At 67.8% G+C, this 55831-nt stretch carries 58 protein-coding genes (2 of these 58 only partly in view); 29 read left to right on the top strand and 29 right to left on the bottom strand.

Annotated features, from left to right (window positions below; genetic code table 11):
• Window positions 1–255, top strand: the 3' end of a protein-coding gene (locus TX79_RS14335; RefSeq protein ID WP_049928121.1) for a cellulase family glycosylhydrolase. The gene continues 1215 nt to the left of window position 1, outside the view; only the last 255 of its 1470 coding nucleotides appear in the window; its start codon lies beyond the left edge, outside the window; its stop codon occupies window positions 253–255.
• A 147-nt stretch (window positions 256–402) separates the two neighbouring features.
• On the opposite strand, the gene rnz is transcribed toward TX79_RS14335, so the two are convergent.
• On the bottom strand, window positions 403–1332 hold the full coding sequence (gene rnz / locus TX79_RS14340; protein ID WP_049928122.1) for a ribonuclease Z: 930 nt from the start codon (window positions 1330–1332) through the stop codon (window positions 403–405).
• A 139-nt stretch (window positions 1333–1471) separates the two neighbouring features.
• Between rnz and TX79_RS14345 the strand changes: the two genes are divergently transcribed.
• The 4 genes from TX79_RS14345 (at window position 1472) to TX79_RS14360 (ending at window position 4684) form a co-directional block, all read left to right on the top strand.
• Complete coding sequence (locus tag TX79_RS14345; RefSeq protein ID WP_049928123.1) at window positions 1472–2644, top strand: DUF7282 domain-containing protein; 1173 nt, start codon at window positions 1472–1474, stop codon at window positions 2642–2644.
• Between the two features lie 78 nt (window positions 2645–2722).
• Window positions 2723–3727, top strand: coding sequence for an AAA family ATPase (locus tag TX79_RS14350; RefSeq protein ID WP_049928124.1), 1005 nt, complete (start codon window positions 2723–2725; stop codon window positions 3725–3727).
• Window positions 3728–3751: 24 nt separating this feature from the next.
• Window positions 3752–4183, top strand: coding sequence for a hypothetical protein (locus TX79_RS14355; protein WP_049928125.1), 432 nt, complete (start codon window positions 3752–3754; stop codon window positions 4181–4183).
• Between the two features lie 63 nt (window positions 4184–4246).
• Entirely contained in the window at window positions 4247–4684 is a 438-nt protein-coding gene (locus tag TX79_RS14360; protein ID WP_049928126.1) for an acyl-CoA thioesterase, read from the top strand.
• Between the two features lie 90 nt (window positions 4685–4774).
• Here the strand turns inward: TX79_RS14360 and TX79_RS14365 are convergent, their stop codons facing one another.
• The 3 genes from TX79_RS14365 to TX79_RS14375 all read right to left on the bottom strand — a co-directional run bounded on the left by TX79_RS14365 (window position 4775) and on the right by TX79_RS14375 (window position 6725).
• Window positions 4775–5239 (bottom strand): type II toxin-antitoxin system VapC family toxin, encoded by a 465-nt coding sequence (locus tag TX79_RS14365; protein ID WP_049928127.1) that lies wholly within the window; start codon window positions 5237–5239, stop codon window positions 4775–4777.
• Between the two features lies 1 nt (window position 5240).
• The gene (locus tag TX79_RS14370; protein WP_049928412.1) at window positions 5241–5489 is read right to left on the bottom strand and encodes an AbrB/MazE/SpoVT family DNA-binding domain-containing protein; all 249 of its coding nucleotides are present in this window, start codon (window positions 5487–5489) and stop codon (window positions 5241–5243) included.
• Window positions 5490–5570: 81 nt separating this feature from the next.
• The gene (locus TX79_RS14375) at window positions 5571–6725 is read right to left on the bottom strand and encodes a methyltransferase domain-containing protein (protein ID WP_049928128.1); all 1155 of its coding nucleotides are present in this window, start codon (window positions 6723–6725) and stop codon (window positions 5571–5573) included.
• A gap of 179 nt (window positions 6726–6904) precedes the next feature.
• Here TX79_RS14375 and TX79_RS14380 point away from each other — a divergent pair, with 179 nt between their 5' ends.
• Entirely contained in the window at window positions 6905–7987 is a 1083-nt protein-coding gene (locus tag TX79_RS14380) for a hypothetical protein (RefSeq protein ID WP_049928129.1), read from the top strand.
• Window positions 7988–8064: 77 nt separating this feature from the next.
• On the opposite strand, the gene TX79_RS14385 is transcribed toward TX79_RS14380, so the two are convergent.
• The 5 genes from TX79_RS14385 to hisI form a co-directional block, all read right to left on the bottom strand.
• The gene (locus tag TX79_RS14385) at window positions 8065–8568 is read right to left on the bottom strand and encodes an HPP family protein (protein WP_049928130.1); all 504 of its coding nucleotides are present in this window, start codon (window positions 8566–8568) and stop codon (window positions 8065–8067) included.
• 88 nt (window positions 8569–8656) lie between these two features.
• Window positions 8657–9064 (bottom strand): universal stress protein, encoded by a 408-nt coding sequence (locus TX79_RS14390; RefSeq protein WP_049928413.1) that lies wholly within the window; start codon window positions 9062–9064, stop codon window positions 8657–8659.
• A 38-nt stretch (window positions 9065–9102) separates the two neighbouring features.
• Window positions 9103–10878: a site-2 protease family protein gene (locus TX79_RS14395; protein WP_049928131.1), complete on the bottom strand. Its 1776-nt coding sequence runs from the start codon at window positions 10876–10878 to the stop codon at window positions 9103–9105.
• Window positions 10879–11046: 168 nt separating this feature from the next.
• Window positions 11047–12213, bottom strand: a complete 1167-nt coding sequence (locus tag TX79_RS14400) for a DUF7118 family protein (RefSeq protein WP_049928132.1) — start codon at window positions 12211–12213, stop codon at window positions 11047–11049.
• Window positions 12210–12578 (bottom strand): phosphoribosyl-AMP cyclohydrolase, encoded by a 369-nt coding sequence (gene hisI / locus TX79_RS14405; protein WP_049928414.1) that lies wholly within the window; start codon window positions 12576–12578, stop codon window positions 12210–12212. Before hisI ends, TX79_RS14400 begins: the two co-directional genes overlap by 4 nt.
• Before the next feature lie 412 nt (window positions 12579–12990).
• Between hisI and TX79_RS14410 the strand changes: the two genes are divergently transcribed.
• Complete coding sequence (locus TX79_RS14410) at window positions 12991–13227, top strand: hypothetical protein (protein ID WP_049928133.1); 237 nt, start codon at window positions 12991–12993, stop codon at window positions 13225–13227.
• 14 nt (window positions 13228–13241) lie between these two features.
• On the opposite strand, the gene TX79_RS14415 is transcribed toward TX79_RS14410, so the two are convergent.
• The 6 genes from TX79_RS14415 to TX79_RS14440 all read right to left on the bottom strand — a co-directional run bounded on the left by TX79_RS14415 (window position 13242) and on the right by TX79_RS14440 (window position 19821).
• Window positions 13242–14234, bottom strand: a complete 993-nt coding sequence (locus TX79_RS14415; protein WP_049928134.1) for a hypothetical protein — start codon at window positions 14232–14234, stop codon at window positions 13242–13244.
• 397 nt (window positions 14235–14631) lie between these two features.
• Window positions 14632–15744, bottom strand: coding sequence for a pyridoxal-phosphate-dependent aminotransferase family protein (locus TX79_RS14420; RefSeq protein ID WP_049928135.1), 1113 nt, complete (start codon window positions 15742–15744; stop codon window positions 14632–14634).
• 100 nt (window positions 15745–15844) lie between these two features.
• Window positions 15845–16393 carry a cupredoxin domain-containing protein gene (locus TX79_RS14425; protein WP_049928136.1) on the bottom strand — a complete coding sequence of 183 codons (549 nt, stop codon included), beginning with the start codon at window positions 16391–16393 and terminating at the stop codon, window positions 15845–15847.
• Between the two features lie 178 nt (window positions 16394–16571).
• The gene (locus TX79_RS14430; protein ID WP_049928137.1) at window positions 16572–17060 is read right to left on the bottom strand and encodes a hypothetical protein; all 489 of its coding nucleotides are present in this window, start codon (window positions 17058–17060) and stop codon (window positions 16572–16574) included.
• A 186-nt stretch (window positions 17061–17246) separates the two neighbouring features.
• Entirely contained in the window at window positions 17247–18476 is a 1230-nt protein-coding gene (locus tag TX79_RS14435; RefSeq protein ID WP_049928138.1) for an MFS transporter, read from the bottom strand.
• A gap of 61 nt (window positions 18477–18537) precedes the next feature.
• Window positions 18538–19821 (bottom strand): glycosyltransferase family 87 protein, encoded by a 1284-nt coding sequence (locus TX79_RS14440; protein ID WP_230198582.1) that lies wholly within the window; start codon window positions 19819–19821, stop codon window positions 18538–18540.
• A gap of 106 nt (window positions 19822–19927) precedes the next feature.
• Here TX79_RS14440 and TX79_RS14445 point away from each other — a divergent pair, with 106 nt between their 5' ends.
• From TX79_RS14445 to metX, 3 genes are all read left to right on the top strand, one after another.
• Window positions 19928–20173, top strand: coding sequence for a hypothetical protein (locus TX79_RS14445; protein ID WP_049928139.1), 246 nt, complete (start codon window positions 19928–19930; stop codon window positions 20171–20173).
• A 100-nt stretch (window positions 20174–20273) separates the two neighbouring features.
• Window positions 20274–21617, top strand: coding sequence for an O-acetylhomoserine aminocarboxypropyltransferase/cysteine synthase family protein (locus tag TX79_RS14450; RefSeq protein WP_049928140.1), 1344 nt, complete (start codon window positions 20274–20276; stop codon window positions 21615–21617).
• A complete protein-coding gene (metX, locus tag TX79_RS14455; RefSeq protein WP_049928141.1) occupies window positions 21614–22873 on the top strand; it encodes a homoserine O-acetyltransferase MetX in 1260 nt (419 codons plus the stop codon). Before TX79_RS14450 ends, metX begins: the two co-directional genes overlap by 4 nt.
• A gap of 103 nt (window positions 22874–22976) precedes the next feature.
• On the opposite strand, the gene TX79_RS14460 is transcribed toward metX, so the two are convergent.
• The 4 genes from TX79_RS14460 to serB form a co-directional block, all read right to left on the bottom strand.
• Window positions 22977–23342 (bottom strand): hypothetical protein, encoded by a 366-nt coding sequence (locus TX79_RS14460; protein ID WP_049928142.1) that lies wholly within the window; start codon window positions 23340–23342, stop codon window positions 22977–22979.
• Window positions 23343–23560: 218 nt separating this feature from the next.
• Entirely contained in the window at window positions 23561–25045 is a 1485-nt protein-coding gene (locus tag TX79_RS14465) for an amidohydrolase family protein (protein ID WP_049928143.1), read from the bottom strand.
• Window positions 25046–25142: 97 nt separating this feature from the next.
• Window positions 25143–25787: an SDR family oxidoreductase gene (locus TX79_RS14470; RefSeq protein ID WP_049928144.1), complete on the bottom strand. Its 645-nt coding sequence runs from the start codon at window positions 25785–25787 to the stop codon at window positions 25143–25145.
• A 72-nt stretch (window positions 25788–25859) separates the two neighbouring features.
• Entirely contained in the window at window positions 25860–26510 is a 651-nt protein-coding gene (gene serB, locus TX79_RS14475; RefSeq protein WP_049928145.1) for a phosphoserine phosphatase SerB, read from the bottom strand.
• Window positions 26511–26657: 147 nt separating this feature from the next.
• Here serB and TX79_RS14480 point away from each other — a divergent pair, with 147 nt between their 5' ends.
• The 6 genes from TX79_RS14480 to TX79_RS14505 all read left to right on the top strand — a co-directional run bounded on the left by TX79_RS14480 (window position 26658) and on the right by TX79_RS14505 (window position 31889).
• Window positions 26658–27554, top strand: coding sequence for an EamA family transporter (locus tag TX79_RS14480; RefSeq protein ID WP_049928146.1), 897 nt, complete (start codon window positions 26658–26660; stop codon window positions 27552–27554).
• 95 nt (window positions 27555–27649) lie between these two features.
• A complete protein-coding gene (locus tag TX79_RS14485; RefSeq protein WP_049928147.1) occupies window positions 27650–28861 on the top strand; it encodes an inorganic phosphate transporter in 1212 nt (403 codons plus the stop codon).
• A gap of 224 nt (window positions 28862–29085) precedes the next feature.
• Window positions 29086–29475 (top strand): ferredoxin Fer, encoded by a 390-nt coding sequence (fer, locus tag TX79_RS14490; RefSeq protein WP_049928148.1) that lies wholly within the window; start codon window positions 29086–29088, stop codon window positions 29473–29475.
• Between the two features lie 144 nt (window positions 29476–29619).
• Window positions 29620–30609 (top strand): A24 family peptidase, encoded by a 990-nt coding sequence (locus TX79_RS14495; protein WP_049928149.1) that lies wholly within the window; start codon window positions 29620–29622, stop codon window positions 30607–30609.
• Window positions 30610–30727: 118 nt separating this feature from the next.
• On the top strand, window positions 30728–31405 hold the full coding sequence (locus tag TX79_RS14500; protein WP_049928150.1) for a nucleotidyltransferase domain-containing protein: 678 nt from the start codon (window positions 30728–30730) through the stop codon (window positions 31403–31405).
• A complete protein-coding gene (locus TX79_RS14505) occupies window positions 31395–31889 on the top strand; it encodes a hypothetical protein (RefSeq protein WP_049928151.1) in 495 nt (164 codons plus the stop codon). Before TX79_RS14500 ends, TX79_RS14505 begins: the two co-directional genes overlap by 11 nt.
• A 200-nt stretch (window positions 31890–32089) precedes the next feature.
• Here TX79_RS14505 and TX79_RS14510 read toward each other — a convergent pair whose 3' ends face one another.
• The 3 genes from TX79_RS14510 to TX79_RS14520 form a co-directional block, all read right to left on the bottom strand.
• On the bottom strand, window positions 32090–32314 hold the full coding sequence (locus tag TX79_RS14510) for a hypothetical protein (protein WP_049928152.1): 225 nt from the start codon (window positions 32312–32314) through the stop codon (window positions 32090–32092).
• A 148-nt stretch (window positions 32315–32462) separates the two neighbouring features.
• Entirely contained in the window at window positions 32463–32882 is a 420-nt protein-coding gene (locus tag TX79_RS14515; protein WP_049928153.1) for an HIT family protein, read from the bottom strand.
• Between the two features lie 81 nt (window positions 32883–32963).
• Window positions 32964–33635: a uracil-DNA glycosylase gene (locus tag TX79_RS14520; RefSeq protein ID WP_049928154.1), complete on the bottom strand. Its 672-nt coding sequence runs from the start codon at window positions 33633–33635 to the stop codon at window positions 32964–32966.
• Between the two features lie 159 nt (window positions 33636–33794).
• On the opposite strand from TX79_RS14520, the gene TX79_RS14525 reads away from it, so the two are divergent.
• Window positions 33795–34028, top strand: a complete 234-nt coding sequence (locus TX79_RS14525; RefSeq protein WP_049928155.1) for a hypothetical protein — start codon at window positions 33795–33797, stop codon at window positions 34026–34028.
• A 120-nt stretch (window positions 34029–34148) separates the two neighbouring features.
• Here TX79_RS14525 and TX79_RS14530 read toward each other — a convergent pair whose 3' ends face one another.
• Window positions 34149–35435, bottom strand: a complete 1287-nt coding sequence (locus TX79_RS14530; protein ID WP_154660528.1) for a hypothetical protein — start codon at window positions 35433–35435, stop codon at window positions 34149–34151.
• Between the two features lie 295 nt (window positions 35436–35730).
• Between TX79_RS14530 and ileS the strand changes: the two genes are divergently transcribed.
• Both ileS and TX79_RS14540 read left to right on the top strand, forming a co-directional pair.
• Window positions 35731–39030, top strand: a complete 3300-nt coding sequence (gene ileS / locus TX79_RS14535) for an isoleucine--tRNA ligase (protein WP_049928417.1) — start codon at window positions 35731–35733, stop codon at window positions 39028–39030.
• Window positions 39031–39228: 198 nt separating this feature from the next.
• Window positions 39229–41349 (top strand): CARDB domain-containing protein, encoded by a 2121-nt coding sequence (locus TX79_RS14540; RefSeq protein ID WP_049928419.1) that lies wholly within the window; start codon window positions 39229–39231, stop codon window positions 41347–41349.
• Window positions 41350–41377: 28 nt separating this feature from the next.
• On the opposite strand, the gene TX79_RS14545 is transcribed toward TX79_RS14540, so the two are convergent.
• The 4 genes from TX79_RS14545 to TX79_RS14560 form a co-directional block, all read right to left on the bottom strand.
• Complete coding sequence (locus TX79_RS14545; protein ID WP_049928158.1) at window positions 41378–41920, bottom strand: heme NO-binding domain-containing protein; 543 nt, start codon at window positions 41918–41920, stop codon at window positions 41378–41380.
• Between the two features lie 128 nt (window positions 41921–42048).
• Entirely contained in the window at window positions 42049–42906 is an 858-nt protein-coding gene (locus TX79_RS14550; RefSeq protein WP_049928159.1) for a ribose-phosphate diphosphokinase, read from the bottom strand.
• A 119-nt stretch (window positions 42907–43025) separates the two neighbouring features.
• The gene (locus TX79_RS14555; RefSeq protein WP_049928160.1) at window positions 43026–43586 is read right to left on the bottom strand and encodes a hypothetical protein; all 561 of its coding nucleotides are present in this window, start codon (window positions 43584–43586) and stop codon (window positions 43026–43028) included.
• A gap of 97 nt (window positions 43587–43683) precedes the next feature.
• Complete coding sequence (locus tag TX79_RS14560) at window positions 43684–44580, bottom strand: HVO_0234 family beta-propeller protein (RefSeq protein ID WP_049928161.1); 897 nt, start codon at window positions 44578–44580, stop codon at window positions 43684–43686.
• Between the two features lie 214 nt (window positions 44581–44794).
• Between TX79_RS14560 and glmM the strand changes: the two genes are divergently transcribed.
• From glmM to TX79_RS14600, 8 genes are all read left to right on the top strand, one after another.
• Window positions 44795–46159 carry a phosphoglucosamine mutase gene (gene glmM / locus TX79_RS14565; RefSeq protein ID WP_049928162.1) on the top strand — a complete coding sequence of 455 codons (1365 nt, stop codon included), beginning with the start codon at window positions 44795–44797 and terminating at the stop codon, window positions 46157–46159.
• Window positions 46160–46169: 10 nt separating this feature from the next.
• Window positions 46170–46688, top strand: a complete 519-nt coding sequence (locus TX79_RS14570; protein ID WP_049928163.1) for a GrpB family protein — start codon at window positions 46170–46172, stop codon at window positions 46686–46688.
• A gap of 83 nt (window positions 46689–46771) precedes the next feature.
• Window positions 46772–47206: a DUF5810 domain-containing protein gene (locus TX79_RS14575; protein ID WP_049928164.1), complete on the top strand. Its 435-nt coding sequence runs from the start codon at window positions 46772–46774 to the stop codon at window positions 47204–47206.
• A 25-nt stretch (window positions 47207–47231) separates the two neighbouring features.
• Window positions 47232–47642 (top strand): DUF5809 family protein, encoded by a 411-nt coding sequence (locus TX79_RS14580; RefSeq protein ID WP_049928165.1) that lies wholly within the window; start codon window positions 47232–47234, stop codon window positions 47640–47642.
• Between the two features lie 38 nt (window positions 47643–47680).
• The gene (locus TX79_RS14585; protein WP_049928166.1) at window positions 47681–47956 is read left to right on the top strand and encodes an AbrB/MazE/SpoVT family DNA-binding domain-containing protein; all 276 of its coding nucleotides are present in this window, start codon (window positions 47681–47683) and stop codon (window positions 47954–47956) included.
• A 27-nt stretch (window positions 47957–47983) separates the two neighbouring features.
• Complete coding sequence (locus tag TX79_RS14590) at window positions 47984–48391, top strand: type II toxin-antitoxin system VapC family toxin (protein WP_268257993.1); 408 nt, start codon at window positions 47984–47986, stop codon at window positions 48389–48391.
• A 48-nt stretch (window positions 48392–48439) separates the two neighbouring features.
• Window positions 48440–49027, top strand: coding sequence for an NUDIX hydrolase (locus TX79_RS14595; RefSeq protein ID WP_049928168.1), 588 nt, complete (start codon window positions 48440–48442; stop codon window positions 49025–49027).
• A 192-nt stretch (window positions 49028–49219) separates the two neighbouring features.
• Window positions 49220–51841 (top strand): heavy metal translocating P-type ATPase, encoded by a 2622-nt coding sequence (locus TX79_RS14600; RefSeq protein WP_268257990.1) that lies wholly within the window; start codon window positions 49220–49222, stop codon window positions 51839–51841.
• Window positions 51842–51856: 15 nt separating this feature from the next.
• Here the strand turns inward: TX79_RS14600 and TX79_RS14605 are convergent, their stop codons facing one another.
• The gene (locus tag TX79_RS14605; protein WP_049928420.1) at window positions 51857–52213 is read right to left on the bottom strand and encodes a hypothetical protein; all 357 of its coding nucleotides are present in this window, start codon (window positions 52211–52213) and stop codon (window positions 51857–51859) included.
• A gap of 216 nt (window positions 52214–52429) precedes the next feature.
• On the opposite strand from TX79_RS14605, the gene TX79_RS14610 reads away from it, so the two are divergent.
• Entirely contained in the window at window positions 52430–53953 is a 1524-nt protein-coding gene (locus TX79_RS14610; protein WP_049928170.1) for a carboxypeptidase M32, read from the top strand.
• A 23-nt stretch (window positions 53954–53976) separates the two neighbouring features.
• Here TX79_RS14610 and TX79_RS14615 read toward each other — a convergent pair whose 3' ends face one another.
• Window positions 53977–55128 carry a site-2 protease family protein gene (locus TX79_RS14615; RefSeq protein WP_049928172.1) on the bottom strand — a complete coding sequence of 384 codons (1152 nt, stop codon included), beginning with the start codon at window positions 55126–55128 and terminating at the stop codon, window positions 53977–53979.
• Window positions 55129–55279: 151 nt separating this feature from the next.
• On the opposite strand from TX79_RS14615, the gene TX79_RS14620 reads away from it, so the two are divergent.
• Window positions 55280–55831: the 5' portion of an SDR family oxidoreductase gene (locus TX79_RS14620; protein ID WP_049928174.1), read on the top strand. It continues 195 nt past the right edge of the window; the window shows 552 of its 747 coding nt (coding positions 1–552); the start codon lies at window positions 55280–55282; its stop codon lies beyond the right edge, outside the window.

Raw genomic sequence — 55831 nt, forward strand, 5'->3', positions numbered from 1 at the left:
GCCGACGCCGCGGCCGCGAAGAGCGGAACCTGGGACGACTCGATCCAGGTCGGCGACTACGAGGCACGGGACCCCGACGGCGACGGCCTGTACGACGACGTCACCGGCGACGGACGGACCAACCACGAGGACGTCGAGGCCTTCTACGAACACCTCGACGCCGACGGCGTCCAGGAAAATCCCGACGCCTTCGACTTCGACGAGGACGGCCACGTCGGCTTCGCCGACGTCCTCGAACTGCTCGAGGGGCTGTGAGACCGAGGGCGCGGCCAGTGGCGACGACCACCGGCTGGCCCCGCGTCGCCTCGAGCAACCAGCATCGCGTCCGATCTGCTGGCGGGCAGTGACGACGCAACTGCGTTCTGATCGGCGGTTGCCCGGAGAGATCGGTACGGGTCCGGATCAGTCGTCGTCCGGATACGGAATCTCGAGTTCGTCGCCGTCCGCCGGCAACAGGACCTCCCCGTCGAACGCCTCGCGGGCCTGCTCGAGGTGATCCGCGGTGTGGCCGGCGTACCGCGAGGAGATGTGCATCAGGGCGAGCCGTTTCGCGCCGGCGCGGGCGGCGATTTCGGCCGCGCCACGGGCGGTCGAGTGGGCCGTCTTCGTCGCGCGCTCGGCGCGGTCGTCCGCGAACGTCGCGTCGTGGATCAACAGATCGGGGTCGTCGGCGACCTCGATCGTCGCGACGGTCGGGCGGGTGTCGCCGGTGTAGACGATCGTTCGCCCGGGTCGGGGATCGCCGACGACCTGGTCCGGTTCGACGACGGTGCCGTCCTCGAGTTCGACGGGTTCGCCCTCGTGGAGTTTGGAGAACTTCGGCCCGACCGGTACCCCGAGTTCTTCGGCGCGCTCACGGTCGAACCGTCCCTTGCGCTCGTCCTCGACGAGGGCGTAGCCGACCGACCGGGCGTCGTGGTCGGTCTCGAACGTCCGGACCTCGTACTCGTCGGCGCGGTAGGCGACGTCGCCGTCGCCGACCTCGCTGATCCGGACCGGAAAGGAGGGCCGGTTGTCCAGCGCGTTCACGAGGCTCTTGAGCTGTCTGCGGGTCCCCCGTGGCGCGTGAATCGCCAGCGGTTCCTCGCGGTCGTTGAAGTCCATCGTCTGCAACAGGCCGGGAATCCCCAGCACGTGGTCACCGTGCAGGTGGGTGACGAACAGGTGGGAGACCGAAAACCCCGTGCCAAAGCGCATCATCTGGCGCTGCGTTCCCTCGCCGGCGTCGAACAACAGCTGTTCGCCCGCTCGAGAGACGAAGATTCCGCTCGGGTTCCGTTCGGTCGTCGGAACCGCTCCGGCCGTCCCCAGGAACGTCACGCGCAGTGGCATCGGGTAGGTGTTCGGCCGTCCGGGGCTAAACCGGCTTCGATCGCCGGAGCCGGGCAATCGGGCGGCCCGATGACTGCGAAAGGACGACGCGTTTTAGAACCCTCGAGGACGTACCCTTCGGTATCGAAACACGAGACCAATGAGTTCCGGATCGATTCTGGGAACTGCAAAGCGGATCGTCGCCATCCTGCTGGCGATCGTGATCGTCCTCGCCGCAGGCGTCGTCATCGGGCAAGCGCCGGCCATCTTCGGCGTCGAGGACGACCCCGAGGCGTCGATCACGTTTCCGGATCAGGACGGCGAGGGGACGAACGTCACCGTCGAGGAGGTTACCCTCTCGGACGGCGGCTTCGTCGTCCTGAGCGACGGCGACGAGGTACTCACCGTCTCCGAGTACCTCGAGGCGGGACCACACGAGAACGTCACGATCGAGAAAGCGGAGAACGGCCCCGACCTGCGGGGTACCATCACCGCGACGGTCCACCAGGACACCGACGACGACGAGACCTACGCCTACGAGCAGACCGACGGCGAGGAGGACAGACCCTACCTCGAGGACGGCTACCCCGTCAGCGACACCGCGACGGTCACGATTCCCGGCGAGGACGATCCGCTGACCGACTCGTTCGCCGTCGAGGAACTCGACGCGCCCGACTTCGCGACGACCAACGGGACGGTCACGGTGACCGCCGAGATTTCGAACCCGACCGACCTCGAACTCCAACAGCCCGTCGAGATCCGGATCGACGGCGAGTTGCTCGAGCAGCAGACGGTCGATCTGGGACCGGGCGACGCCCAGGAGATCACCAGCGAGATCGACACCCGAACGCGCGCACCCGGCGAACGGACGATCGGCGTCTACACGAACGCCGACGGTGCGCACGCGACGATCGACCTCGAGTTCCACACCGATCCCGCGGTCGCTGTCGTGAACGGGACCGACGACGGTCTGACGATCGACGCCGCCATCCCGACCGAAGGCTTCGTCGCCGTCACGGACAACGAGACCGACGAGCGCCTCGGGACGAGCGAGCAAGTCGCCGCCGGCGAACACGAGAACGTCTCCGTCTCGTTCGACGAGAACGTCACCGTCGCGGACGACGACGAACTCCGCGTGGCCCTCTTCGAGGGCGACCCCGACGATCCGGACGCGGCCAGCCCGATCGAACACGACGACGAACCGGTCGAGACGGTCGTCACGCTCGAGGGTGCCCGCGCGGCCGGTGAGCGGGGCGACGATGCCGACTCCGAACCCGACGCAGGCAACGAAACGACCGACGCCGGCGAAGGAACCGACGACGGGGACGAGTAAGCGGGTGGCTCGAGGGCCGCGCTCGAGGCGAGCGAGCGATCGACCGATTCTTACCCGACCCGTCCGTAGGGGACGGCGATGGACGCGCCGCTGTGGACGGACACCCACGCCCCGGAGTTGGCCGAGTTGCCCCAGGACGACGCCCGCGAGTACCTCCAGCGGGCCGTCGACGAGCCGATCAACCTCCTCCTGCAGGGGCCGCCGGGCAGCGGCAAGACGGCCGCGGCACGCGCGCTGGCCCGTGAGGCGCACGCCGACCCGGACAACGACCTGATCGAGATCAACGTCGCGGACTTCTTCGGCCGGACGAAGACCGAGATCAAGAACGATCCCCGGTTCGCGCAGTTCCTCGTCGGCCGATCGGGCCTCTCGAAGCGAGACATGATCAACCACGTCTTGAAGGAGTCGGCCAGCTACGCCTCCGTCTCCGGAGAGTACAAGACGATCCTGCTGGACAACGCCGAAGACGTCCGCGAGGACTTCCAGCAGGCGCTGCGCCGGATCATGGAACAGCACCACCGGACGACCCAGTTTATCATCGCGACGCGCCAGCCGACCAAACTGATCCCGCCGATCCGCTCGCGGTGTTTCCCCGTTCCCTTCCGCGCACCGTCGACGAGCGAAATCGCGACCGTCCTCGAGCGCATCGTCGAGCGCGAGGACGTCGAGTACGACGACGACGGCCTCGAGTTCGTCGCGGGCTACGCCGACGGTAACCTGCGCGAGGCGATCCTCGCCGCCCAGACGACCGTCGAGGACGCCGGCGAACTCACGATGACCGGGGCCTACGAGACCATCGGCGAAGTCGGTCTCGACGAGGACGTCGAGTCCATGCTCGACGACGCCGAAGCCGGCGAGTTCACGGACGCCCGCAAGACCCTGGACGACCTGCTGGTCGACGAGGGACTCGACGGCGGGGAAGTCCTCGACGAGATCCTCGCGGTCGCGCGCAAACGCTACCAGGGCGAGAAACTCGCCCGGATCCACCGCCTCGCGGCCGACGTCGAGTTCGAGATGCACGAGGGCTCGAGCGACCGGATTCACGTCTCGCACCTGCTGGCCGAGCTGGGACGGGACGCCTGAGACGAACCACTGTACGGGAAAACGATGGGAACGCCGACGGCCGGAGCCGACGACCACGATCGCGACGACCACCCGTTCCTCGCGAGCCGCGGCCCCGTGCTCGATCGGCTGTCGACCATCGCGGCCGTGACCGGCTACCTGCTGCTCGCGACGAACGACGCGCCGCCGCTGTCCGCGTTCGGCTTCCTCGAGGTCGTCGTGGGCTGTCTCGCCGTCGGGACGCTCGTCGGCCTCGTCCTCTATCGCCTCCTCGGGCCGGGCGTCCGCGGCCCGCTGTGGCTGGGCGTCATCACTGCCGTCGCCCTCTCGATACCCCTGTTGCTCGTGCTGTTGCTCACCGGGAACTACACGTCGCAGCTGGGGTGGGTCCTCTCCCTGGGAGCCGCGACGTTCGGCCTCGGCGCGACCGCTCGAGCGGTGCGCGCACGACGCGTGGACGCTCGCTCGGAGCGCTAGCGTCGGCTCGCTCGCGAGCGCCGGCCCCCGACGTTTTCTCGCGCGCGACCGAACGGAGAAGACGTGCCCACCGTCTGCGATACCCACATCGAGAACCGGTTTCGCGTCCAGCCACACCACGCGAACAACAACGGGACGCTCCACGGCGGCAACCTCATGAAGTGGCTCGACGAGGTCGGAGCCATGTCCGCGATGCGCTTCGCGGGCGAGACCTGCGTCACCGCGCGGGTGAACGAACTCGATTTCGAGCGGCCGATCGAGATCGGTGACACCGCGCTCGTCGAGGCCTACGTCTACGACGCCGGCCGAACGAGCGTCCACGTCGCGCTCCGGGCCTGGCGCGAGGAACCCCGTACCGGCGAGACGGAGAAGACGACCGAATCCTCCTTTACCTTCGTCGCGATCGACGCCGACGGCCGCCCCCAGCCGGTCCCCGACCTCAGCGTCGAGAGCGAGGAGGGCGAACGGTTGCGCGAGCGGGCGCTCGAGGCCGACTACTGATTGGGAGCGATCTTCTCATCCGGAGTACTGAACCGGCGCACCCACCATCCGGGCCGTGGGTGCGCCGGAACTGACGTACAGTAACCCGTATCAGGAGTCGCCGATTTCGTGGAATCGATCGAGAACCTCGTCAGGGACCGGGTTGACGTAGCGAAACGATTCGCCGTCACAAAGCCGGTCGAAATCGCGATCGGTCGTCACGAGAACGTCGATAGCTGCCTGCCTCGCGAGAGCGATGTAGAAACAATCGTAGACGTCGTGATTCTTCTCGGCGCTGATTTCGTAGGCCTCGAGAACCGTGTCGTCGTCCACGTCGACGAACTCGAGTGGGTACTGAAGCAACGACGAAACGGCGTTTCTCGCCTCGTACGATTCGAATCCCAGGTCCTCGAGCACCCACTGAATCCGCAGCGGCAAATAGCCGAAGACGACGAGCGTGTCACCGCCGGTGAGCGAAGGCACGAGTTCGTCCGCGATGTAAGGATGGCCAGGATGATCGTCGACTAACTGTATCGCCAGCGCATTGAGATCCGGGAGGATACGGGTTTCGCCCATGTTATCGGCCGCCAAACGTGGAGTCACCCGCGTCCCGGAACGCTTCCGAGCCCCACTCCTCGTCGCGAGTTACCGTCTCGAGGTCAGGGAGTTCCCGTACGAGCCGAATATCGCCACCTTCGCGAACGACCCTGAACTCGGTACCGTCCTCTAGATTGAGGTCGTCGCGAAGTGCTTTCGGAATCGTCAACCGCCCGCGATGATTGAGCTGTGCCGTCCCGTACTCCTCCTGATTTTCGGACCCACTCATGTGATCACCCGTACGCGTGGTGATGGACTCGATCACCATAAACCGTGGTGAGAGGTTTAGTTCGATATCGGCCGTCGGGTATCACTCGAGGACCAGCACGTACCGCGTCAGCGACCGGTGCACCCGGCGTTCGAACGCGGCCTCGAGCGTCCAGCCCGCGTCCCCCGCTTCGGCGGCCCACGAGCGATCGGCGATCACGACGGCCCGGGAGGCGACCCGGCGCGCTTGTGCGAGCGCGCCCGAGACGAGGTCCTCGAGCCGGTGGGTGTCGATCTTCGACTGGCGGCCGTAGGGTGCGTCGAAGACGACGGCGTCGGCGGCGTCGTCGGCCAGCGGGAGTCGCGTCGCGTCGCCCCGACCCACGTGCCAGGATCCCCGCGGGACGCCCGTGGGCGAGGGGTCGTCGCGCTCGAGGAAGTGTCGCAGGTTCTCCCGCGCCCCCCGGACCATCTTCCCCTGGGCGTCCGTCCCGACGACGTCGGCCCCGACGAGGCCGGCCTCGACGAGGACGCCGCCGGTGCCACACATCGGATCGAGGACGGTCCGTCCCGGCTGCGCACCCGCGACGTTCGCGACCGCCCGGGCGAGCAGCGGGTCCATGCTGCCGGGCTGGAAGAACGGTTTGTCCGTCGGCGCGCGGTCGCCGAAGTCGCGGACGCTCTCGGCCTCGAGCCAGCCCAGCGCACAGACGGAGACCCGCTCGCCGCGCGAGCGGTCGCCGACCGCTGTCACGTCGGCGGGGCCGTCCCCGTCACCGCTCGAGTCGGGGTCGTCGGACTCCTCGAGCGGCGTCACGAGGTCGCCGGTCGCCTCGTCGGCCGCGAGCGCGCCGCCGGACTCGAGTCGGCCCTCGGCGAACACCGCCCGGAGGACGTGATCCGGATCGTCGAGATCCACCGTGAATCCCCGGTCGACCAGTACGGAGCCGAGCGTCCGCTCCGCATCGGTCGTGCTGACGCCCGCGGAGCCGTGGACGTCCGTCGCCCGGACCGCAACCGACCCCTCGCGCTCGAGTGCCGCGGCCTCGAGCAACGCGCGGGCGCTGGCGACGTCGGCGTCCGTACGGCCGAGCAGCCGACTCGCCCGGTGCGTGTAGGCCAGTCCTCGAACGCGCTCGGGAACGACGGCGTCCGCGACGGCGAGACCCGGCGCGATCCGCCGGACGCCGGTCGCGGCGCTTGCCGCCTCGCAGGCCGCGAACACGTCGTCCTCGCCGCCGAGTTCGAGCAGATACACGTTCGATCCTCGCTCCGGCGCGGCTATCAGCCTACCGCTTTGCCGACCGCCGACCGACGGTCACGACGACGCCCCCGTCCCCGTGGCTGCCGGCAGCAACCATTTCCGTCCGCTCGTCGACCTTGCTGGCGAGGCGTGCGTCCCGTTTCCAGCCATCGCGGCCGGCCCGCTCGAGCGCGATGAGCGGGGACGAGAACGGTCCGACGACTCGAGGGCAGCACCAGCACGAGGCCGACGCGCCGGCTTCGCAACCCGATCCGCTGGTCGGCGGCGACTCGATCGCGGATCGGGCGTTACACTGGCTCTACCTCGACGGCGATCGGCGCGTGCTGTCCGGACTGCTCCTGGCCGGCGTCTTCGCCGCCTGCCTGCTGTTGATCGCCGCCGACCTGATCACGCCGGCGGCGGCGGGCGACGTCACCGCCATCGCCGCGGCGCTGATCGGCGGCATGCTGCCGTTCATCACGGTCGTCCTCGCGATCAACCAGCTGATCCTCTCGGAGGAGTTCGGCACGACGGGTGCCTTCTTCGAACGGCTCGAGGCGACTCGCGAGTACCGGCGGTCGATCGAGTCCCACACCGGCTACCGGCCGAGTCCGGTCGAGCCGTCCGAGTTCCTGCGAGTGCTGATCGAGTCGAAGCGGCGGACGGCACTCGGGCTGCGGAACGTCTGCCGGGACGCCACACCGGAGCTGCGCGACGCCGTCGACGACTACGTCTCGCTGACGGCTCCGCGCGACGAGGACGCTATCGAGACCCTCGAAGGAGCGACGTTCGGCACCTTCGACGTGATCGCCGTCATCGTCCACTACAACGATCCCTGGCAACTACAGGAGGTGCGCAAGCTCCGCGAGCACCACTCCCACGACCTCTCCGAGGCCGCCGAGAACCAGCTCGATCGCCTCGAGGAACTGCTCGGGGACATCCACGTCGCCCGCCAGTACTTCAAGACTGTACATATGCAGCAGGAGCTGGCGGACCTCTCGAAGATCCTGCTGTACGTCGGCTTCCCGACCCTGCTGGGCGGCTCGTTCGTCATCGTCGGCTACGGCAACCTGCTGGCGCTCGAGTTCCACCCCTGGGTCTACGTGGCGGTCGTCTCGGTCACCATCACGGCGCTGTTCAGCCCGTTCGCCGTACTGCTGGCCTACGTGCTCCGGATCGCGACCATCGCCCGGCGGACGGCCGCCGACTTCGGCCCGTTCGTCCTGCAGCAACAGCTCCCCCGGGAGGACCTCGAGACGAGCGACATCGACCAGTAGCGCTCGTGAACCGCCTCGGGGTCCAGCCCCGAGGCACTCGGCCTGCTCCTCCTGTAGACGCCGTCGTCGTAGCGGGCTCAGACGCCCTCATCGTAGCGCGCGCTCAGCCGTTCGGTCGCGAGCAGGAGTTCGTGGCCGAGGACCAGGACGACCACGGCGACGAGGATCAGCGCGCCCTCGAACGGCGACGGGAGCAATCCGAGCGAGACGATCAGCGTCGTCGCACACGCCGGCGGGTGGCGGGTTTCCGTGACGAGCATGCCCCCGGCCGTCAGCGTCGTCGCGAGGACGCCGCTGGCCGCGAGGCGCAGTCCGTCGAGCGAGGCAGGCGCGGTCGCCGCCGTCATGGAGACGTCGCCGGCGAGCAGGTGATAGGCGAGCAAGCCGGCGACGACGCCGATCGCGTGGCCGCCGATCACCCGGCGGGGCGACGCCGCGTCGCTATCTTGGAAGAGCGCGAGCACGAACGCCGACGGGCCGAGACTGGGAAACAGCATCGGCAATCCCGAGAGCCAGGCGAGCCCCGCCGTCGTCGAGAGCAAGAGCCCGGTGTGAAGCGTCGTCCCCAACCGATCGTCCATGGCTGGAGGTTCCGGTTCGCAGGGAAAACGTCCGCGGTTTCGCGCGCCGATTGCCGCCGCCCGATCGCCGGGGGCTCGCCGGCGACGGTCACTCCGGAGCCGGAACGATCGTCACCGGCACCGACGACCGGCGCGTGACCGCTTCGGCGACGCTACCGAGCAACATCCGGGAGACGCCGGAGCGACCCTCGCTTCCCATCACGATCCCGTCGACGCCCTCGGCGTGGGCGTACTCGAGGATCGCGTCGGCCGCCGTTCCCCCGAGCAGTTCCGTCTCGACGGTCCGGTCGACCTCGGCGGCGATCGCGCTGGCGTCTTCGAAGATGTCGATCTCGGCCGCGTCGTCGGCCGTCGGCGTTCCGCCGTAGCCCGCCTCGAGGTCGTCGACGACGTGGACCACCGTCACGTCGGCGTCGGGAAACGCCGACAGCGCGTGCTCGAGGGCCGCTCGAGCGGTCGCGGAGTCGTCCATCGGGACGAGCAATTCGCGGGACATGGGTTCGACTACGGGGCGAACGTACATCTCCGTTGGGCTCAGGACCCGAGGAGCATCGGCCCGAACACCGTCGTCACCACTGCGAGTGCGACGACGCCGCTGAGCAACGCCGTCCCGGCCGTTGCGACCCGTCCCGGAGACGGTACTGACAGTCTCGCGGCGATCGCTTCGGCGGCCGTCCGAACGAGGCGGCCGCCGTCGAGCGGATAGACCGGCAGACAGTTGAAGACGCCGACGAGGAGACTGATCCACCCGGTCCAGAAGAGGACGGTCGCGGCCGGGAGAACGAGACCCCCGACGACCGAGAGCGGTCCCGTCACCGTGTAGAAGTTCGGAACTGCGCCGACGAATCCGCCGAAGTTCTCCGCGAAGAGTCCGATCGATCCCGCGACGGGCAGGACGGTAACCCCGAGGAACCGATCGAGTACCGTCCCCGTCAGCGGAACGCCCCCGCCGCTGACGACGGCGAGGTGTTCCGCGGCCGGATAGGGGTCGACGCCCAGATCCGAGAGCGCGAGGCCGCCGATGCCGGCCTGCGGGACGACGCCGAGATACGCCCCGTTACCGTTCGGGGACGCGCCGAGCGATACCCGGAACTCCTCGAGGTGCCCGGACGTGTAGAACTCGACGCCGACGGTCTCCCCGGCCGTGGCGTTCTCGAGGGTCGCAAACAGTCCCTCGTGGCCGTACACGCGGTCGCCGTCGATCGCGGTGACGACGCCCGGGTCGCCCGCCGGTGCCCCCGCCCGTGCGAGCGGCCCGTCCGCGACGACTTCGGCGACGGCTGCGCCGCCGACCAGGGTCTCGGATCGCTCCCGGCCGTCAGCGTCCCGAAGCGTCACCGGAACGGCCGGTGCCGAGGCGTTCTCGAGCGCGGCCCGGAACGCCGGGGTCGTCCGTACGGGCGTCCCGTCGACCGCGTCGATCCTGGACCCCACCGCGAACGCGTTCGGACCGCCGTCGGGTGCGCCGGTGACCACGACCGACGGCTCGAGCGAGACCGACTCCCCGTCGGCCAGCTCGACGGTGACGGGACCGTCGCCGTCGGCGACGGCCGCCCGGACGTCGTCCGCGTCCTCGATCGGCGTCCCGTCGACGGCGGTGAGTACGTCGCCCCGCTCGAGGGACGCCTCGTCGGCCGGCGTGCCGGGAAGGACGCCGCCGACGGCCAGCCCGGGGACGACGGCGATCGACGTCGCGGCGAGGGCGACGAGCAACAGCGTACAGGCCACCGCGAGGACGAGATTGCTCGAGACGCCCGCGGCGTAGATCCGGTGCTGGCTCGCCGTCGACGTCTCCCGTTCGTTGCCGTCCATGTCGACGTACGCGCCGAACGGGAGAAGGGTGAGGAAGATCATCCCCATCGACGCCACGTCGACGCCCTCCACGCGACCGAGCAGCGCGTGACCGACCTCGTGGACGGCGACGCCGACGAACAGCCCGAAGACGATCTCGGGAGCGGCCGCGAGCGGCAGGAAATCGTTGACGCCTGGCACTGCGACGACGTTGTGCGGCTGGTTGACCGCGCTGGCCGTATCCCGCGTCACTGCCAGGACGGCAGCCGTCAGCACCAGCACCAGCGACAGCACGAGCAGGCCGTACGCGACGACGACCCCCACGTCGACCAGCCGTCGCCAGAGCCGTCGGCGAGCGGCGAGGCGCTCGAGGGCGGCCGGAACCGTCCGCCGCTCCAGGGTCACGACCGGGCCGCTGACGGAAACCCACGACGGAAGGGCACCTCGCGCGGCCAACGCCATCACGCCGAGCGTGTAGACGAGGAGGCCGACCCCGATCGCAAGCAGGGTCTCGGTCATCCACGAGTCCCCCGGCTACGGCCGACCGACCGGCCCGCAACGCTCCACGTCACCGGTCGTCGTTCTCCGTTCATCCGTCGTCTTCGTCGAACTCGTCCCGGACGGTACATAAATTAACAGAATACGAACGGTTCGCCGGGCGACCGTCCCCGACCGACACGCCGGTCCTCAGATCGGATCGTCGACCTCGAGAGCGGCCTCGAGGCGGTCGCGTTCCTCCCGCAGGCGCTCGAGTTCGTCCGCGACGCGGCCGTCCGCCAGGCGTTCTCGCTCGTCCGGGGACAGCTGAGCGACCGCTTGGGCCGCCGTCTGGAGGCGATCGAAGTCGTCGTCGTAGGTCCGCCGACGGACCGCACGCAGGGCCTCGACGACGTCGTCGTCCGCGACGCGTTCGACGAACGGGCGCAGTTCGCGGGTGCGCCGGCGGAGGACGCCGGCGGGGCCGGGCGGCCAGTCGACGGTCAACGCGTCGGCGTCGATACCGTCGAGGTAGGTCTGCTGGGTCGCCACGCGGCGCTTGAGCACGTCGGCGTCCGCGACGTAGTGCGAGAGCTTCGACCGGGAGTAGTCGGCGAACTCGAGCAGTTCCGGGATCGTGTGCTCGCCGTCGGGGCTGTCCCGGACGTACTCGCGCAGGTCCGCCGGCGGTCGCGCGAAGTCGACGAACGGGTACCACCGACTGCGTTCGAGCAGGTCGAACACCTCCCGGGCCGAGGCTTCGAGACGGTAGTCAGAAAAGGCCTCGCGGATCGCCTCGTTGTAGCGCTCGATCGGCTCGCGAAGGTCCGCGACCGGGGCGTCTAGATCCGCCGTTGCGAGTTCGAGCAGCCGTTCGCGCTCGTCGATCTCGTCGCCGACCTCTCGCAGGCGGACGGACGCAGCCTTCCGGGCCTCCGCGAGCGCCTCGCGGGCGTCCTCGCGGTCCTCGAGCAGGTCGGCGTACCGCGATGCGGGCTCGAGGGCGTCGTGGGCCGCCTCGAAGTCCGACTCGCTGAGGCGGCGCTTGTCGATGGCGTCCAGGGCGTCCTCGAAGGCCTCTCGATCCCGGAGGTCGTCGGGCAGGTTCTCGACCAGGGTCGCGAACTGGCCCTCGAGTTCCACGTAGGCCTTGAAGTTCTCCCGGCCGGTACCGGTCGCCCGGTCGACGTAGTCCTCGAGCAGCGTCGTCGCCGATCGGTAGGCCTCGGCCGTCCGTTCGACGGTCTCCCGGCCGTGGTCGTCGATTCGCTCCTCGATGCGTTCGAATCGGCCGCGGGCGGCCTCGAGGCGCTCGAGCGGCGTCGCGTCCGGGCCGTCCGTCTCGTCGGCCGCGGGGGAGTGGACGCGTTCGCTCATTCGTAGACGGCGTCGGGATCGAACACTTGCTCGCCCACGTCTTCCCCGTCGATCGTCCGGTAGAAACACGACCGGCGGCCGGTGTGACACGCGCCACCCTCCTGATCGACCAGGTAGAGGAGGGTATCGGCGTCGCAGTCCACCCGCACTTCGTCGACGTGCTGGACGTGACCGCTCGTCTTGCCTTTCTGCCACAACTCGTCCCGGCTCCGGGAGTAGTAGTGAGCCAGTCCGGTCTCGCGGGTTCGCTCGAGGGCCTCTGGGGAGACGTAGGCGAGCATCAGGACCTCGCCCGTCTCGGCGTCCTGTGCGACGGCGGGGACCAGGCCGTCCTCGCCGAAGTCGACCGCAACGGCGTCGTCCATAGTCGACCGATCGTTCGTCGGAGCGATAGGTCTTTTGCCGCTGGCACGGTGGCCGGGACCGACCGCGGTCGCAGTGGCGAGTTCGAGACGCCCGTGGTCGACTTCTGAACCCGTCATCGAACGGTTCACACAGGAACCACGACGCGGAATTCGTCTCGAGTTCGGCACGCGCGTCAGCGGGGATCATGGAACGAACGTGCTACGGTCACCACAGGTGTTTTGTGAGCCACTCCGGTAGCTAGCGATAGCCACAGTGAAGGCAGAATCAGCGGGGGACCGAGACCGGGCGCGGCTGCGGCTCTTTCGGCGACCGTATTCGGAACTGGTAGTCGCGATTCTCGTAACGGGGGCGTTCTACGTCGACCGATGGGGAGGATCACCCCCCGCAGTACCGGACCCGGCGACGACCGCGGTGGTCGTCGTTCTCGGCCTCGCCGTCGGCTTCGTTTCGGCCGTCACCAGCGATACCGGAGACGGTCGACGGGTGACCCGCCGGCACGTCATCGGCTTCCTCGTTGTCGCCGCGATCGCCGTTTCCCTCCCGCCGGTCGACACCCCCGCAGTCGTCGATATCGGCCTGCTCGCCGCGGTCTGGGGTGCGGCCGGCGGAAGCGTCGCGACGTCGGTGCGCGACGGTACCGATCAGTAACCGGTGATCCTGCGTCAACAGATGATAATACCGTCACAAGCCTCGCACGGACAACAGAAGTATCCGAAATCGTCTTCCTCGATGATCTCCGCCACACAGACCGCACACGAGGGGGTCGCCCACCCACTCGAGCCGACGCAGGTGCCACAGGCGACGATTTCGACGGAGTACACGTTCGCGAGGTCGGCGATACAGTCCGTATCGGGAATTCCACACGGGGCACAGAGTGTCAACGGGTTCGCCAACAGGGAGTTGCAGTCACAGCCCTGCGTCGATACCTCTCTGTTTTTCTCCACTGGTAACGTCAGCGAGTCCGTCTCTTGCCTAACGTCGGCGTCGTCCGGCCAGAGCTTGGTGTGCTCGATCACGACCGGAACGGTGTCGATCGAGTCGAGATCGACGTCACGTTCGCGCAGTTCCCGTTCGACCTCGGTGGGGTCACCGTCGTAGTCGACCGTTCGGGTAGTGACGTATCCGTGCGGGTCGATTTCCGCTGCAGTGTTCCAGACGATCGCGCCTGTTTCGGCGACGTCACCGTCGTCCTCGAGATCGAGGGAGTCGCTGTGTCTAGCGTCGAACGGGATTCTGACGAACTGCCACTCCCGATCCTGGTAGTTCGTCTCGTACCCCGTCACCGAACTCAGATCCGGCTCGAGACCGCGGGAAACGAGCTCCTGCCACATCGCGTTGACCCGCTCGTCGGACCGCGCGTCCGAGACGAGGCGGTTCTTCTCGCGTGCTGTCAGTTCGACCGTCTCCTTGTCCGGATCGAGTGAGACGGTCTCCGCGGCCGAAACGTTCGTGATCGACGCTCCAGCGAAGAGGCTTGCAACCACGCCCGCGAGGAACGATCGCCGGTTCCCGTTCCGGGACTCTCGAGCGGCGTTCCACGCTTCGACACAGCCGCCACCGCTCTCGACCGCGTCGTTCAAACGCTCTCGGTGCGCTTCGGTGTCAGTCTGTTCGGACGTCGTGGCGTCAGTTTCTCGATCGATTTCGTCAGTCATTTTCTAACACCCGGATGGAAATTGATTACATTCTACGTAAAGCCCATTTTGCCTATACAATTATGCTATTAATATGTTATAATAAGAGGGCGGAATAGACGGCCCTCCCCGGCAAACGTTGGACCAGAAGCGCTCCCCTCCCGTTCCGGTCCTGCATCGCGCGGCTCGGCTCACGGTGGTTCGAGAGAGCTACGCTCTCTCGTCATCTCGCAGAACTTCGCTCCGCGACGACTCATCGAGGTGGCTTCGCCACCTCGAGATCACGAAAGGCGCTTCGCGCCTTTCGATCGACTTCGCCGTTCGCCTAATCGCGGCGCGTCGCGCCGCGCACTCCACATCGGTCGTCGGCCCGCTCACTCGCGCTGCTCGCTCGCGGTACCGTGTTCGGTGACTGGATTCAGAGGCCCGCAACGTCCTCGATGGCGTCGGTCAGCGCTGCGATCGACTCGCGGTCGTGTTCGCCCATGTGCCCGATACGGAACGTCTTCTCGCCCAGATCCGAGCCGTAGCCGTTAGCGAAGACCATGTCGTACTCCTCGCTGACGGCCTCGATGGTTTCCGCGACGTCGATCCCCTGCGTGTTCTCGATGCAGGAGACGGTCTGGGATTCGTAGCCCTCCTCGGGGAACATGTCGAAGTGTTCGCGTGCCCACTCGCGGGTGTACTCGGCCATCTCGCGGTGGCGCTCGTCCCGGGCGTCGTGGCCCTCCTCGAGCATATGCTTCATCTGCTTTCGGTACGCGAGCATGACGGGGATCGCGGGCGTGGAGTGGGTCTGGCCCTTCCGGTCGTAGTAGTCCAGCGAGCGCTGGAAGCCGCCGTACCACGAGGCCGAGTCGGACTCGAGTTCGCGCTCGTAGGCCTCGTCGCTGACGACGCAGACGGCCAGGCCGGGCGGCATGGCGAAGGCCTTCTGGACGGAGGTGAAGATGACGTCGACGTTGTGCTCGTCGATGTCGACGTAATCGCCGCCCAGCGCGGAGACGGCGTCGACGACGAAGTAGGTGTCCGGGTACTCGGCGATTACGTCGCCGATCTCCTCGATGGGGTTGCGGACGCCCGTCGAGGACTCGTTCATCACGCACGTGACGACGTCGTACTCGGTGTCGCTTCGCTCGAGCACCTCGCGAACGTCCCCGGGTTTGACCGCCTGGCCCCACTCGTACTCGAGGGTATCGACGTTCTTGCCGAGGCGTTCGGCCACGTTGGCCTGTCGCTCGCTGAAACTGCCGCAGGTCGTCACGAGGAGGTTCTCGTCGACGAGGTTCAGGATGGCGCTCTCCATGAACGCCGTCCCCGACGCCGTGAGGACGATCACCTCGTGGTCGGTGCCGAGGAACTCCTTGGTGTCCTCGACGATGGTCGTGTAGAGGTCGGTCATCCGGTCCATCCGGTGGCCGAACAGCGGCTGGTTCATCGCCTCGAGGACGTCCTCGCGAACCTCCGTCGGGCCCGGGATGTACAGCGTCTTCTCGGGATAATCGTCGGTATACTCGCGTTTGTCGGGCACGAAACTCACCTGATACGGAGACGTGGGCGGCGAGACGGTATGGGAGTTTTGATGGAGGCGGATAGCGCCGCCCCACGTGAGGTTCTCGTGGATGGGTGGCCTACCCGCCCCCAGCCTCGTCGCCGCTGTCCTCGTCGTCTCCGCCGCTACCGTCTTCGTCGTCACCGTCCTCGGATTCTTGCACCTCGATCTCACCGACCATCTCGCTCGTGTGGATGTCACACATGTACTCGACGAGGTCCGTCGTCGCCTCGAACGACAGCGTGGCCGTCTCGCCTTCCTCGTTGAGAATCTCGGTCTCCGCGAGCGGGTCGTGCATCGCGGAATCGTCCTCCTCCGCGTCGGCGTCGTAGACGCCGAGGTTGTGATCTTCACCGTCGCCGTTCTCCCAGGAGAGTTCGTACTCGGTACCCGCCTCGAGAACCAGCGTCGGATTTCGCTCGTCGAGGATGAGTTCAGGTTCGACGCCGGTCCAGCCGTCGGTCGTCGCCTCGAGCGCGATCGCGTCGACGTCGGCCCAGGCGTCGGCAGCCGGTTCGTCGCCGTCGTCGCTTTCGGTTCCGGGACCGCCACAGCCGGCGAGGGCGGTCGTCAGGCCGGCGATCCCGACCAGTCGAAGCGCCTCGCGTCGGGGAAGCGAATCGGTCATACGAACTCGACGCGCGTCGCGGGGAAAAGTCGACGGCCGACATGTTCGCGGCGCTGCGGGACAGGCGATCGGTCAAAAAGTGCAGTGAGAATCGATCGCTCGACACCGACGGACCTCGAACCGGGTCGCGGCCGCGACGGCCTCGAGCGAAGTGCTCTCCCAGAATCGCTCGCGGTCGTTACTCGACGACGAGGTCGCCGACCTGCTGGAGTTCGTGGTAGGAGCAGATGTAGGTGGTCATCTCGCTGGAGGCTTCGAACTCGAGGGTCGCACTCTCGCCTTGGTCGCCGACGTCGTCGGTCTCCTCGAGGGTCTCGTCGTCGTCGTTACGGAGCTGGAGGTCGTGGGTAGCGCCGTCGCCGTTGGTCCACTCGATGGTGTACTCCTCGCCCTCCTCGAGGACGAGCGTCGGGTTCTCGACGCCGTCGATGTCGCCAGCAGCGCCTTCCCAGCCGGTGGTGTAGCCCTCGAGTTCGATCGTCTCGTCGGGCGAGATCTCGAACTCGTCGCCGTCGCCACCGTTGCCACCGTTGCCGCCGTTGCCGCCGTTACCTTCTTCGCCGTTACCATTACCGCCGTCGTCGCTACAGCCAGCGATGAGCCCCGTGGCAGCCGCAGCACCGGTGAGCTTCAGCGCAGTCCGTCGTGAAACACTCTTCTCGTGCATACTCAGCTATCGGTAAGTTTCGGGAACATAAAAAGGGATTCCCTCTGGTCGTGCATAGTTATGCGATCACATACCACCAAAACCCCCGTAGTTGTTCACGTGTGCGGATATTTACGCCATCACGAGTTCAAATTGAGAGAAGGTCGTATTTGAAAGAGGAAGACTGACGAATCGTGCGAATGGGCATCACGCGTTCGGATCACCGGTCTCGAGTTGCTCGCGGGCACCGAGCGAGAGACGAAGGAACAGCGGGACCGTGACGACGGCGATCAGGATCTCGAGGCCGCCGACGACGAGAAAAGCGGAGCCGTAGCCGTAGGAACCGGCGACCAGACCGCCCACCAGGAACCCGCCGAGGAAGCCGAGACTTCCGGCGAGGTTGAAGCCGGCCATCGCGAGGCCGCGTTCGCTCTCGGCGGCGACGTCCGTGACCAGCGCCATCGTCGCGGGGGAGACGAGCGCACCAAGGACGCCGACGCCGATCATCGCCACGGCGGCGGTCACGACCGTAGGTACGGCACCGACGGCCAGGATACCCACGCCGTAGCACATCGAACCGATCACGATCGGGATCCGGCGGCCGATCCGATCCGACAGGGCACCCATCGGGTACTGCAACAGCGCGAACGGGGCGAAAAAGCAGGCCAGCAGGAGGCCGGTCGTTCCGGGACCGATCTCGAAGGCGTCCTGGAAGTACCGGGTGCCGACGAGCGCGAAGAAGCCCGCAGTCATGCGGTCGACGAACCCGAACGCGAAGGGAATGGACAGCGTCGGCCGTCGGCGAACGCCCCTGAGCAGCGCCCGAGCGGTCCGTCGGTGGCTGGGTGCCCGATCCTCGAGCGTCCAGACGAGCGTCCCGACGACGACGAGCAACCCGGCGGCGGCGAGCAGCGGCGCGAGCGGGTCGAGTTCCGATAGCTGGCCGCCGATCGGCGCGCCGAGCGCGGCCCCGAGACCGATGGCGATGCCGGCCGCACCCATGTTCCGGCCGTGCCCGCCCTCGAGGTCCATCAGCATGGTCATCGTGAGCGAGAACGCGCCGATGGTCATCGCACCCTGGAAGAATCGCAGGAGGAGCACGCCCTCGAACGGGATCGAACCGACGACCGGGACGGCCGCAAGCGTCGCGTAACCGACCGCGCCGGCGAGCGCGCCGGCGACGATGAACGGCGTTCGGCGGCCGGTGACGTCGCTGAGCGTCCCCCAGACTCCGACGAAGACGACGTAACCGACGAACTCCGCGACGAGGAACCACATGCTGGCGTCGAGTTCGCTCGCGGCCAGTTCGGACGGCGACGTGTCCGCCCCCAGCGCGTCCACGAGCGTACCGATGCCCGGATAGAGCAGTAGCTGCGAGAAGAGGACGGCGAAGACGACGGCCGCGAGGACGATACGATCTCGGTCTCTCGAGTGCACGCTCGGCGGTACGGGCTGTAGGACTAAGAACTCGGTTATCTCGGTTGACGGGTTCCGGAAGCTACGACGACGCGCGCCCGGTCGATTCGCGCGCGACTCCCCGGCGATACCGGTGACAGACGCAGCCGGCGAGCATCACCAGACAGCCCACCAGGACGGGTGAGGCAACCGAGAGGACGGCGAAGCCGACGGTCTCGAGCGGCCCCGCGAACGGCGAGGGAACCAATTCGACGATCGATGCGAACGTCCGACCCATGACGACGACGTTCGCGAGCAGAGCGCCCCCGACGAGCAGCCCTCGAGCGAGGGGATCGGCGACGAGATACACCGCTGGAACGAGCGTCGCGAAGACGATCGGGTAATAGAGCGGATACGAGGGGAAGTAGACGAACACCGCAAGCAACGTCGCGTGGGCCGCGAGGAGCCGGTCGGTAGACGTCTCGAGGTCGGTGTAGACGTACGCGAGCAGCGGCGCGAGGACGACCGCCGCGAGGGGCCACAGGAGCGTCGGCTCGAGGTCCGGCAACAGGTACGACAGCGGCCGCCTGACGGTCACGTAGGTTTCCATCGGATCGAGGCCGCCGGCGAAGACCGCGTCGTCGGTCCGGCCCAGCAGGGCGTCCCGGAAGAACGTCCGGGTGCGGTCGAGGCCGAAGATGGCGACACCGAGCGCGAGTCCGCCGACGCCGGTCACGAGCGCGCCGGCGACGGCCCGCCACGCCCGGAGCCTGAGCAGCCAGACGCCGACTGCGGCCGGGAACACCTTCAGCAGCGCCGCGCCTCCCAGCGCGACGCCGCCCAGCGTCTCGAGGCGGTCCGACGACAATCGTCCAGTGGCCGCGTCCGCCGAAACCGATCGCTCGAGCAGCCACAGCCCCAGCCCGACCAGCAGTCCCATCCGGAGGTTGACCTGGCCGTAGACCAGCGACGGCATCGTGTGAACGGAAGCGACGACGAAGCCGGCGATCATGGCGTAATCGAGTCGCTCGAGGTCGCGGTGGCGCTCGATCCAGCGGACGATCACCCAGGCCAGCAGGAGGCCGACGCCCACCTCGAGCAGCGTGTGGACGGCGAAGCCGGTCCGGAGCCCGACGACGGTAAACGGGAGGAAGGGGACGATCGTGATCGGCGGGTAGAGGTAGTAGAACTCGGGGAACCGCTCCGGCGCGACGTCGTAGAAGTCCGCCCCCGCGAGCGCCGCCTCGGCGGCGACCCGGTAGACCTCGAAGTTCGCGGCGACCATGTGGGCGCGCTCGAGCGCCATGCTGGCGAGCATGACGACTCCCAGCAGGATGCCGGACGCGAGAACCGCACGAGCACCCCTCGCGGGTGGCGGACTGGTCACGGGAGTCGGTTTCGACCGCCGGTAAGTCAGTGTAGCGATTCCCGGAAACGGGAGTGTCAGGATCCGCTGTACTCGCGCTTATCTCCGCTCGAGGCGTAGCTTCCGCATGGATTCGTCCTCATCCCAGTCGCGATCGCCCACCCGGACGCAACGCGAGGCCCAGCGGTCGCTTCACCACCGTATCGCGACGCTCGAGGAGAACCAGCGGACACTCGAACGAACGCTGCACGGCCTCGCTATCGAAACCGGCGTGATCGTCGCCGGGCGGTGTGCCCGCTGTGGGAAAGCGGACATGCTCGGGACGGACGGGATGGTTCACTGCCCCCACTGCGGGAACCGACACTCGCTCTGAGGGCCAGTCGGTGGACGGTAGCGTGTGACAGAGGGCGATCGCCTGCGGTTTTTGCCGTTACTGAGGCGCATATGAAGATCGAGGAGTATGCGTACTAAACATGAGCGACGACGAGAGCGACGGGACCGCCGACGAGTCAGACCGTCCCGGCGGCGGATTCGGGACGCGAAGCGTCCACGCCGGCCAGCGGCCCGATCCGGAGACGGGCGCGCAGGCCCCGCCGATCCACCAGACCACCTCATACGTCTTCGACGACGCCGACACGGCGGCCGCCCGCTACGCCCTCGAGGAGGAGGGATACATCTACTCCCGCATCGCGAACCCCACGGTGCGAACGCTCGAGGAACGCCTCGCCTCCCTCGAGGGCGGGGGCGACGCGGTCGCGACGGCCAGCGGACTGGCAGCGCTCGATTCTGCGACGCTCGTACTCGCCAAGGCGGGCGACAACGTGGTCTGTTCGACGGACACCTACGGCGGGACGACCGCCTACCTCTCGAAGACCGCCGCGGCCCGCCGGGACGTCGAAGCGCGGTTCGTCCCGACGCTCGAGTACAACGCCTACGCGGACGCGATCGACGAAGACACCGCGTTCGTCCACGTCGAGACGATCGGCAACCCGTCGCTCGTGACCCCCGATTTCGAACGCATCGCCGACATCGCCCACGACCGCGGCGTCCCACTCGTGGTGGACAACACGTTCGCGACGCCCGCCCTGTGTCGTCCCCTCGAGCACGGTGCCGACGTCGTCTGGGAGTCGACGACCAAGTGGCTCCACGGCTCCGGGACGACCGTCGGCGGCGTCCTCGTCGACGGCGGCGACTTCCCGTGGGCGGAAGAGGGGTACGAGGAGATCGCCGGTCCGAACCACGCCTACCCCGACGTCGACTTCTCGCGGGACTTCCCCGAGGCACCGTTCGCCGCCGCCGTTCGGTATCGGTCGCTGCGCAGCCTCGGCAACCAGCAGTCACCGTTCGACGCCTGGCAAACGCTGCAGGGACTCGAGTCGCTGCCCCTGCGCGTGGAGAAACACTGCGAGAACGCCGCCATCGTCGCGGAGTACCTCGAGGACCACGAGGACGTCGCCTGGGTCACCCACCCCGGACTCGAGTCGCACCCGACCCACGAGAACGCCGAGCGGTACCTCGCCGATTACGGCGGGATGGTCTCGTTCGGACTCGAGGGCGGATTCGAGGCCGGGAAAACGTTCTGCGAGGAGGTCGAACTCGCCTCCTTCCTGGCGAACATCGGCGACGCGAAGACGCTGGTGATCCACCCCGCGAGCACGACCCACGGGCAGTTGACGCCCGCGGAACGCGAGGAGGCCGGCGTCACCGAGGACCTGATCCGGATGTCCGTCGGCATCGAGGACCCCAGGGACATCCTGGCCGACCTCGAGCGGGCGATCGAGGCGGCGACGCGCGCCTGTCGGGGGGACGACCCATGACGACGAAAGACACCGTCGACCTCGGCGAGTTCGAGTTCCTCTCGGGCGAGTCGATCCCCTCGCTCGAGGTCGCCTACGAGACCTACGGCGAGTTCACGGGCGACAGCGCGGAGCAACGCTCCGCGAGCGATCGGGCGCGGCCCGAAAGCAACGCCGTGTTGATCTGTCACGCCCTGACGGGCAGTTCCCACGTCGCGCGCCGCCCCGACGCCGGCGGAGAGACCGCGGGTCAGGCGCGGGCCTGGTGGGGCGACGTGGTCGGTCCCGGGAAGGCCATCGACACCACCGAGTACTACGTGGTCTGTGCGAACGTCCCGGGCTCCTGTTACGGCACGACGGGACCAGCGAGCGAGAACCCCGAAACTGGCGAGCCCTACGGCACTGACTTCCCGCCGGTGACGGTCGGCGACTGGACCCGCGCCCAGCGAAAACTGCTCGACGAACTCGGCGTCGGTCGCCTCCACGCCGTCGTCGGCGGCAGCGTCGGCGGGATGAACGTCCTCGACTGGCTGCGCCGGTATCCCGACGACGTCGAGCGCGCGGGGGCGGTCGCGACCGCCGCGCGACTCGATCCGCAGTGTCTCGCGCTCGACACCGTCGCTCGGCGCGCGATCACCAGCGATCCGAACTGGAACGGCGGTCACTACTACGGCGGCCCCGAACCCGACGACGGCCTCGCCCGCGCGCGCCAGATCGGTCACGTCATGTACCTCTCGAAGTCCTCGATGGCCCGCAAGTTCGGGCGTCGCTCCGCGGGGCGGGAGACGGTCCGCGAGGAGCCGCCGGACCCCGCCGCGGCCTTCTTCCCGTACCGGGAGGTCGAGTCCTACCTGGACTACCAGGCCGAGAAGTTCGTCGACCGGTTCGACGCCAACAGCTACCTCTACCTGACCCGCGCGATGGACGACTTCGACCTCTCGGCAGGCTACGAGTCGGACGCCGACGCACTGGCCGCGTTCGAGGGCGAACTGCTGATCCTGTCGTTCACCGGCGACTGGCACTTCACCGTCGAGCAGGCCGAGTCGCTGGCCGAGGCCGCCCGCGAGGCCGACGTCGACGTCGCCCACCACGTCGTCGAGTCCGACCACGGCCACGACGCCTTCCTCGTCGAACCCGAAAAAGTGGGACCGCCGCTCTCGGCATTCCTCGAGACCGGCCTCGAGGGACGGACCATCACCGATACGACGACCGAGGGACGCGAGTCGTCCTCCTCGGAGACGTTCGCGCCGGTCCACACGAGCCTCTTTTCGGAGTGACGGGGCCGCGGCTCGAGGCGGTGACTGCCGTCTCCCGGGAGGTCCCGAAAAGAGGAGGAGCGAAAGCGAACACGCCGGAAACGAACGGAGAGAGCCGAAGCGCCTAGCGGTTGCCGTGGTTGTCGACGGAGACGTACTGGTCGGCGAGCGCGTGTCCGGAGCGTCGGCGGGCGGCCCAGCGCTGGACGTCGCTGGCGAACAGGGCGAGGCCGGTCGATTCCGCGAAGCGTCGGGCGGTCGGCGAGCGGAACATCGCGATGAGCGCCCACATCGAACCCGCCGAGAGCGCGCCGGCCGCGGAGAACGTCATCCCGAGGGTGAAGAACGTGAAGCCGTAGACGAACCCGATGGCCATCGAGGGGAGGCTCGTACCCAGCGGGACGCGAGCGCTCGCATCGCGCAGGGTCGGCGCGAGGAACACGATCGAGAGGCCGCTTCCAACCATGAAGACGAAATCTTGCCACATCATCGTACAACACCTTACTCGGCCTCGAGTTAATAACTCGTTCGGTGCTGAAATCGGTTCTTGGCGGTTATATTCACTGTTTCCGGGCAATTAGGATGTTGACTGTTCGCACGCCCGGTGCGAGCGGCGGACGGACGATCAACGAGGGGTTACCGGTCGCCGGTCCCGACAACGGATCGGTCCACGCGCGGTAGCGGAAGATTTCGAACGCGGTGCCGAAACTACCGCTCGAGGACGCCGCCGCGCTCGAGCACCCGACGGCCGGAGCGGACGAGTTGCTCCCGACGGGTTCGACCGGTCTCGTTGCGAAGGTCGCCGTGGCGTTTGCGAATCTCGCCGTCGACCAGCACGGTGTCGACGGCGGCGACGCTCGCCTGGAAGACGAGCGTTTCGACCGGGTCGTGAACCGGCGTCGTGTTGACGTCGCCCGTACGGACGAGGACGACGTCCGCGCGCTTGCCGGGCGTCAGCGAGCCGATTTCGTCCTCGAGGCCGAGCGCTCGTGCGCCGTCGATGGTGGCGAACTCGAGGGCCTGGCGGGCGGTCAGCGACACGTCTTCGAGCTGTTCACCCGCCTCGACGGTCGGCTGGTTGTCCAGCGCCCGCTGGGTCTGCAGAGCGAACCGCGTCTGCGTGAACATGTCGCCGCTGACGTTCGAGACGATGTCGACGCCGATCGAGGGGATCGCGCCGGCCTCGAGGGTCTCCCGCAGCGGCGGCATCCCCATTCCCATCTGCATCTCGACCTCGGGCGTGGTCGTCACCGAGCCGCCCGACTCGCCGATCAGCGCGAACTCCTCGGCGGTGAGGCGATTGCCGTGGACGTAGTTGAGGTCCGGACCGAGTAGGTCGAGTTCCTCGAGGGTCTCGACGCCGCCTGGGCCGAGCGAGCCGATGTGCATCGACGCCGGAACGCCGAGTTCGCGGGCGAGTTCGATATCGTGGGCGGTTACCTCCGCGGTCGAGTAGTCGGGGCCGCGGATCCCCAGCGCCAGGGTGAGCAGGCCGTCGTCGGTCGGGAACCGCTCGTCGGCGAGTCGGCGGACGTCGTCGGGGTGGGGCTCCGTGCTCTCCTCCCACCACAGATCGCTGTCGTCGCCCGGCGGTCCGTGCGCGAAGACGGCGCGAATGCCGGCGTCCTCGAGCGCGTCGATCGCCCGGTTCGTGTGGCCCGGCGAATTGGCGACGTGGAACCAGTCCAGAATCGTCGTCACGCCGGCGTTCAGCTGCTCGAGCGCCCCGAAGAGGTTGCCCAGGTAGACGTCGGCGGGTTCGTAGTGGGCGCTGACCTCGCCGAGCATCAGGTCGAGGTACTCCATGAACGACCAGTCGCTGGCGACGCCGCGGACGCCGGCCTGCCAGGCGTGCAGGTGGGCGTCGACGAATCCCGGGGCGACGATCGCGTCGCTGGCGTCGATCCGCTCGACGCCCTCGGCGTCGATCCCCCTGTCGACGGCCTCGATTCGCCCGTCCTCGATCAGCACGTCGGCGTCCTCGAGGGTACCGAGGTCCGGATCGACAGTCACGACCGTCCCGTTCTCGATCAGGATCCGGTCGGACGAGTCGGCGGGTCGCCCCCGTTCGTCCCCTCGATCGTCGGCCGCGCCGCCGACCGGGGCGAACGACAGCGCCGCCAGTGCGCCGCCCACACCCAGGTAGCTTCGCCGCGAGACGTCCGCGTCGGTTCGATAGGATTCCTCCGGCATCGGTCCGCCCGAGCGAACCACACGAGCGAAGTTGGACGTTGGTGTAGCATACTCCGGGACGGTACCGTTCCAGCCCATCGGACAGCGACGACGCGGACTACCCGTCGGGATCGATGGCGCTCTCGATCGGGGTGTCGCCGCCGAAGAGCCTGATCGTCTCGCCGACCGCCTCGTCGGTCTCGAGGCAGGCGACGACCGTCGCGGCGACGTCCGCGCGCGGAATCGCGTGCTCGCCCGCCTCGCGGTGCTCGAAGGTCGCCGCGATCCGACCCGTCCCCTCGTCGTCGGTCAGCGCCGTCGGGCGGAGGATCGTCGCCTCGAGCGGCGACTGCTCGAGGAAGTCGTCGGCACAGCGTTTGGCGACCCAGTACGGGCGCATCTCTTCGGGGTCGCCCAGGGGCTCGCTCGCGCCGAACGCGCTGATCATCACGTAGCGGTCGACGCCGCGCTCGACGCAGGCGTCGACGGTGCGTCGCGCTCCCCAGAGGTCGATCAACAGCGTCTTGCCCCAGTCCGTGTCACCGCCGGAGCCCGCCGTGAACACGACCGCGTCGACCCCCTCGAGCGCCGACTCGAACGCGCCCTCGAGGTCGCCCAGCCGCGGCTCCCCGCCGCGCTCGCGCACGGCGTCGAACTGGGACTCGTCGCGGACGACCCCGATCGGCTCGTGGTCGGCCTCGGCGAGTCTGGGGAGTAGTTCGCGACCGATGCCGCCGTTCGCACCGAAGACTGCGACGCGCATGGCAGGGGCGACGACGGCCGACGCAAAAGTGGTGGGGACGGCACCCGCCGTGTGGCGCGCGTCGTGATCGGCTCAGTCGTCCTCGAGGACGCCCCGGTCGACCAGGACGTCGCGCGCCTCGGCCATCGAGGTGACGACGACCTCGCAGTGGGGTTCGACGGCCGGTTTCGGGTCGAAGCCGATCGAGAGGCCGGCGACCCGCAGCATCGGGAGGTCGTTGGCCCCGTCGCCGACGGCGACCGTCTCGGAGAGGTCGACGCCGACGTCGTCCGCGAGGTCCTCGAGCGCGTCGTCCTTCGTGCCCTCGATGAGCGGTCCCTCGACCTCGCCCGTCAGTTCCGAGCCGTCCTCGGTCCGGGGCAGGCGGTTGGAGACGATGTGGTCGACCGAGACCCCCTCGCGCTCGAGGGCGGCCGCGACGCCGCGTTCGAAGCCGCCGGTGAGGATGGCGGTGGTGACCCCCGCCGCGTCGAGGTCGGCGATGAGATCGGCCGCGCCCTCGCGGAGTACGACTTCGTCGAAGGCGGCGTCGGCTTCCGCGGCCGAGAGCCCCTCGAGCAGGGCCGCCCGCTGGCGCAGGCTCTCGGCGTAGTCGATCTCGTCGTTCATCGAGCGTTCCGTGATCGCGGCCATCTCGTCGGCGACCCCGCAGCGGTCGCCGAGCAACACGGTCATCTCCGAGTCCGAGAGCGTCCCGTCGAAGTCGAAGGCGACGACTGTCATGCGCCTCGATTGCGGCCCGCCGGATAACCCAGTTCTGGTTTTCGCTCGAGCAGATCCCCGTTGCCGCCACCCCAACGTTCACCCGGTCGCTGCCCGCAACTACGGTGAGACGATGACGTGGGATCGACGCGCCCGTGACCGGCCGCGATGACGAGCGCCACGCTCGAGGTCGTCGCCTTGGCGCTCGTCCCGGCGGTCCTGTGGGGGCTGACGCCCATCTTCGACAAACGCGGGATGGCGGCCGGCGGCGGCTCCGTCCAGGCCTCGCTGGTCGTCGTGGTCGTCGACTCGGCGATCTACTGGCTCGTCATCGCCGCGCTCTACGGCTCGAGTGCGTTCGCGGGGCTCACGCTCGAGGTGCTCGCGGTCTTCGTCTTCGCGGGCGTCGTCGGGACGGCCCTGGGACGGATCACCATCTTCGTCGGCGTCGACAGGGTCGGCGCGAGTCTCAACAGCACGATCCTGAGCACGCGGCCGCTGTTCGCGACCGCCGTCGCGCTGGCCGTGCTCGGCGAGCCGCTGGGACCGGTGACCGGTCTCGGCGTCGTCGTCCTCGTGGTGGGCCTCTCGATCCTGACGGTCTCGCAGGGCGGCGACCGCGAGGGCTGGGAGCCGCGGGACCTGCTGTGGCCGCTCGCGGCCGCCGCCACCTTCGCCGTCGCCAACGTCGCCCGCCGGTACGGCATGCTCGAGACGCCGATCTCCGCGCTCGAGGCCGTTGCGATCAACGAGACGGCCGGTCTCGTCGCGCTCGCGGCCTACGTCGCGGCCGTCGGCGGTCGGGACGCCCTCGCGAAACCCAGGTCGTCGTACCGGTACTTCGCCGTCAGCGGCGTCCTGACGACCGCCGCGATGCTCGGCCTGATGGCCGCGCTGGGTCTCGAGGGCGGTCGCATCGCCATCGTCGACCCCCTCGTGGCGACCGCGCCGTTTTTCACGCTGGTGTTCGCCGCCGTCCTCCTGCGGGATCTCGAGCGGGTAACCCGCGGCGTCGTCGCGGGTGCCGTCCTCGTAGTCGTCGGGGCCGTCCTGATCACGCTCTGATTTCTCCGGCCGTCTACAGGTCGCCGGTCGAACCCTGCGGCGAGAACCGGCCGAAATGGGCGCGTTTTTTGAGACCGGTTCCCTAATTGGGTGATGTGACGGAAGTACTCCTTATCGTAGGGATCGCCGTCGCGATCTTCGTCGGCTACAACATCGGCGGCGCGACGGCCGGGGTCTCGTTCGGCCCAGCAGTTGGGGCACACGTCCTCTCGAAACTCGGCGCAGCGGTACTGATGTCGATCTTCTTCTTCGTTGGCGGCTGGCTCATCGGACCGGCGGTCGTGGAAACTCTCGGCGAGGACATCATCGAGGCCGAGGGGATGCTCACCCTCGAGACCGGCATCGCGATCCTGTTTTTCATCGGCGCGGCCCTTTTCTTCGGGAACTTCTTCGGCGTGCCGGCGTCGACGTCGATGACCGCCGTCGGCGCGATCGCCGGCCTCGGCCTCGCGACGGGAACGCTCAACTGGGCGCAGATGGGCGAGATCGTCTCCTGGTGGGTCGTCGCGCCGATCGTCGCCTTCTGGGTCAGCGGCGTCATCGGCCGCTACTTCTACCCGCGGATCAACCAGTGGGTCGCCATCTCGCGGCGCGAGACGCACCTCTGGGTGGTCGATCGCTCCTCGACCATTCCCCGTGTGAGCGCCGTCGAAGGGACCGAGCGACGCGAGGTCGTCGGCTCGCTGATCGTCGTCGCCATCGGCTGTTACATGGCGTTCAGTTCGGGCGCATCGAACGTCGCGAACGCGGTCGCCCCGCTGGTCGGCAGCAACGCCCTCGCGTTCGAGGAGGGCGTCCTGACGACCTTCTCGAACATGGAGTGGGGCGTCATCATCGCGGGCGTGGCCGTCACGATCGGCGCGTTCACGATCGCCCGCCGGACGCTCGAGACGATGGGCAACGACATCACGAACCTGCCGCTGACGGCCGCAGTCATCGTGATGACCGTCTCGGCGACCATCGTCAGTCTGCTGTCGGCGATCGGCATCCCCGTCCAGCTGGTGATCGTCGCGACCATGAGCATCATCGGCCTCGGCTGGGGCCGAGCGACCCGAACGACGACCGTCTCGGACGCCGTCCGCGGCAAGGAGAAAACCGCCGTCTCCGTCGGGGCGCTGACCGCCGAGGAGGAGGGTGAACAGGCCCCCGCGATCGGCGAGGAGGCCGTCGAGGACATCCCGAAGGCCTCGGAACTGTTCGATCCCTCGACGACCGCCCGCGTGATCCTCATCCAGAACTTCGTCCCCGTGTTGGCGACGATCGGCGCGTATCTCACGTTCCGGTTCGTCCCCATCTTCGGATTCTAAGGCAGACCCAGCTTCGCACACGCGAGACGGCGAGTTCGGCCCCCACCGGCAACACCTGCGGCTGTCAGGGCGGAATCGGGAGATCCCACCAGTCCAACCCCGAATATGGCGGGAAATTCTCACACACGTGGACAGTATTTCCTCCAAACTGCTCGATTCTGGCTCAAAAACAATTTAGGACCGAACAGCAAGCTATACCAGTACGGGACGTGAACCCTCGAGTGATGCCCACGGTAGAATACCTCAACTACGAAGTAGTGGACGACCAGGGATGGGACATTTACGATCCCGACGTCTTCGAGAAGGCTGCCGACGAAGGCCTCGACGACGAGGACTACGGCACGCTCGACGTCGCCGAGGGCGAGTACATCCTCGAGGCGGCCGAGGCACAGGGCTACGACTGGCCCTTCTCGTGCCGTGCGGGTGCCTGTGCGAACTGCGCCGCCATCGTCGTCGAGGGCGAGATCGACATGGACATGCAGCAGATCCTCTCGGACGAGGAGGTCGAGGAGAAGAACGTCCGCCTGACCTGCATCGGCTCCCCGGAGACCGACGAGGTCAAGATCGTCTACAACGCGAAGCACCTCGACTACCTGCAGAACCGCGTCATCTAAACTGGCTCCGACTCCAACGCGATTTTTTGGACGGTTCGTACGAGGTCGACGGTCGTTCCTCGAGTCGCGCTGCCGTGGCCCAGCGGAGCCGCCGCCACGCCGGGAGCCGAAAGCGTAAGGAGACCCCGCTTCCCACCAAGAGGTGTGACACTCGCGTTCGCGTCGGTTCCCGACCTCCTGCGGCTCGTCGCCCTGCCCGTCTTCGCCTGGATCGCCGTCCGCGATATCAAGACCCGACGGGTTTCGGGCGAGGTCTGGATCCCGCTCGCCCTGCTCGGGGCCGCCCTCCTGGTCTGGGAGGGCTGGCTCGCCAGCAACGCCGGCGGGACCGTCTGGACGCACGAGTTCCTGCTACCGGCGGCGATCAGCGTCGGGTTCGTCGTCCCCATCGCCTACCTGTTCTGGTGGGTCGGCGGCTTCGGCGGTGCCGACGCGAAGGCCCTGATGGTGCTCGCGGTGCTGTTCCCGACGTTTCCCCAGTACGCCGTCGGCGACTGGACGCTGCCCCTCTCGACGCCGCCGATCGGCGCGTTCTCCTTTACGATCCTGACGAACGCCGTCATCGGCGGCATGCTCATTCCCGTCGCCCTCGCGCTCCGAAACGCCGCGGCGGGCCGGTTCGGCACCGTGATGGTCATCGGCTGGCCCATCTCGTGGGAGCAGGTTCCCGAAACCCACGGCACGCTGCTCGAGTCGCCCGACGGCGTCTCCCGGAGCGGCCTCGACCTCGACGCGCTCCGGATGTACCTCCGCTGGCGCGGCCTCTCGCTGGCCGACGTCCGCGAGGCTCCCGACCGCTTTCGGGATCCGGCCACGCTCCCCGAGGAGCCGAACCCGCCGACCGACGGCGCGGTGACGGCCGACGTCCGCGTCGACGGCGGCGCGACGGCCGAAACCGAGCGCACGGACGGAGACGCAGCGTACGACGATCCCTGGGGTGCCGAGGCGTTCCTCGACGACATCGATCACGGCGCGTACGGAACGACGCCCGAAGAACTCCGGGAGGGCCTCGAGACGCTCGTACAGAAAGAGACCGTCTGGATCTCCCCCGGCATGCCGTTTCTCGTCCCCGTCTTCCTGGGGATGGTGATCGCGTTCACCTACGGCGATCTGCTGCTGGGGCTGGTGCTGTAGCAAAACACCCGTCGAACCGAATTTCAGGACTGTCGCTACGTACTCGTTAGATTTTGGGTGGTGAGTCCGTATCGCAGCCATCGGTAGAACTAACCGAGTTCGGATACTCTCAATAACCATGGATACCCTCAGTAACCACTTCGGAACGACAATCGCGATGCCGGTACCCGTCACCCATCCGGAGATCTTCCGTCACGAAGCGACGGCGGCCGTCCTCTCGGTGCTCGCGGATCGTCCCGACTCGGAGTACGGCATTCGGGAACTCGCTAGAATCATCGACACGACGCACAAGACGGTCTCGTCGGCGGTCGACGATCTGGAAGCCGTCGACCTCGTCACCTCCACCTACGAGGGTCCGAAACGACTCGTCCGGATCAATACCGATCGGTTGGACAAACCCGACGATCCAGTGCTCTCGATCCCGCAATCGGAGTTTCACGAACCCGTTCGGGACCTCGTGACCGAACTCACCGAGACGATCGATGAGGTTCTCGGAGTCGTCGTCTTCGGGAGCGTCGCTCGAGGGGAGGCAGACCGGCAGAGCGATATCGATTGCTTCGTACTCGTCGAATCGACCCAGGCAACTGCGCAAAAAGCGGCCCACGAAGTCGTCGATGAACTCAACGAACGTACGTACGACGGTGATCGGTACGGTTTCCACGTTCTCGTCGAGTCAGTCGACACTGCCGGCCAGTATGGCAGCCGGCTGCGAGAGATCTTCACCGAAGGGATTACGGTTCGAAGATCGCCGGAGCTCCAGCAACTCCAGGACGAGGTGCTCACCGATGGACGATAGCTACGTCGACGACTCGTTGACGGCCGCCGAGCAGGCGTTCCGGGAGACGCGAGGACAGACGGTCGAAACGGGACTAGACGTCGAGGACGAGGCGACGATTCAGTTGCGAAAGGCCTGCCGATTACTGACGGCGGCGCGGACGCTACGGGAACGAAACGGGTACTACACCGTCGTCATCGAAGCGTCCTTCGTCGCCGTTGAGCGGAGTATTCAAGCGTTCCTGCTGGAACGGGGCTACGCGGAAGCACGGGACCCCAGATACGGGCATACGAAAGCGTACGAACGTGCCGCGGAAGTCAACCTCTTCAGCCGCGAGTTCGCCGATCGGTTAGCCGAGCATTGGGCCCAAAACCGCGCCGCTGTCTACTATCGGGATGCCCCGGCGAGTTCGAAACAAGCGACGACGATGCTCTCGTTCGCCGAAGACGTCCACCAGTACATTCTGGATTTCGCTTCGCTCTCGTCGGACTGTTGTTGTGAGTAACAGGAAACTCAACAACCTCGGGCGCCTCCGAGTTTCAGTCACCTGCTGAACTCGCGGGATCCGTCGGTCGTTTCGGCGAGACCGATCACGTCCGCGCACCCGAGTCGCTCGAGAACGACCGCCGATCGGTTCGTCTACCGACAGGGCGTGTGGGAGTCGAAGGACAGTCGATGCCGTCCCGATTGTTCGTACTTACCCGGTTACAGCAGTCGGTCGTACAACGGCACCAGCGCCGTCCAGAAGACGACGAAAAACGCCCCGATGCCGACGAGGACGAGCCACGGCTCGCCGGACCCTCTCGGCGGCCCGGTCGCGAGCAACCCGACCGTCGCGACGAAGAGGAAGACACAGACGCAGACGCTCCCGAGTTCGAGCGCCGTGGCGACGGGGTGGGCGCGAAACCGGGCGACGATACTGGCGATCATACCCGAGCGTCACGTGGAGCCGACAAAACGCTCACGGTGGCGCTCGAGTAGTCGCGACCTCGCGCGTCCGCCTCGACTCGAGTCGGCCAGCGACTCCCTCGAACGGTCGCCTCCGTTCGAGCGACGAGCACCCCACGAGCCGGCGGGATCAGGCTCGAGACTCGATCTCCGAGGCGATCTCGTCGAGTTCGTCGTCCGGGAGGTCCTCGGGCGCGCCGAACAGCCCGTGGATGGGGCCAGCGCCGTCGTCGTCGAAGCGGGGGACGATGTGACAGTGGACGTGGGGCACCTCCTGGCCGGCCTCCTCGCCGTTGTTGAACGCGACGGTCGTCGCGTCGGCGTCGACGGCGTCCTCGACGGCGGGCACCAGCCGGTGGATCGTCGCGTAGAGGTCCGCGGCGACGTCCTCGGGGAGGTCGTTCAGCCGTTCGTACTCCTCCTTGGGGATCACGAGGGTGTGCCCCGGTGCCAGCGGGTTGGCGTCGAGGAAGGCGATCGTCGTCTCGTCTTCGTACACGATCCGGGCGGGGATCTCCCCCTCGACGATCTGGCTGAAGATCGTACTCATACGCGAGTGTGTGTCGGCTCGCCGTAAGAAGGTTACTCGCGACGGCTCCGTCCCACCTGCCCTCACCCGTGTGCCGCGTCGTCACGCCGACTCGAGGCAACTCGCGAGCGTCTCCGCGACGGCCTCGCGATACGAGTCGGCGTCGTAGCCCAGCCGACCGATCCAGACGTCCTGGTAGGAGGGATGCAGGATCGGCAGGAGTGCGACGTCGAGGCGATCGCAGTCGATCGGCTCGAGGACGGTCTCGAGGAACCCCTCGAGGTCCCGTCCCTCGGCCGCGAGGACCGTGGTCGTGGCGTGTTTTCCGGTCGCGAGGACGACCGCGGGCTCGACGGTCTCGAGTTCGGTCAGCAGGTGCGTGCGGCAGTTCGTCCGCTCTGCGGGAGTCGGCTCGCGGTTGCTCGTCGGCTCGTCCGGATCGGCCGGATAACACTTCACCGCGTTCGTGTAGTAGGCCTCGTCGCCGTAGCCGACCGTCTCGAGCAGCCGGCGAATCCGCCGGCCGGAGTGACGGGAGGTGTAGGCCTTGCCCGTCCAGTTGCCGCCCTGCCAGCGATCGGCGTCGGGGTTGCCGTAGCCCGGGGCTTCGCCGACGACGACGATCGACGCGTCCGAGGGACCGGTCCCCCAGGAGATGCAGTTGCGGGACTCGACGAGCCCCGGACAGCGATCGCACCCGGGCTCGAGGACGTGCCGTTCGGCCGGAAACGACGGCTCCGCCGACCCGTCGGCGTTCGATGGAGGTGGGGACACGCCCGACGGAAGGGCCGCGAGCGATTTAGGTCGGCCGGTTCGGCCCGACGACACGCGGGATCGGGTCGTTGCGGTATCGCGGCTCCGACTCGTTTCAGCCGGGAGACAGGTCCCGGGCGGAGGGACAAATTTACCTTCGCTGGCGAGCATCTATCGCTAATGACGCTCAACCCGGAACTGCTCGTGGAATCGATTACCCTACTGCTGTATACCGCAGTCGCAGCCGCGCTTACCGGCGGCGGTCTCATCGCCGAGTACTCCGGCATCCAACAACTCGGCGGCGGCGAGATGACCGTCGGTCTCTGGCTCGCCGGTATCGGCTGCGTGATGCTGTATGCCGGCGTCTACGGCATCGGCTACCAGAAGCTGCTGACGCGCGTTCTGACCCAGTAGTCGGCCGCTGATCGAGCCGAGAAACGGTCGGAACGATCCGCGTTCGGGAGCGTCTCCTTCTTCGCAGAACGGACAGTTACCTCCAGACCGGGGCGACGGACTTTGCAACCGGCGGACGCGTTACCCGTCGAGGACGAGCCCCCGCCGGATCGCGACCCCGAGGAGGACCAATCCGACGCCGATCGCGACGAGAACGACCGATTGGATCGTGATCGCGTCGAGGAAGCCGCCGACTACCTCGAGGAAGAACGCGGCCATCCGATCGCCCTCCGCGTCGGCCATCGACTGGAGTTCAGCGCTGGCGAGGTGGGCACCGACGAGACCGATCGAGCCGGAGAGTAGCGAACTCGCACCGACCGTTAGCGCCGCTGTCGACGCCGACGCCAGCCAGGTGACGATGCCGGCGACGGCGAGTGCCACCGCCGGAACGACGAACACGAGCGTCCCGACGATCGAGACGGCGTCCCGAGCGTCCTCGAGTGGTTCCTCGTCGAAGCCCTCCTCCTCGGTCAGGTCGATCGTCGCGGGAAGCTCCGCCTCGAGTTCCGCCTCGAACGTCGACACGATGGCGTCGCCGAGGTCAGCTTTCGCGTCCTCGACCTGACTGACGTACTCGTCGTACCCGATCAGTTCCGTCCGGGCGTCGACGTACGCCCGGCCGAGGTCGCGAATCGGCTCCTCGAGTGCGGCCCGGTCGTCGCCGAGTTCGGACGCGATGCGCTCGTCCATCTCCGCGTAGAGTTCCTCGCGGATAGTGGGTAGTTGCTCGTCGACGTACTGGTCGAACTCCTCGTCGTCGAACTCCTCCTGGAACGCCCGCTCGAGTTCGTCCTCGGTTAACTCCCGGTCGGTCTCGGCCTGGATCTCCGCTTTCGCGGTCGCTTTCGCCTCGGCTTCGATCTCCTCGCGGGCCTCGGACTGGTGGTGCTCGAACTGCTGTTCGCTCGCGGCCATTGCCTCGATAGCCCCGGCATCGGGCACGTCGAAGGTCTCGAGGTCGATCTCCTCGGTCTCCGCCTCGAGTTCGGAGACGAGCGCCTCCCGGACCGGCTCCATCCGCAACTCGAGTCGGAGCTCCTCGGCGTCACCGTGGAGGTAGTCGTAGGCCCGCCGGATGTTTGCCTCCATCTGCTCCTGAACGTACGCCTCGTCGAAGGCCTCGGCGGCGAGGTCGGCCTGTGACCGCTCGAGGGGCCACTCGTCGCTCCCCGCCGCCATATCCTGCTCGAGGTCCGCGTGGAGTTGCGCCGTCAGTTCCTCGTAGATGCCCTCCTCCTCGGCGGTATCGGCCACGTGATCGGCGTCGAGGACCGTCCGATCCATCGCGACCGCCGCGCTCGCGGAGACCAGCGACGCCGCGAGGACGATCCCCAGAATGGTAACTGCCACCGTCCGTGCAACACTCATACCCGTTCAGAGGCAACCAGGCTGTCAAATTTCTTCCCCTGAGATCCGTTCGAACGAGACGATCGTTTAATTCCTTGGACAGTAATACCAAGTTTATAGTTCGCCGAACCGACAAGTGTTCGTACGGGAGATCCGGAAGCTGGCTGCTGGCGTCGGCTTCGGACTGCCGTTCGCGACGCCCGACGACTGTGACGATCGGTTCGAATCGTCGCGATCCGTCCCCTGGCCGATCGACCTCGAGAAACGGCCCCACAGGACCGATTCCCCTTTAATGACGGAGCGAATCACACCAGGTATGAGCAGGTTCGCCGAGGTCGACGACCAGTACGCACCCCACGAACTCGAGCAGCGGGTGTTCGAGTACTGGGACGAGGTCGACGCCTACGAAAAGACCGTCGAGCACCGATCGGACGGGGACCCCTTGTTCTTCGTCGACGGGCCGCCGTACACCTCCGGATCGGCCCACATGGGGACCACCTGGAACAAGACGCTGAAGGACGTCTACCTCCGATTCTTCCGGATGCAGGGGTACGACGTCACCGACCGGCCGGGCTACGACATGCACGGGCTCCCCATCGAGACCCGCGTCGAGGAGGAACTCGGCTTCGAGAACAAGAAGGACATCGAGGAGTTCGGCGAGGAGAACTTCATCGAGGCCTGCAAGGAGTACGCCGAGGAGCAACTCGAGGGCCTGCAGGCGGACTTCCAGGACTTCGGCGTCTGGATGGACTGGTCGGATCCCTACAAGACGGTCCGGCCGGAGTACATGGAGGCCGCCTGGTGGGGCTTCTCCAAGGCCGCCGAGCGCGGCTTGGTCGAGAAGGGACATCGCTCGATCTCGCAGTGTCCCCGCTGTGAAACCGCGATCGCGAACAACGAGGTCGAGTACGAGGACGTCGAGGACCCCTCGATCTACGTGAAGTTCGACCTCGAGGATCGCGAGGGTTCGATCGTCATCTGGACGACCACGCCGTGGACGATCCCCGCGAACACCTTCGTCGCCGTCGACGAGGAGGGCGACTACGTCGGCGTCCGCGCTGAGAAAGAGGACGAGGAAGAACTCCTCTATATCGCTGAGGCCAAACACGAAGAAGTCCTCCGCGAGGGCCGCTACGAGGACTACGAGATCGTCGAGGAGCTGACCGGCGAGGAACTGATCGGCTGGTCCTACGAGCACCCCCTCGCCGAGGAGGTCCCCGACCACGTCGACGCGGCGGGCACGCTCGAGGTCTACGCCGGCGACTACGTCGACACCCACGGCGACGGCACCGGCCTCGTCCACTCCGCGCCGGGCCACGGTGAGGAGGACTTCGAGCGCGGGCAGGAACTGGGCTTCCCGATCTTCTGTCCCGTCGGCGGCGACGGCGTCTACACCGAGGAGGCCGGCAAGTACGAGGGCCAGTTCGTCAAAGACGCCGACGACGAGATCATCTCGGACTTAGACGAGAACGGCGCGCTGCTCGCGTCGGGCACCGTCCACCACAGCTACGGCCACTGCTGGCGCTGTGACACGGGCATCGTCCAGATCGTCACCGACCAGTGGTTCATCACGATCACGGACATCAAGGACGAGCTGCTCGAGAACATCGAGGACAGCGAGTGGAGTCCCGACTGGGCCCGCGATAATCGCTTCCGGGACTTCGTCGAGGAAGCGCCCGACTGGAACGTCTCGCGCCAGCGCTACTGGGGTATCCCGCTGCCCGTCTGGACGCCCGAGGATCGGGACGACGACGGGGCGGCTACCGCCGGCAGTCCAGAGCGCGCCGGCGGGCGCGCGGACGAGGACATGATCGTTATCGGCGACCGCGAGGAACTCGCCGAGCGAGTCGACCAGGACGTCGATCCCGAGGAGGTCGACCTCCACAAGGACACGGTCGACGAACTCACGATCACCGAGGACGGCACCACCTACACCCGCGTTCCCGACGTCTTCGACGTCTGGCTCGACTCCTCGGTCGCCTCCTGGGGCACCCTGAACTACCCCGAGGACGACAGCCGGTTCGACGAGCTCTGGCCCGCGGACTTCATCCTCGAGGCCCACGACCAGACGCGGGGCTGGTTCTGGTCGCAGCTGGGCATGGGCAGCGCCGCGCTCGGCGAGATCCCCTACGAGGAGGTCCTGATGCACGGCCACGCGCTCATGCCCGACGGGCGCGCGATGAGCAAGTCCAAGGACATCCTCATCGACCCCCACGAGGCCATCGACCGCCACGGCCGCGACGTCATGCGAATGTTCCTCCTCTCGAACAACCCGCAGGGCGAGGACATGCGCTTCGACTGGGACGGGATGCAGACGATGGAGAACCACCTCCGCACCCTGTGGAACGTCTTCCGGTTCCCGCTTCCCTACATGCGGTTGGACGACTTCGACCCGCAGGAGACGACGCTCGAGGACGTGGATTCGGACCTCGAACTCGTCGACGAGTGGGTGCTGGCCCGCCTGCAGTCCACGAAGGCCGAGATGACCGAGCACTTCGAGGACCGCCGCCAGGACAAGGCCGTCGACGCCCTCATCGACTTCGTCGTCGAGGACGTCTCCCGGTTCTACGTCCAGGCCGTCCGCGAGCGCATGTGGGAGGAAGAGGACAGCGCCTCCAAGGAGGCCGCCTACGCGACGATCTACCGCGTGCTCCGCGAGACCGTTGCGCTACTCGCGCCCTACGCGCCCTTCATCAGCGAGGAGATCTACGGCACCCTCACGGGCGACGCCGAACACGACACCGTCCACATGTGCGACTGGCCTGCGATCGAGGAGTACTGGCAGGACGAGCAACTCGAGGAAGACGTCGCCTTCCTGCGGGCCATCGAGGAAGCGGGCGCGAACGCCCGTCAACAGGCCGGTCGCAAACTGCGCTGGCCGGTTCCGCGCGTCGTCGTCGCCGCCGACGACGAGCGCGTCGCCGCGGCCGTCGAGCGCCACACCGCCCTGCTCGAGGATCGGCTCAACGCCCGCGAGATCGAACTCGTCTCCGCCGACGACCGCTGGGAAGAACTGCAGTACAGCGCCGAGGCCGACATGAGCGAACTCGGCCCCGCGTTCGGCGACCGGGCCGGGCAAGTCATGAACGCGCTCAACGAGGCCCGGATCGACGAGCCCTCGCTCGAGGCCCTCGAGGAGGCCGTCTCGGACGTGCTCGAGGAGGGCGCGGAGCAACGCTCCGCGGAAGACGCGAGCGGCGACGAGCCGCGAGCGGCGCTCGAGGAGTCGATGGTTTCCTTCGTCACCGAGACGCCGGACGACGTCGCCGGCACCGCGTTCGGCCTCGACGGCGACGACCGCGGCGTCGCCTACGTCGACGCCTCGCTGACCGAAGACATCGAGAGCGAGGGCTACGCCCGCGAGGTCATCCGCCGCGTTCAGGAGATGCGCAAGGACCTCGATCTCGACGTCGAGGAGCGCATCGCCCTGGACCTCGAGATCGAGGACGACCGCGTGGCCGACCTCGTTTCCGACCGCGAGGACCTGATCCGCGAGGAAGTCCGCGCGGACGAACTCCGCGCCGTCGACGACGGCCACCGCAAGGAGTGGGAGGTCGAAGGCGTTGCGATGGAGATCGCGATCGAGCCGCTGGCGGCCGCTGAAGCGTCGGACTGACGGGATAGGCTCGAGAAAGGGTATTTTCGCGTTTCAGTAGCGGTCCAGTCACCCGTCGGCCATCCACCGTAGAGACACGTCTCGACTCCGTGCGGAGAACTCGTCGCCAGCGTTAGTGTTGGCCTTCGAGAACGATCCGGTTCGCTGACGGTCAATCGACCACAAAAGTCATGCCGAGTGATTGGCGAAGAACGGGTAGTGATTCGACGGGTCGGACTCCTCGCGGTCGTGGCGCTTCTGTTCGCGAGCCTCCCGCTGGGAATCGGCACCGCGGCGATAGCGGCGAGTAGCGGGCCAGTGTCCGGGGTCGGTGACGGAGGAAGCGGAGTCGTCGACTCGAGCGCGTTCCTCGAGCCGTCGACGGCAAGCGTGGCCGGACGTGCGGCAAGCAACAGGGAGGATATCCTCCACCGGACGACGACCCTGCGGCGGCTCCCCGACGAACCGGGAACGTTCGAGACCGAGATGACGTTCGACGTCCCGGGATCGATGCTGGAGTTCGACGTTCGGCTGGCCGACGGGGCGACGGTCGAGTCGATGGACGGCTTCGAGCCGAACGGGGACGGAACCTACGAGTGGACCAGGGATACCGACGCCCCGTCGATCCGGTTCTCGATGCCGGCCAATCGGACGGGCCAGGTCGGTCACGCGTCGGGAGCCGACACTGAGGGCGTGGCGGCCACGACGACGGGCTCGACGGCGGGTTCCGAGCGCGACTACACGTTCGTCGACACCGGCGAGTGGGGGATCGTCCAGGTTCCGGGGGTCGGCATCTCGGTGCGTGGCACGACGTCGATCGGCGTCGACGAGACGGTGACCGTCGACGGCCCCGGAGCGGCGGGCAACGACATCGCCTTCCTCGGCGAGGTCACCGTCTTCGAGCGAACGGTCGGCACCGAGACGATCGAACTCGCCGTCCCCGAGGCCGCCGACCTCGAACCCGACCCGGAAGCGATCCTCGAGACCCTGGCCTGGAGCAGTCATCGCCTCGACGTCGGCGCGAGCAGCGAGGAGACGTTCTTCGTCGCCGCGCCCACCACCGTCGACTGGGAGCCGCGTGGCCTCCAGTTGGGTAAGGGTGACGCCTGGGTCCGTGCGGACGCGCCGCTCGAGGCGGCGGACAACGCCTGGATCCACGAGTACGTCCACGTCCACCAGCCCTACGTCGAGGGCGTCGGGACGACGACCGAAGCCGAGTGGCTCGTCGAGGCACAGGCGGACTACTACGCCGCGACGCTCACCCTCGAGAAGGGGCTGATCGCGTTCGACGACTATCGCGAGTTCTTCGAGCGCGGCGAACGCTCCTTCTACGCCGACGGCGTCCTCACCGATCCCGCGACGTGGGACAGCCCCAATACGAACTACGTCAAGGGGCGGCTCGTCTACGGCGAACTCGACCGACAGCTCCGTCTCGCGACCGACGGCGATCGCACGCTCGAGGACGTGTTCCGGCAGTTCAACGCCGCGGACGAACGGATCACCGAGGAGACGTTCCTCGGTGCCCTCGAGCAAGCAGGCGGCGAGGACCTCCGGGACCTCGCAGAGGAGTACACGAGGACGGACGCGACGCCCGAGATGTGGGACCGGAAGGCCCACGAGGAAGCGTTCGACCTGCAACGCGCGACGTTCGAGTACGGACTGGCCGCCGACAGCCTCGAGGCCGGCGACGAGTCGTGGCCGTTCCTCGAGCGCGACGGGGAGTCGGTGACGGCGGTTCCAGCCGACGAGACCGTGACAGTTGCGGCGAGCGTCGTCAACACCGGTGATCGAAACGGCACCGCCGACGCGACGCTCACGGTCGACGGCCAGGCCGTCGACACGGCCTCGATCGACCTCGCGGTCGACGACGAGACGGTGGTCGACCTCGAGTGGACGCCGCCCGAACCGGGCGAGTACACCCTCCGGATCGGCTCCGAGACGGTGACGGCGTTCGTCACGACCGACTCGTGGGTGACCGTCACGTCGGTGTCGTTCGACCCCGAGCAGGCCCGTCCCGGCGAGCCGATCACCGCCACGGCCACCGTGGAGAACCCCGGCGAGGACCCCGCGGCGGCCGTCCTCCACGTACGGACCTACGAGGGGAGCGTCGGCGAACACCCGGTGTTGCTGGCGGGCGGCGAGACGACGACGATCGAGCAGGAACTGCGGTTCGACTCGACGGCCGAGTACGAGGTCGGGATCGCCGACGCGACGGCTTCCGTCACCGTCGAGTCGCCGCCCCCGCCGGCCGAACTCGAGGAGGTTCCCGGGTTCAGCCTCGCTACGGCGCTTGCAGGACTCCTGTTCGCAGCACTGCTGCTCGGATCGCGACGACAGTAACGAGGGAGGGAGCAGCCGCGGGAAGCGGTCACTCCCCGTCGTCTCTGGAAACGCGGAACGTACAAGCGTCGGCCCCGTCGTCCACGCACTCGAGTTTCGAGACCGTCGCGGTCGCGTCCGCGGCGTCGGTAAGTCCCAGCAACACCCCGTGAGCGATCGCACAGTAGGGCCGTTCCGAGCGGTAGGTAACCACCACCTCGTCGCCGTCGCGGTGCCCGGAGACCGCCGGAAGGGACGTCTCCGCAGTGGCCGCATCGACGTCCGCGACGACCTCGTCGATCTCGGCGAGCAACTCCAGTAGCGTCCAGTCGTCCGCGACGTGCGCGCCGAACGTCGAGAGCAGTTCCGGCGCGAGGCGGCGTCCGAAGCCGCGTTCGATCTGGCGACGATCCTGGACCGCCATCTCGGACAGCGACGCCAGGATCGCCTCGAGTTCCGCGTCGTCGTAGAACGAGACCGGCAGGTACAGCGTGGCCTCGACGTCGGCCTGCTCGAGGATCGCCTCCCAGGTGTCCTCGTCGCTCCGGTCGACGACGTATTCCTCGAGGGTCTTGTGGACGATTCCGTGCATGGGCGATGGTGGGACGCTATCGACTCGGGTGGTCGGAGTAGCGGTCGATACGGACGTAACGCTTGTGGCAACTTATAGGGTTCGTTACAGAAACGACGGCCGGGATGCCTTCGCCGACGGCGCTACAGTTACAGTTCTCGAGCGAGCGCAGGCGCGACGGAGACCGCGCTCGTCGGCCGTTCGATGGTGTCGGTACCGTAGATCGCCTCGACGCCGGCCCGCGCGAGTTTCGTCGCCGCGTTGCGGACCAGCAGGGGATGGACGCAGGTGACGACGACGCGACCGACGCCCCGATCGGAGAGGACGCCGACGGCCTCGCTCATCGTCGATCCGGTCGCGATGATGTCGTCGACGACGACCACGTCCCGGTCCGCGACGTCGACGTCGCTGGGCGAGATCTCGACCTCCGTCCCCGAGTGACGCGTCTTCTCGAAGTAGTCCGTCGTCCCGGCCCCGTACGCGTCTCGGACCGTCTCGGCCAGCTCGATCGCCCCCGCGTCGGGCGCGAGAAAGACCGGGTCCGCAAGGTCCGCCGGCAGCGGCTCCGCGAGGCGGCCCGCCGCGTCCACGGCCGTCGCCGTCGGCTCGAAGAACTCACAGACGGACTCTTCGTGCGGGGTAACCGTCAGGACGCGATCGGTACCGGTCGAGATCGCCCGCGCGACCGCGCGAGCCGAGATCGGCTGGCCGGCTTCGAACGCCTCGTCCTGGCGTCCGTAGCCCAGGTACGGGATCACGGTGACGACCTCGTCGACGCCGGCCTCGCGGGCCGCATCCTGCAGTTGCAACAGTTCGAGGTGGGCGTCGCTCGAGACCGTCGAGGCGACGACGATGGCCCGATCGACGTCCCGGTCGGCCAGTTCGGGGACGGTCACGAGCAGTTCGCCGTCGGGGAAGCGGTCGTAGTCGGCGACGGCGAGCGGTTCCTCGAGTTCGGCCGCGAGGGCCGCGGCGAGAGACTGCGACGCGGATCCGCTGACGATCATATGCGAGCCCACAGCGTGTGGGGTAAACCCCTTTTCGTTCTCCGGATCGCCAGTCCTTCGGCGACTCCGTCGCGGAGTCGACTCGGTCCTCGGTGCGTCGGCCCGGTTGCGGTTCCGTCTCAGTCCTCGGTGGTACCGCAGTGCGTCCCGTCGTTGTCGACGAGGAACCGCAACTCGCCGTCGCGGCCGATGAACGCGACCAGGTCGAGGCAATCGTGATCGTTCCAGCGGTCCGGTTCGACCTGCGTGAGTTCGTCGCCGCGACGGGCCAACAGTCGGAACGAGCCCGGTTCGGTCGGCCAGTCGCGCTCGAGGGTCACCCCCGAACTCGGCTCGAGGTCGTGGGTCGTCCAGTGTTCGACGTGGCCGTCGAACTCCACGATGACGTCGACCGTGTGGGCCCGGTCGTGGACGTTCTCGAGGCTTACCTCGCCGAGGACGGTGCCGTCCGCTGCGTCCGAGGAGTCCCCGTCCGTCGACGCATCGTCGTCGGCCACGTCCGACTCGTGGCCCGTCGCCGGGGACGCCTCGTCGTCGGCGTCCCGCTCGTCGTCCGTAGCGTTTTCGTCCGTCCCATCCTCCCCGTTTCCGCCGTCGTCTCCGCCCGAGCAGCCGGCGAGCACCCCCGCGAGGGCGGTGCCGGTCCCGGCGAGCAAGCGTCGACGCGCAATCCCGGTCATCTCGTTCGGTGACAGGCGTCGGTCCCAGTTAATCCTCCGTCAGACGCGCGTCTGACGGCACTTCGATCGCGCTTATCGGACCCCGGCCCGAACGCGGTCAATCGGATCGTCGACGCGTCGGGATCGCGAGCCCGGAGACGTCGGTGACGCCGAGGGCTCGAGTCCGCGGGTTCGCGTCCGTGGCGAACGGGTCGCCGTCGTCCGAGGAGCGGAAGGAGCCGTCCGCGGTGACGGCGTAGACGCCGCCGCCGTAGCCGATGCCGACGATCTCGGCGTTCGATTCGAATCCGGGCGTCCACTCGTCGTCGTTGGCCGCGTAGACCGTGCCGTCCTCGGAAACGGCGTGGGCGCGGGTCAGCCGTCCCGGCTCCGACCGTGGGTCGGCGGCGACGACCGAGAACGGCCCCTCGCGGATCGTCATCCAGCCGTTGCCGAGTTTGTACAGTCCCTCCGCGGTCGCCGCGAGCGGAACGCTCCCCGCCGCGACGTCGCGGACGTCGGTCAGGCCGGCGTGGTCTAGCCCGCCGTCGTGGACGCGGTAGACCCCGCTGTCGGTCCCCACCAGGTCGCCGTCGATCGCGGTGACCGTCGCGACGCCGTCGCTGGCGAGGTCCGACCACTCCGCAGCGTCGGCGGCCCGACAGGCGATCCGCCCCCCGTCGTCGGCCGCCAGCAGATCGTTCCCGTCGTAGCCGACCGCGACCGCCGGACCGAACCCCGTCTCGGTGAACGTCGGCTCCCCGCTCGAGCCCTCCCCGTCGGCGTCCCCGGAGCCGTCGGGGAGTTCGAGTACGCGGACGTCCTCGTCGGTCGCGACGGCGACGCGATCGGCCGTCGCGGCGACGTCCCGTGCCCGGCAGCGTGCACAGAGACCGAACTCGCCGACGGTGGTGCCGGCGACGCGCACCCGGACGACCCCCATGGAACTCGCGACGAAGGCGTCGATCGCGCCCTGTCGGTCGCCGTAGACGCGCTTTTCCTCGATCGTGAGCATACCTCGACCGACGGGGGCTGTCGCCGAAAGCGTTCCGTCTGCGGTACACCTGGTCGTGGCCCAGTCACAGGTCTCGTGGACGGACCTGCAGGACGAACGCGTCTCGGGACCCCGTCTGACACCCGAGCGGTGAACGAATCACGACCAGGTGGAGGCCTGCAGGAATCGAACGGCTTCGGAATCCCTTTGAGGTGGCCCCGTAGACTAGCGTGTGATGGAAGTGTTCGGATCCAGCGGGACGCGCGGCGTCGCGAACGAGGAGCTGACGCCCGCGTTCGTCCTGCGCGTCGTGAAAGCGGCGGGGACGGCCTGGGGGGCCGACCGGGTCGCCATCGCGCGCGACACGCGATACACCGGTCGGATGCTGGCCGACGCGGCCGCCAGCGGACTCGCGAGCACGGGTACCGACGTGGACCGCCTCGGGATCGTTCCCACGCCGGGAGCACAGTTCTACGCCGAACGCGAGGGCGTCCCGGTGATCGTCGTCACGGCCTCGCACAACCCGCCACAGTACAACGGCATCAAACTCGTCGGCAACGACGGCGTCGAACTCGCCGTCTCGGACCTAGAGGAGATCGAGGAGACGTTACTGGCCGAAGCCTTCGCCAAAGCCGCCTGGGACGAGACCGGACGCGTGCGAACCGTCGACGGCGTCGGCCGCGACTACGTCGACGCGCTGCTCGAGGCCGCGAACCGGGAACCGATCGCCGACGCCGACCTCACCGTCGCGCTCGATCCCGGCCACGGCGCGGGCGCGCTCACCAGCCCCGAGTTCTTCCGCGAACTCGGCTGTCGCGTCGTCACCGTCAACGGCCAGCCCGACGGTCACTTCCCCGGACGCGACCCCGAACCCGTTCCCGACAACCTCGCGGATCTGGGTCGGCTGGTCCGGGCGACCGACGCCGACGTCGGTATCGCCCACGACGGCGACGCCGACCGCGCGATCTTCTTCGACGAACACGGCGAGTACGTCGAGGGCGACGCCACCCTCGCCGCGCTGGCCGCCGCCGAACTCGAGGCCGGCGACACCGCCGTCTCCGCGGTCAACGTCTCCCAGCGGCTGGTCGACGTCGCCGACGAGGTCGGTGCGGACCTCGAACTGACGCCGATCGGCTCGACGAACATCATCACCCGGATCCGCGAACTCGAGGCCGACGGCCGCGCGGTGCCGATCGCCGGCGAGGGCAACGGTGGGATCTTCTTCCCCGACTACCGCCTCTCGCGCGATGGGGCCTTCACCGCCGCGCGATTCCTCGAGTTGGTCGCCGAACGCCCCGTCAGCGAGATCGTCGCCCCCTACGACGGCTACGCCAACGTTCGCCGCAACCTCGAGTACGAGTCGACCGCCGAACGTGACGCCATGCTCGACGCCGCCGCGAACCACGCCCACGCCGCCGACGCCGACCTCAACACGCGCGACGGTTACCGCCTCGATTACGGCGACGCCTGGGTGCTCGCCCGTCCCTCCGGTACGGAACCGCTCGTACGAGTTTACGCAGAGGCCCGCGACGCCGACCGCGCTGACGCCCTCGCCGAGGAGATGTACGAGACGCTCGTCGATGCGCGGTCGAACGCCTGAGGAGGACCGAATGGTTGGGTTAGAGCGCGGCACCGTCGAACTCGAGCCCCACCAGGAATCGTGGCGAGAGAAGTACGACGAGGAAATCGCGCGGCTGCAGGGTATCGTCGGTGACGCAGTTCTCGCGTTCGAGCACGTCGGGAGCACCGCCGTCGAGGGACTCCCTGCGAAACCGGTGATCGATATCCTCGCAGTCGTCGAGGAACTGGACGAGGTGGACGACCTCCGCCCGGTCCTCGAGTCTCACGGGTACGAATACCGCCAGGAAGACGTCGACGGACGGGTGTTTTTCGCCAGGGGACCGCGGACGAACCGCACGCACTACCTTTCGATCACGGAACGGGAGACTCAGTTTTACGAGGAGACGATCGCCTTTCGGGATTACCTCCGGAACAACCCCGAAGCCGCCGAGCGGTACGCGGCGGTGAAACGACGGCTGGCCGAGAAATACCCGGACGACAGGGCGGCCTACACCGCCGAGAAAGGCGACGTGATTCAGGACATCCTCGAGCGAGCGCTGGCCGACTGATCCGTGCTCGAGGCGTCCGGCGATCGAGACTCTCGAGAGCGGGGAGCGTGGCCGTTTTACGCCCGCCGCCCGTCCGCTCGAGTATGGGATACGCCTGCCCGGTCTGTGGTGCCGAACAGGCCGACGCCGAACACCTGGCGAACCACCTCGCCGTCACCGCCTCACTGGGCCGGGAGGAGCACGAGTCCTGGCTCGAGGAACACGCCCCCGACTGGGCCGATCGCTCGCCGGCGGAACTCGGTGCGATCGTCAGCGAGCACGCCGAGGAGATCGACACCCCCGAGTTCGAAGGTGGACACGCACACGGCCACGAACCCGGCCGTCCGGGCGGTCTCGAGGACGGGATCGCCCAGCAGAGCCGCGGGCCCGGTCGCGGTTCGCTGACCGCCGAGGCCGAGGACGTCCTCCAGGAAGCGCGGGAACTGACGCGACGGATGCAGTCCGACGCATCGGACGACGCGGCGAGCGATGCGCACGACGCCGCCGCGGAAGACGCCGACGGAAACGAAAACGCGTAACTACGCGTCGCTCGAGCCTTCGGGTATGAAGACGACGGGGCAGTTTTCCTTCGCGTCGGTCGAGGAGGCCCGCGAGACGTACGAATCGGTCGGCCCGGCCGCCCAGACGGTCGTCCGGGAGGTCGCCCGCGCCATGGAGTTCGACCGTGAGGAGTACGACGAGCGCGTCACCGGCGACGTCGTCGAGACGGCCCGCGACGCCTTGTTCGCGAGCCTGCTCGAGGTGCGGGTCGGCTCCCGGGAGGCGTTCGAGGAGTGGCGCGAGGCGTTCGACGGCGAAGTGACGGTCACGGGCCACGAGAACGTCGATCGAGTCGTCTGGCACGTCGGGCCGACGGACGAGGCCGTCGCCGCGACCTTCCAGAACGAGGAGGAGGCCGCGGTCGCCACCCTGCGCCGGCAGGCGTTCGGGCGGCTGTATCGAGATCTCGTGTAGGCCCACCGGCTTTGTTCGTTCCCACCGTAGTGGGAACCATGAACGCCGACGGCGACGACCGACGAATCGACGACAAGGGACGGATCACGATCCCACAGCGGATGCGAGAACGATTGAACCTCGAGGAGTGCGAACGAGTCTCCGTCGAACTCGAGGACGGCGCTATCGTCGTCCGGCCACGGGTCTCTCGGTCCGCGTTTGTCGATGCGATGGAGGGGTGTCTCACGGCGGAGACGAAATCGACGGACGCACCGACGGTCGCGCCGGCGGACCTGAAAGCCGACTGGACGTCCGATCTACCGGACGGATCGTAGGATGTACTGTCTCGACGGAACGTCTGGATTTACTACCTCGACCGGACGCTCGAGGAACACGACGCCGTCGCCCGTTCCGTGCGGTCGATTCTCGAGGAAAAACCGCTGTTCACGGCGACGGTGTTCCAGATTGAAGTCGTTCACTACCTCCACACGCAACTGTCGAATCCTGAAGAGCCAATCGATCGGTTTCTCGCCTTCGAGGGTGTCTCGGTCGCCGACCTCACGCCGGTGGACGTCGACCGCGCGGTAACGCTCCTCGAAGACCATCCGACCGCCGGAATCGGTGGTCGAGACGCGACCGTTATCGCAGCGATGCGACGGTACGACGTGTCGCGCTCGTGGACCTACGATGGCGGATTGAAACGGCTCGGCGACGAACTCTCGTGGCTCGAGGTCACCGATCCGGTCGAGGCGTCGCCGGAGTCGACGTGAGATCGCGAAAACGCCACCTATTCCACGCTCCGAATCGAGATTCCGTGCATGACCGATCCCGACGAGTGGACGCTCCGCGAGGCGGTCACCGAGTACGAGACCCCCTGGTACGTGGGCGGCTACGACCGCCTCGAGCAGCCCGACGGCACCGAGAAACGCTACTACTGGGCCGAGTTACCGCCCGCGGTCGTGGTCGTCGCCCGCCTCGACGGGACGGCGGTCGCCTCGCTCGAGGACGCCGAGACGAGCGGAAGCGACGAGGACCACCTCCTGTTCGTCGAGCAGTACCGGCCGACGGTCCGCGAGACGCACCTCGAGTTACCCGCTGGCATCGTCGAAGACGGCGAGTCCTACACCGAGGCCGCCGCACGGGAACTCGAGGAGGAGACCGGCTTCCGGCCCTCGAGTACCGCCCTGCTCCAGGAGTACGCGGTCGCAACCGGCGTCATGCGCCACGACCGGGGCGTCGTCTACGCCGAGGGGCTGGAACCCGGCGAACGCGAACTCGACAACAACGAGTTCCTCGAGGTGACGACGGTCCCCGTCGACGACGCGCTCGAGCGCGCCCGCGAACAGCCGGCCAACGACTCGACCATCTCGGCGCTGTTGCTGGCGACGGAAGACGGCTTCCTGTAGGCCCGCTTCGGGGGAGTACGCTCGAGTCGTCTCCTCACTGATCCACACCAAACTCCACGAACGCTTTTGGAGAAAAATTTCTATCCGCCGATCAGTTTCGTTATCGAAATACGCGCGGTCGAATACCCGTAGTTCTGTAAGGACAAACCGCTTGAAGTAGCACTCCCTACTAGCCACCACGGTGAGACAATCGTGAAATCCACGCTCTCTATTTCGGGCATGTCCTGCGCCACGTGTTCGGCGACGGTCGAGGAGGCCGTCGGCGACCTCGAGGGGGTCGCGGACGTCGACGTCAACTTCGCGACCGACGAGGGGGTCGTGGAATACGACCCCGAGACCGTCTCGCTCGCCGAAATCTACGCGGCGATCGAGGACGCCGGCTACGAACCCGACCGGACGAAGACGACCGTCGAGGTCGCGGGGATGTCCTGTGCGACCTGTTCGGCGACCGTCACCGAGGCGCTCGAGGACGTCCCGGGCGTCCTCGAGGCGGACGTCAACGTCGCGACCGACGAGGCGACGGTCGCGTTCAACCCCCAGGACACGTCGCTGTCGGAACTGTACGACGCGATCGAAGCTTCGGGGTACGAACCCGAGCGAGGGGGCGACGACGAGGGGCTGACCGAGGAACGGGAGACGGCCGTCGAGCGCGAACTGCGGACGAAGCGTCGCTGGACGATCGTCGGCGGCCTGCTGGCCGCGCCCTTCCTGCTGGTGATGGCCGAGATGTTCACGGTGGAGTTTCTCCCGGCGTGGTTCGACTGGGTAGAGTTCGCCTTCGCGACGGCCCTAATGGCTACGCTCGGCAGGCACTTCATCGAGGGCGCGTACACGTCCCTGGTCAACAACCACCAGGCGAACATGGACACCCTCGTGGCGCTCGGTTCCTCGACGGGCTACGTCTACAGCACGGCGGCACTGTTCGGCCTCATCACCAGCGAGGGGCTGTACTTCGAGGCCGTCGCCTTCATCCTCTGGTTCATCTACGTCGGCGTCTGGCTCGAGGCCCGCTCGAAGGCCCGCGCGAGTTCCGCGCTCCGGGAACTGCTCGAGATGCAGGCCGAGGAGGCCACCCTCGTTCGCGACGGCGAGGAAGTCGTCGTCCCGCTCGAGGAGGTCGAACCCGGCGACGTGATGAAGGTCCGACCGGGCGAGAAGATCCCCACGGACGGCGTGGTCGTCGACGGCCAGAGCGCGGTCGACGAGTCGATGGTCACCGGCGAGTCGGTGCCCGTCGAGAAAGGAGAGGGCGACGAGGTCGTCGGCTCGACGATCAACGAGAACGGCGTCCTCCGCGTCGAGGCGACCAACGTCGGCGAGAAGACGGCGATCCAGCAGATCGTCGAACGGGTCAAGGAGGCCCAGGCGCGCCAGCCCGACGTCCAGCGGCTGGTCGACAGGGTCAGCGCGTACTTCGTCCCCGCGGTGATCGTCAACGCCGTCGTCTGGGCGATCCTGTGGTTCCTCTTCCACGACGCGCTGTACCCCATCGCCTCGTCGCTGGGCGGCTGGCTGCCCCTGCTCGAGCCGGTTGGCGGCGGCCCGGTCGGCCCCGAACTCGGCGGCGTGCCCGTCGTCGAGTTCTCGATCATCGTGCTCGCCTCCGCCCTGTTGATCGCCTGTCCCTGCGCGCTGGGGCTGGCGACGCCGATGGCGACGATGGTCGGCTCGACGATCAGCGCGAAAAACGGCGTCCTCTACAAGGGCGCGGACGTCCTCGAGAAGGCCCGCGGCATCGACGCCGTCGTCTTCGACAAGACGGGGACGCTCACCCACGGCGACATGCAGCTGACCGACGTCGTCCCGATCGAGGAGGCGCTCGAGACGGACGGAGGAACGCCGGCCGCCGACGGGGGCGTCCTCGAGGAAGTCGACGAACCGACCGCCGACGAGGAGCGCTTGCTGTCCGTCGCGGCGAGCGCCGAATCCGGCTCCGAACACCCGCTCGCCCAGGCGATCGTCGAAGGGGCCGAGGACCGTGGCCTCGACCTCGCGGAGCCGTCCGCGTTCGAGAACGTCCCCGGCCACGGGATTCGCGCGACGGTTCCCGAGGGCGAGGTGCTCGTCGGGAACCGCAAGCTCATGCGGGACAACGGGATCGACCCGTCGCCCGTCGCGGCGACGATGGAGCGCCTCGAGCGCGAGGGCAAGACCGCGATGCTGGTCGCGCTCGAGGGCCACCTGCTGGGCGTCGTCGCCACCGCCGACACGGTCCGTGACAGCGCCAGGGAGACGGTCGCCGAACTCCAGCGCCGAGGCTACGACGTCATGATGCTCACCGGCGACAACGAGCGCACGGGCCGGGCGATCGGCGAGCAACTCGGAATCGACCCCGAGAACGTCCACGCCGAGGTCCTGCCGGAGGACAAGGCCGACGAGATCGAGGCGATCCAGGCGGACGGCTCGCGGGCGATCATGGTCGGCGACGGCGTCAACGACGCGCCGGCGCTGACCAGCGCCCACGTCGGCATCGCCATCGGGTCGGGCACCGACGTCGCCATCGAGAGCGCCGACGTCACCCTGATGCGGGACGACCCCGCGGACGTGCTCAAGGCGATGCGGGTCGCCGACGCCACCATCTCGAAGGTGCGCCAGAACCTCTTCTGGGCGCTCGTCTACAACGCGACGCTGATTCCGATCGCCTCGATCGGGCTGCTCAATCCCGCACTGGCGGGGCTGGCGATGGCGTTCTCGAGCGTCTCGGTCGTCTCGAACAGCCTCTCGTTCATGCAGTGGGACCCCCACGAGGACTACGTCTTCCTGCCGTTCCGGCCGTTCGTCTGGCTCTCCGAACGAGTGGGAGCCGGTAGCTGAACGGAGAACGGCGGGCTAGACGCCGGGGACGCCCACCGCGTCGAACGCGGTCACGCCGAGGGCCGCGAGGACGTACAGCACGGCCAGCACGGTGACCCAGGCGACGAGGCCGATCATCGCCGCCGCGGTCCAGTCGCCGGGGTAGCGGAAATTGATGACGGCGACGTACGCGAGCAGTGCGAGCAACGGTCCCAACAGCGGGATCCAGCCCACGAAGAAGCCGACGACCGCCCAGATGACCGCGCCGATGAGGGCGGTGACGATGGCGTGATCGTAATCGCCCGCGCCGACGATGGCTCGAGCGCCGACGTAGATGCCGGCCGCGCCGATCAACAGGCTGACGATGAAGACGATCGCTGATGCGACGACCATGACGTTCGAAAACACGTCAGTAGCGCGGAACAGTTCATAGCTTGCACGTTCCGTCGTCATTTCACGGGCACCGGGTCACTCGGTTTCTCGGGCTTTCATCGGGCCGGCGTCGGGCGGTTCGTCGCCGGTTCGCCGGATGGCGACGGTCGGCAGCGCGCGGCGGCGAGATTTCTGGTACCACGAGGTTGATACGGGAGCGGCGGCTGTAGTGGCTATATGGCGACAGATCAGGCCCGGAGCGAGGCCGACAGCGCAGACAGCTACGAGGAGTTCGAATCGCGCGTCGAACGCATCTCGAACGTCGGCAACGCGGCCGGCATCCTCCGGTGGGACCAGGAGGTCGTGATGCCCGACGACGGGACGCCCGCCCGCGCACAGCAACTGTCGACGCTCTCGTCGATCAGCCACGAACTGCTGACCGCCGACGAGACCGGCGCGTTGCTCGAGGAACTCGAGGACGCCGACCTCGACGAAGCGCAGGCGGCCGTCGTCCGCGAGATTCGGCGACAGTACGACCGGGAGACGAGCGTCCCGCAGGAACTCGTCGAGGAGCTCTCCGAGACGACCGCCAACGCCCACCCCAAGTGGAAGCAGGCCAAGGAGAACGACGACTTCGAGACGTTCGCCCCGACCCTCGAGAAACTGGTCGAACTCAAACGGGAGTACGCCGAACACATCGACCCCGACGCCGACCCCTACGAGGTGCTGTTCGCCGAGTACGAGCCCTACCTCGACCTCGAGACGGCCGAACGGGTCCTCGAGCGCCTGCGGGACGAACTCGTCCCGCTGATCGACGCGATCGACGAGAGTGACGCCGATCTCACGACCGACGCGTTCTCCGGATCGTTCGACGACGACGATCAGGAGGCGTTGGCCCGCGACGTCCTCGACTCGCTGGGGTACGACTGGTCTCGCGGCCGCCTCGACACCGCGCCCCACCCCTTCTCCTCGGGGACGCAGTTCGACGCCCGCGTGACGACCCGCTTCGACGAGGAGGACCTGCTGGGGTCGATCACGTCGGTCATCCACGAGTTCGGCCACGCCAACTACACGCTCGGCCTGCCCGACGAGGCGTACGGCACGCCGCTGGGCGAGGCCCGGGACCTCTCGGTCCACGAGTCCCAATCGCGCCTGTGGGAGAACCACGTCGGTCGCTCCCGCGCGTTCTGGGAGCACTTCCTGCCGATCGCCCGCGAACGGTTCCCCGAACTCGAGGGCGTCACGCCCGAAGAAGCGTACGAGGCCGCCAACCAGGTCTACGACGACAACCTCATCCGCGTCGAGGCGGACGAACTCACCTACCACCTCCACATCGTCATCCGGTTCGAGGTCGAGCGCGACCTGATCCGGGGCGACCTCGCGGTCGAAGACGTCCCCGAAGTCTGGAACGACAAGTACGAGGAGTATCTGGGCGTCCGCCCCGAGACCGACGCGGAGGGCTGTCTACAGGACATCCACTGGAGCCACGGCTCGTTCGGCTACTTCCCCACCTACTCGCTGGGGTCGGTGCTGGCGGCGCAGTTGTACGCCGCCGCCGAGGACGACCTCGGCGACCTCTCGGCTGACGTCAGCGAGGGCGACTTCGAGGCGCTGAACGGCTGGCTCCGCGAGAACGTCCACCAGCACGGCAAGCGCTACACCACGCCCGACCTGATCGAGCGCGCGACCGGCGAGGCGTTCACCGCGGACTACTTCCTCGAGTACGTCGACGAGAAGTACGGCGAACTGTACGACCTCTAGACTGACGCCGCCGGTTTTCGCAGTTACATCGCGGTTCGCTCGAACGGCCCGGGAGCGCCGAGTTCGCGACGCAGTTGCATGACGTCCCCGAGGTCCCGTCGGGAGACGGTGCCGACGAGGTCGTCGTCGTCCTCGAGGACCACGACCAGCGGTGCCTGGCCCATCACCCGAAGGACCTCGAAGGCCGGCGTCTCGAGGTCGACGCGCGCGACCTCGTCGGTCATGACCTCGCGGACGGTCGTCGCCTCGAAATCCGAGCGGTCGACCCGGCCCAGATCCGACAGGGTCACCAGCCCGACGACCGCCTCGCCGTCGGTGACGACGAACTCGCTCCGACGGTTCTCGAACAGGGTGGACGCGACGTCCGAAAGGGTCGCGTCGGCCGACACCGTCCGCGCGGGCCCGTCCATCACGTCGGCGGCGATCACGCCGCGCAGCAGTTCCTCGAGCACGATCGTTCTCGACTCGGTCGTCGCCGCGGCGTAGACGAACAGGGCGACGAGCACGAGGATGGGGTTCCCGCCCATGACGCCGACGACGGCGAACAGCAGCGCGAAGATCGTCCCGATCCGGGCGGCGATCCGCGTCGCCGACACGTACGAGCGACGGCGGCCCAGCAACGCCCGGAGGACGCGCCCGCCGTCCATCGGGAACGCCGGGAGCATGTTGAAGACGGCCAGCACGACGTTGATCAGCGCGAGCCAGCCGACGACGAAGAGCACGATCGGCAACTCCCCCGGCACCACCTGGAGGATCCCGGCGAAGAGGCCGGCCAGCAGAACGCTCGTGATCGGCCCGGCGAGGGCGATCCAGAACTCCCGGTTCCACTCCCGGGGCATCGACTCGAGGGCGGCCAGCCCGCCGAAGATCCAGAGGGTGATCGACTCGGTGCCGATGTCGTACCGGCGGGCGGCGTAGGCGTGGCCGAGTTCGTGAGCGGCGACGCTGACGAACAGCCCGATCGCCCCCGCGAGGCCGATCAGCCACGGCGTCGATCCCTCCCGGAGCGCGGCGAGATCGAGCGCTGCCGGCGCGAGCGCGTCGATCGGCCCGGCGTAGAGGTCGATCTGCCCGCCCGCTGCGATCGCCCAGACGAGGACCGGCAACAACACCAGCAACGAGACGTGGATCCGGATCGGAATGCCCCAGATCGTCGTGAGGTGAAAATTGCGCATTCAGGCGGACAGACGAACGGATGCCACTTGAGTGTCAGCGTCGAGGAACGGCTCAAGAGGAGTGAACAGGCGTCAGCAGGACCGCCGTCGGCCGGGGATCGACACCACGCCGGCACAACACCGACGGTTCTGGACACCCCACGCTCGAGATATGGCCACGGACCGTCCACTCGAGGAGCAGGTAGCGATCGTCACCGGCGCGAGTTCGGGCATCGGCGCGGCGACCTGCCGCGCGTTCGCCGCCGACGGCGCGAGCGTCGTGCTCGCCGCGCGCAGCGAGGGGAGCCTGCGGGAGCTCGCCGACGAACTCGAGGCCGAGCACGGCGTCGAGACGCTGGTCGTCCCGACGAACGTCCGCGAGGAGGAGCAGGTCGACGCGCTGATCGACGAGACGGTCGAGACCGTCGGCGGCATCGACGTGCTGGTGAACAACGCGGGCCTCTCGCGGGGGAGCGACGTCGAGTCGATGTCGACCGACGACTACGAGACGATGCAGGAGACCAACGTCGACGGGATCTTCTACGCGACGCGGGCGGCGATCCCCCACGTCCGCGAGCGCGACGGCCACCTGATCTTCGTCGCGAGCTTCGCCGGCAAGTACCCCCGGTCGTTCAACCCGGTCTACGCCGCGACCAAGTGGTGGACCCGCGGCTTCGCCAAGAGCGTCGCCGCACAGGTCGGCGACGACGACGTCGGCGTCACG

Source organism: Halopiger goleimassiliensis (assembly GCF_000455345.1).
Taxonomy (GTDB): Archaea; Halobacteriota; Halobacteria; order Halobacteriales; family Natrialbaceae; genus Halopiger_A; species Halopiger_A goleimassiliensis.

What these genes read in the sequence shown, in the direction of transcription:
- fer (WP_049928148.1), top strand. Translation starts at nt 29,086, where the DNA reads ATGCCCACGGTAGAATACCTCAACTACGAAGTAGTGGACGACCAGGGA.
- TX79_RS14350 (WP_049928124.1), top strand. Translation starts at nt 2,723, where the DNA reads ATGGACGCGCCGCTGTGGACGGACACCCACGCCCCGGAGTTGGCCGAG.
- TX79_RS14545 (WP_049928158.1), bottom strand. Translation starts at nt 41,920, where the DNA reads ATGCACGGAATCGTCCACAAGACCCTCGAGGAATACGTCGTCGACCGG.
- TX79_RS14610 (WP_049928170.1), top strand. Translation starts at nt 52,430, where the DNA reads ATGGCGACAGATCAGGCCCGGAGCGAGGCCGACAGCGCAGACAGCTAC.
- TX79_RS14380 (WP_049928129.1), top strand. Translation starts at nt 6,905, where the DNA reads ATGAGCGGGGACGAGAACGGTCCGACGACTCGAGGGCAGCACCAGCAC.
- ileS (WP_049928417.1), top strand. Translation starts at nt 35,731, where the DNA reads ATGAGCAGGTTCGCCGAGGTCGACGACCAGTACGCACCCCACGAACTC.
- TX79_RS14560 (WP_049928161.1), bottom strand. Translation starts at nt 44,580, where the DNA reads ATGCTCACGATCGAGGAAAAGCGCGTCTACGGCGACCGACAGGGCGCG.
- TX79_RS14585 (WP_049928166.1), top strand. Translation starts at nt 47,681, where the DNA reads ATGAACGCCGACGGCGACGACCGACGAATCGACGACAAGGGACGGATC.
- TX79_RS14555 (WP_049928160.1), bottom strand. Translation starts at nt 43,586, where the DNA reads ATGACCGGGATTGCGCGTCGACGCTTGCTCGCCGGGACCGGCACCGCC.
- TX79_RS14345 (WP_049928123.1), top strand. Translation starts at nt 1,472, where the DNA reads ATGAGTTCCGGATCGATTCTGGGAACTGCAAAGCGGATCGTCGCCATC.
- TX79_RS14365 (WP_049928127.1), bottom strand. Translation starts at nt 5,239, where the DNA reads ATGGGCGAAACCCGTATCCTCCCGGATCTCAATGCGCTGGCGATACAG.
- TX79_RS14460 (WP_049928142.1), bottom strand. Translation starts at nt 23,342, where the DNA reads ATGATGTGGCAAGATTTCGTCTTCATGGTTGGAAGCGGCCTCTCGATC.
- TX79_RS14595 (WP_049928168.1), top strand. Translation starts at nt 48,440, where the DNA reads ATGACCGATCCCGACGAGTGGACGCTCCGCGAGGCGGTCACCGAGTAC.
- TX79_RS14510 (WP_049928152.1), bottom strand. Translation starts at nt 32,314, where the DNA reads ATGATCGCCAGTATCGTCGCCCGGTTTCGCGCCCACCCCGTCGCCACG.
- TX79_RS14470 (WP_049928144.1), bottom strand. Translation starts at nt 25,787, where the DNA reads ATGCGCGTCGCAGTCTTCGGTGCGAACGGCGGCATCGGTCGCGAACTA.
- TX79_RS14480 (WP_049928146.1), top strand. Translation starts at nt 26,658, where the DNA reads ATGACGAGCGCCACGCTCGAGGTCGTCGCCTTGGCGCTCGTCCCGGCG.
- TX79_RS14450 (WP_049928140.1), top strand. Translation starts at nt 20,274, where the DNA reads ATGAGCGACGACGAGAGCGACGGGACCGCCGACGAGTCAGACCGTCCC.
- TX79_RS14500 (WP_049928150.1), top strand. Translation starts at nt 30,728, where the DNA reads ATGGATACCCTCAGTAACCACTTCGGAACGACAATCGCGATGCCGGTA.
- TX79_RS14370 (WP_049928412.1), bottom strand. Translation starts at nt 5,489, where the DNA reads ATGAGTGGGTCCGAAAATCAGGAGGAGTACGGGACGGCACAGCTCAAT.
- TX79_RS14580 (WP_049928165.1), top strand. Translation starts at nt 47,232, where the DNA reads ATGAAGACGACGGGGCAGTTTTCCTTCGCGTCGGTCGAGGAGGCCCGC.
- TX79_RS14465 (WP_049928143.1), bottom strand. Translation starts at nt 25,045, where the DNA reads ATGCCGGAGGAATCCTATCGAACCGACGCGGACGTCTCGCGGCGAAGC.
- TX79_RS14385 (WP_049928130.1), bottom strand. Translation starts at nt 8,568, where the DNA reads ATGGACGATCGGTTGGGGACGACGCTTCACACCGGGCTCTTGCTCTCG.
- TX79_RS14445 (WP_049928139.1), top strand. Translation starts at nt 19,928, where the DNA reads ATGGATTCGTCCTCATCCCAGTCGCGATCGCCCACCCGGACGCAACGC.
- TX79_RS14570 (WP_049928163.1), top strand. Translation starts at nt 46,170, where the DNA reads ATGGTTGGGTTAGAGCGCGGCACCGTCGAACTCGAGCCCCACCAGGAA.
- TX79_RS14605 (WP_049928420.1), bottom strand. Translation starts at nt 52,213, where the DNA reads ATGGTCGTCGCATCAGCGATCGTCTTCATCGTCAGCCTGTTGATCGGC.
- TX79_RS14390 (WP_049928413.1), bottom strand. Translation starts at nt 9,064, where the DNA reads ATGTCCCGCGAATTGCTCGTCCCGATGGACGACTCCGCGACCGCTCGA.
- TX79_RS14575 (WP_049928164.1), top strand. Translation starts at nt 46,772, where the DNA reads ATGGGATACGCCTGCCCGGTCTGTGGTGCCGAACAGGCCGACGCCGAA.
- TX79_RS14615 (WP_049928172.1), bottom strand. Translation starts at nt 55,128, where the DNA reads ATGCGCAATTTTCACCTCACGACGATCTGGGGCATTCCGATCCGGATC.
- TX79_RS14525 (WP_049928155.1), top strand. Translation starts at nt 33,795, where the DNA reads ATGACGCTCAACCCGGAACTGCTCGTGGAATCGATTACCCTACTGCTG.
- TX79_RS14400 (WP_049928132.1), bottom strand. Translation starts at nt 12,213, where the DNA reads ATGAGCGAACGCGTCCACTCCCCCGCGGCCGACGAGACGGACGGCCCG.
- TX79_RS14415 (WP_049928134.1), bottom strand. Translation starts at nt 14,234, where the DNA reads ATGACTGACGAAATCGATCGAGAAACTGACGCCACGACGTCCGAACAG.
- TX79_RS14425 (WP_049928136.1), bottom strand. Translation starts at nt 16,393, where the DNA reads ATGACCGATTCGCTTCCCCGACGCGAGGCGCTTCGACTGGTCGGGATC.
- serB (WP_049928145.1), bottom strand. Translation starts at nt 26,510, where the DNA reads ATGACAGTCGTCGCCTTCGACTTCGACGGGACGCTCTCGGACTCGGAG.
- hisI (WP_049928414.1), bottom strand. Translation starts at nt 12,578, where the DNA reads ATGGACGACGCCGTTGCGGTCGACTTCGGCGAGGACGGCCTGGTCCCC.
- glmM (WP_049928162.1), top strand. Translation starts at nt 44,795, where the DNA reads ATGGAAGTGTTCGGATCCAGCGGGACGCGCGGCGTCGCGAACGAGGAG.
- TX79_RS14395 (WP_049928131.1), bottom strand. Translation starts at nt 10,878, where the DNA reads ATGACCGAGACCCTGCTTGCGATCGGGGTCGGCCTCCTCGTCTACACG.
- TX79_RS14515 (WP_049928153.1), bottom strand. Translation starts at nt 32,882, where the DNA reads ATGAGTACGATCTTCAGCCAGATCGTCGAGGGGGAGATCCCCGCCCGG.
- TX79_RS14550 (WP_049928159.1), bottom strand. Translation starts at nt 42,906, where the DNA reads ATGATCGTCAGCGGATCCGCGTCGCAGTCTCTCGCCGCGGCCCTCGCG.
- TX79_RS14505 (WP_049928151.1), top strand. Translation starts at nt 31,395, where the DNA reads ATGGACGATAGCTACGTCGACGACTCGTTGACGGCCGCCGAGCAGGCG.
- TX79_RS14355 (WP_049928125.1), top strand. Translation starts at nt 3,752, where the DNA reads ATGGGAACGCCGACGGCCGGAGCCGACGACCACGATCGCGACGACCAC.
- metX (WP_049928141.1), top strand. Translation starts at nt 21,614, where the DNA reads ATGACGACGAAAGACACCGTCGACCTCGGCGAGTTCGAGTTCCTCTCG.
- TX79_RS14530 (WP_154660528.1), bottom strand. Translation starts at nt 35,435, where the DNA reads ATGAGTGTTGCACGGACGGTGGCAGTTACCATTCTGGGGATCGTCCTC.
- rnz (WP_049928122.1), bottom strand. Translation starts at nt 1,332, where the DNA reads ATGCCACTGCGCGTGACGTTCCTGGGGACGGCCGGAGCGGTTCCGACG.
- TX79_RS14430 (WP_049928137.1), bottom strand. Translation starts at nt 17,060, where the DNA reads ATGCACGAGAAGAGTGTTTCACGACGGACTGCGCTGAAGCTCACCGGT.